This window comes from Serratia sp. CY56464, from assembly GCF_052168435.1.
GTDB classification, from domain to species: domain Bacteria; phylum Pseudomonadota; class Gammaproteobacteria; order Enterobacterales; family Enterobacteriaceae; genus Serratia; species Serratia marcescens.
The window spans coordinates 2193744-2248269 of record NZ_JBJNMV010000001.1; the positions used below are offsets into that span (position 1 = coordinate 2193744).

Consider the following 54526-nt stretch of genomic DNA (forward strand, 5'->3'; position numbering starts at 1 on the left):
ACGCCGCACAGCGGCGTATTGACCGGCAAACGCACGAACCCCGCCTGCAACTCTCCCTGCAGCAACAGCTGATACTGGCGTTCCGACGGCAAGTCCTCCAGGCCGATCGCCACCTCGGGGAACCGTTGGCGAAAGGCCGCCACCAGCTGCGGCGCCAGATGAAAGCTGGAAAGGCCAAATCCCAGCGACAGCCGCCCCGCTTCCCCGAGGGCCACCCGCCGCGCGCGCCGCTGAAACTGCTGGTACTGCGCCACCAGCGCCTGCGCCTCCGGGTAGAGCCGCTGCCCGCCGGCGGTAAGCACCGCCCCCTGTCGGCCACGCTCGAACAATCGAACGCCGAGCTGGGTTTCCAGCGCCTGAATTTGCTTGCTCAGCGCCGGTTGGCTGATGCATAGCCGGCTCGCCGCCTGACGATAGTTGCCCTGTTCGGCCAGCGCCACCAGGGCGCGCAGTTGTTTTATATCCATTCCATTAAGTTATCGAATAAGGAATTTAATTGATTATACAGTAATCAATCCACCTGCTGTAATCAACGCAGACCCTAACCGGAGAGACCCCATGACCATCTCATTGCGCGCCGCCACGGTGCAATTCCAGCATCGCGCCAACGATAAAAATTACAACCTGTCGACCATCGAGCGCTTTATCGCTCAGGCGGCCGAGCAGCAGGTACAGCTGCTGGCCTTCCCGGAAATGTGCATCACCGGCTATTGGCACGTACGCCATCTGTCCGACGCCGAAGTGCGGGCGCTGGCGGAACCGATCGCGGCCAGCCCTTCGCTGGCGCGCATTCGCCCGCTGGCGGAGCGTTACAACATGGCGATCGGCGTCGGGCTGATCGAGCTGGGCGATGACGGCCGTTGCTACAACGCCTACGCCGTATGCCTGCCGGACGGCGCGCTGCATGTGCACCGTAAACTGCACGCCTTCGAACATCCGGCTCTCGCCAGCGGCGATCGCTATACGGTGTTCGACACCCCCTGGGGCGTGCGCGTGGGCGTATTGATCTGTTGGGACAACAATCTGGTGGAGAATGCGCGCGCGACGGCGCTGCTGGGCGCGGAGGTGTTGATGGCCCCGCACCAGACCGGCGGCACCCATTCGCGCAGCCCGCACGGTATGAAGCCGATCCCACAGGCGCTGTGGCAGCGGCGAGCGGAAGATCCGCAGGCGATAGAAGCCGCCTTTCGCGGCGAACACGGCCGCGGCTGGCTGATGCGCTGGCTGCCCTCGCGCGCTCATGACAACGGGCTGTTTTTGCTGTTCAGCAACGGCGTGGGCCGCGATGACGATGAGGTACGCACCGGCAATGCGATGATCCTCGATCCCTACGGCCGCATCGTGGCGGAGACCTGGGCGGCGGAGGACCGGCTGGTCAGCGCCGATCTCGATCTGACGCTGATCCCGCTCAGCACCGGCCGCCGCTGGATTTACGGACGCCGCCCCGAGCTGTACGGTTTACTGACCGAACCGCAAGGCTATGAGCGCGATGCCCGCAGCGCGCGCTTTTCGACGCAGCCGACGGGGCGCGGCAGCTAATGACAGATAAAAAAAATCCGCCCGAAGGCGGATTTTTTATCCGCGCGGCAACCTGTGCCGCGCATTCACGCCCGCAGGCATGAAGAAATCTTAGAAGCGGTAGCCTACGCCAACGTTCCAGCTGCCAACGTCCACGCTGCGGATGCGGCTCTGCTCGTAGCCAACGTCCAGGGCAACGTTTTCGATTGGGTTGAACTGCAGACCGGCACCGTAGGTGAAGCCGTAGTCGCTGTTGCCACCTTTGTTACCGCCAGCCTGGGCGTTGTCGATGTTTTTGCCGTAGCCAACACCGATCACACCGTAGATGCTCGCCCAGTCGTTGAAGCGGTAAGCTGGACCTGCGGTGATGGAATCGTACTGAGATTTCTTGTAGAAACCGCTTTCAGAACGATTTTTTTCCAGGTGGGTGAAGGAGCCGATCACACCCAGTGGGTTGTTATCGAACTCGTAACGGTATTTCAGGTTGAAACCGTTGGCCTTGTTAGCAACGCCTTGGAGATCACCCTGCGCATAGCCAGCGGATACGGTGCTCTGACCAGCGAATGCGGTACCTGCGCTAACTGCTAATACGCAAGCTGCTACTGCGGAAAGACATGCAATTTTTTTCATAACCACCTCAAACGCGTTTTATTATTAAGTACATCCATTTGTTCATGCTTTGAAAATATAACAAAAATTAGCGTGAAACTCTGCCTTGAAATGAGTGTCTAATGCTTTATATCGTGTAACAGAAGATTTCAAGAACAGTGTATCTGCTTCTTTTCGCTCTATTTTCGGCCGTATTCTACGGCTTTCTGTGACAAAAATCACCAATTTAATATCCAGATAATTCTTAAGAAAAAGCGCACTTTTTGACCAAATTCGCCACATCTCATCCGAGGATCGGCGGATTTCACCGCGATGTGCGCTTTTCTCAGACAGATTTTCGCCATTTCATTTACACTGCTCGCATCCCCGTTTCGACCGTTTTCTCAAGGCTGAGGAACGGCGCAAAAAAGGCCCGTTAAGGATGTCGTTATCTACTTCCGGCAGAGCGCCCTCCGCGCTGCTGCCCATCTGTCTGTTAATCATCGCCATGGTGTCTATCCAAAGCGGTGCCTCGTTGGCCAAAAGCCTGTTCCCGATCGTGGGCGCGGAAGGCATTACGACGCTGCGTCTTTTCATCGGCACCCTGATTCTGTTCATTATCTTCCGCCCGTGGCGTATGCGCATCGTCGCCGGCAGCCGCTTGCCGCTGCTGATTTACGGCCTGTCGCTCGGCGCGATGAACTACCTGTTCTACCTGTCGCTGCGCACCGTGCCGCTCGGCATCGCCGTGGCGTTGGAGTTTACCGGCCCGTTGGCGGTGGCCATGTTCTCGTCGCGGCGGCCGATCGACTTTCTCTGGGTGGCGCTGGCGATCGCCGGGTTGTGGTTCCTGTTGCCGCTCGGCCACGGCGTAGGTGGGATCGATCCGTTCGGCGCCGCCTGTGCGCTCGGCGCCGGCGCCTGCTGGGCGGTCTATATCATTTTCGGCCAAAAGGCCGGCGGCGATCACGGCCCCGGCACGGTGGCGCTCGGTTCGTTGATCGCCGCGCTGGTGTTCTGCCCGATCGGCGCCTGGCAAACCGGCAGCGTGCTGTTCAACCTCGATATTCTGCCGGTCGCGCTGGCGGTGGCGATCCTCTCCACCGCGCTGCCTTATTCGCTGGAGATCATCGCGCTGCCCAAAATTCCGGCGCGCACTTTCGGCACCTTAATGAGCCTGGAGCCGGCGATGGCGGCGCTGTCCGGCATGCTGTTCCTCGGCGAACACCTGAGCGGCGTACAATGGTTGGCGCTGGCGGCGATCATCGCCGCCTCCATGGGTTCCGCCCTGACCATTCGCCCCAAACCGCGCCTCGAAAGCCTTTCCTGATCGCCTGACTCGCCTGCCGACCGCAACGCCGGAATGCAGGCGGGTTAACTGTTTTCCTCGTGACAAATCGGCATACTTCCCCTTAGCCTGTATCGCAGGCTCTTTGGACTTTCGCTCACATGGAGAATAACAGTGATTCATAACAGCCTGTTCAACCCACGCTTCGGCCGCGGACTCGCGCCAGCGCTGGTTTCAACCCTGACCGAGTTGCGCCGATGCGACCTGCCCGAACTGGCGCTGGGCCATCACCCGATCGACGGCGATAACATCTTTATGGACGTGATGACGCTGACCACCGTGCCGGCGGCGGAAAAGCGCGCCGAAATGCATCAGGAGTACATCGCGCTGCATCTGCTGATCAGCGGCGAAGAACGCATCGAATACGGCCTGGCGGGCGACTGGCATCGCGAACATCCGCATGCAGAAAATAGCGACCTGCTGCTGCTGGACATCAAACGCCACCCGCAAACGCTGCACATGACGCACGGTATGTTCGCGATCTTTTTCCAGATGGAACCGCATAAGACCGGCTGCCTGTGGCAGCAGCCGCAGCACGTCAAGAAAGCGGTGGTGAGGATCCATCACCGCCTGCTGCTGTGAGCCTGCGGCAGCGTCCGTAGAAAATCGGCGGCCTGGCGGGGAGAGCGCAAGCGCACGAAACGGCGCCCTGCATCGGTACGGGCCATCTCCGCCAGGTATTTTCGCCGGTTCTTCGAGTAAGTGCGGATCGTCCACAGCACGATCGACTCGCGGCTAAAGAAAGAACGGCGGAAACTTTCCCGATTGCCGGTGCCCGGCCACAGCTCGCTTTTGCTGGCCGCGCGTCGGCACGCGCGCCGCACGGCTTGCCACAACGTGCGGCAGAAACCGTAGTCCAGCCACAGGATATAATCGACCTCGCGCCACTTGATCGGTTGCGTGCGGCTATAGTTGCCGTCCAGCACCCAGCCTCCTCCCGCTTCGGCCAGCGTCTGCTCAAGCCGCGCCAGGAACGCACCATCGGGCGTCCCCTGCCACTCGGGCCGCCAATAGAGTCTGTCCATCTCGATATAGGGAACGTCAAGACGTTCCGCCAGTTGACGCGCCAGAGTGCTTTTACCGCTGCCGCTGGTGCCGACGACGTTAATTTTCATTATTCGCCTATAAAGAGAGAGGATAATTACCCTACTGTAGCGGCATCAATTACCGCTATCAATATGAATGGATGAGAAATTAACACCACGATAACAAAGCGGATATTTAGCCGAAACCCGCAGGCGAAAAAATAAAATAACCAAGGTAAATTTTCACAGCCATAAACAATAAATCAGTGAATGATAAATAATTATATTTTTCATGCTGTTGCATTAAATAAAAATTCAACCAGACCAATTATTCGTAGGCTAACCCTATTTGTGCAATAGCCATTTTCGTCCGGCAAAAATAAACAGCCCTGCTATAATTGATCCCGTAACGAAATAGGACAACGACTAATCAAGAGGATATCTGATATGAGTACCGCTAAACTGGTGAAAACGAAATCTTCTGATCTGCTGTATACCCGTAACGATCTGGACGAAAAAATCAAACTGGCCGCCATCAAGGCGCTGAACCATCAGGTCGTGCAATTCATCGATCTCTCGTTGATCACCAAACAGGCGCACTGGAACATGCGTGGCGCGAACTTTATCGCGGTTCATGAAATGCTGGACGGCTTCCGCACCGCCATCATCGAGCACCAGGACACCTTCGCCGAGCGCGTGGTGCAGCTGGGCGGCGTGGCGCTGGGCACCGTACAGGTGGTGAACGATCGCACGCCGCTGAAAAGCTATCCAACCAATATCCACAGCGTGCAAGAACACCTGAAAGCGCTGGCCGATCGCTACGGCGCGGTGGCGAATGACATCCGCAAAGCCATTACCGAAGTGGAAGACGAAGACACCGCCGACATGTTCACCGCCGCCTCGCGCGATCTGGACAAGTTCCTGTGGTTCATCGAATCCAATATCGAATAACGCCGCAACGCGTTGCAGACCGCCCGTCGTGCCGGGCAGAACAGGCTGGGCTTCGCCCGGCCTGTTTTCTTTTGCGCGGTCGTTGAATTGTGCAAAAAACGGCCCATATTAAACGGTAGGTTTCCCTTATCAGGAGGTGATGATGGCCAGCGGCTGGGCGGCGGACGGCGCCGTACAAGATCAAATTGATTCTACCGTCGACGATGCGGTGCAGCGCGCGCGTGATGCGCTCGGGCATGGCGAGAGCGAACGCTATTGCCAGGAATGCGGAGAACCGATCCCCGAGGCGCGCCGCAAGGCGCTGAAGGGGGTGCGTTATTGCCTCGCCTGCCAGACCGAACAAGACAAAAAACACGCGGCCACCAGCCTATACAACCGGCGCGGCAGCAAAGACAGCCAGTTGCGTTAGCATTATCTGCTCCCCTTTTTCTCCTCTCGCGGCCCCCGCTTGCACCGTCGGTGCATCATGAAAGTTAGAGTTAGTTATCAATATTGAAGCAAAAACGTTAAAGAACGGTTGTTTCACAGCCAAAATTTGGTTAATGATAGCCCCGTGCACCAAGATAATTCTTACGCACCATTTCGGTGCTTCATTGTGGTGCGCAACCATAACAATTCGCCTTTCCGGCACAACATCACGAAGTAACTCTTTGTTTTTATAGTAGTTGAAAACATGGCACGATTTTTTCATGGCACCAACTGCAATATAAAAAATGGGTAATCCGCAACCTGTACAGGAATTCCTCTCATGAAGTCGATTTTTAAAGTCTCCCTGGCCGCACTCTCCCTGGCCTTTGCCGTAAGTTCCCACGCAGCAGACAAACTGGTGGTCGCCACCGACACCGCTTTCGTTCCTTTTGAGTTCAAGCAAGGCGACAAATACGTCGGCTTCGACATCGACCTGTGGGCCGCCGTCGCCAAAGAGCTGAAGCTGGACTACACCCTGAAACCGATGGACTTCGGCGGCATCATTCCGGCGCTGCAGACCAAAAACGTCGATCTGGCGCTGGCCGGCATCACCATCACCGATGAGCGCAAGAAAGCCATCGACTTCTCAGACGGTTACTACAAAAGCGGCCTGCTGGTGATGGTCAACGCTGACAACAACAGCGTGAAAAGCATCGACGATCTGAACGGCAAAGTGGTGGCGGTGAAGAGCGGCACCGGCTCGGTGGATTACGCCAAGCAGCACATCAAAACCAAGGATCTGCGTCAGTTCCCGAACATTGACAACGCCTATATGGAACTGGGCACCAAGCGCGCCGACGCGGTGCTGCACGACACGCCAAACATCCTATACTTCATTAAGACGGCCGGCGCCGGCAAGTTCAAAACCGTCGGCGATTCGCTGGAAGCGCAGCAGTATGGCATCGCCTTCCCTAAAGGCAGCGACGCGCTGCGCGAGAAGGTGAACGGCGCGCTGAAAACCCTGCGCGAGAACGGCACCTATAACGAAATCTACAAGAAGTGGTTCGGCACCGAACCTAAGTAAGCTGTGAATTTGGCAAGCTATTAACTTAAGCACAGGGGGCGCTTAACCCCCTGCGCTTCGTTGTATCTGATACCCACGTTTGGGATCACCGGGAGAAATATCATGCAGTTCGACTGGAGCGCCATCTGGCCCGCCATTCCTATCTTGTTAGAGGGCGCCAAAATGACCCTGTGGATTTCGGTCCTCGGTCTGATTGGCGGCCTGATCATCGGCCTCGTCGCCGGCTTTGCCCGCACCTACGGCGGTTGGATCGCCAACCACATCGCGTTGGTGTTTATCGAAGTGATCCGCGGTACGCCGATCGTGGTGCAGGTGATGTTCATCTACTTCGCCCTGCCGATGGCGTTCACCGATTTGCGCATCGATCCGTTCACCGCGGCGGTGGTGACCATCATGATCAACTCCGGCGCCTACATCGCGGAAATCACCCGCGGCGCGGTGCTGTCTATCCATAACGGTTTCCGCGAGGCCGGCCTGGCGCTCGGCCTGTCGCGCCGCGAAACCATCCGCTACGTCATTATGCCGCTGGCGCTGCGCCGCATGCTGCCGCCGCTGGGCAACCAGTGGATCATCAGCATCAAAGACACCTCGCTGTTCATCGTGATCGGCGTGGCGGAGCTGACCCGTCAGGGTCAGGAAATTATTGCCGGTAACTTCCGCGCGCTGGAAATCTGGAGCGCCGTGGCGGTTATCTATCTGATTATTACCCTGGTGCTGAGCTTCGTGCTGCGTCGTCTGGAAAGAAGGATGAAAATCCTGTGATTGAATTTAAAAACGTCTCCAAGCATTTTGGCCAAACCCAGGTGCTGCACAACATCGATTTGAAGATCGACAAAGGCGAAGTGGTGGTGATCATCGGGCCGTCCGGCTCCGGCAAATCCACCCTGCTGCGCTGCATCAACAAGCTGGAAGAAGTCACCAGCGGCGATCTGATCGTCGACGGCCTGAAAGCCAACGATCCGAAAGTGGACGATCGGTTGATCCGCCAGGAAGCCGGCATGGTGTTCCAGCAGTTCTATCTGTTCCCGCACCTGACGGCGCTGGAAAATGTCGCCTTCGGCCCGATCCGCGTACGCGGCGCGAAGAAGTCCGATGCGGAAAAGCTGGCGCGCGAGCTGCTGGCCAAGGTCGGTCTGGCGGAGCGCGCCCACCATTACCCGTCTGAACTGTCGGGCGGCCAGCAGCAGCGCGTGGCGATTGCCCGCGCGCTGGCGGTGAAGCCGAAAATGATGCTGTTCGACGAGCCGACCTCCGCGCTCGATCCGGAACTGCGCCACGAAGTGCTGAAGGTCATGCAGGATCTGGCCGAAGAAGGGATGACGATGGTCATCGTCACTCATGAAGTCGGCTTTGCCGAAAAAGTGGCGTCGCGCCTGATCTTTATCGACAAGGGCCGGATTGCCGAAGACGGCAATCCGCACGATCTGATCAATCATCCGCCAAGCCCGCGTCTGCAGGAGTTCCTGCAGCACGTGTCCTGATCCAAGCGGTTTAACGGCGGGCGCGCCACGCGCCCGCCGCTTTCATTCCGCACGCTCTCCCACGCCCCGTCGCGCCACCTTTCCTACTATATTGATTGTTTTTCATCGTATTGCTTTTATATCCGCCGATCACAGAACGCCAAAGAGAGGAACCATGCCGCCAAACGCATACTCCCGACGAGGTTCTCATCTGCGAGAACACCTGCTTTTCCTGCTGCTGTTGCTGGCCCTGAACGTCTTCGCACCACCGGCGCTGGCGCAAAATGCGCCGCCCGCGCCCGCCGACAAGAGTGAGCAGCAGAAAGCCGCCTACGCCGCGCTGGCCGATCTGCTGCAAGACGACAAAGCGCGCGCGGAACTCATCAACCACCTGAAACAGACCGCCGGCGACGCCCCCGCCGCCGCGCCGGCAACGCCGGAAGAATCGACGCCCGCTACGCTGAGCGACAGCCTGAACTCGCTGGCGCAGGAAGGCATCGGCACCTTTAACCAAAAGCTCGGCGCGCTGCAAAAGCTGATCGACTCCGGCCCGAAGCGCGTTTTCAATCCCGCCGGCTTTTTCCGCGCGCTGGGCTACTTTCTGCTGACGGTGGCGGTTACCTTTGCGCTGTTCCACCTGATCCGGCGGCTGATCGCGCCGCTGTACAAACGCATGGGCAGTTGGGGACACAATGCGCGGCTACAGCGCGGCCCGTGGTATAAACGCCCCGCCGCTATTCTCGGCGCTTTCGCCATCGATCTGCTGGTGCTGCTGCTGGCGCTGGCGGCAGGCAACCTGTTCGCCCGCCATGTCCACGCCGACAGCGCCACCATTCTGCGGCTGCAGACCCTGTTTCTCAGCGCCTTCGCGGTGATTGAATTTTTCAAGGCGGTGCTGCGGCTGATTTTCGCCCCCAACTTCGACTATCTGCGCCCCTTCCCCTTCAGCGACCGAAGCGCGCACTACTGGAACACGCGCCTCGCCTGGCTCAGCGGCCTGATCGGCTACGGCCTGATGGTGGTGGTGCCGGTGGTGGCGGTACAAATAAGCTACCCGGCCGCCGCCACCGTCAACCTGGTGGTGATGCTGGCGCTGACGCTGTACGCCATTTGGCTGATCCTGCACAACCGCAAGCCGATACAGCAACAGATCAACCTGCTGGCCGAACGGTCGATGGCGTTTTTCAGCGTGATCCTGCGCGGCCTGGGGCATATCTGGCATCTGCTGGCGATCGCCTATTTTCTGGTGTTGTTCGTGCTGTCCCAGTTCGACATCGGCAACAGCCTGCGCTTTATGATGAGCGCCACGGTGAAAAGCCTGTTGGTGGTCGGCGTCGGCGCGCTGCTGTCCGGCATGCTGACCCGCTGGATTTTCCGCCGCATTTCACTGCCGACCGACGTCAATCTGCGCTACCCGATGCTCGAGCGGCGCATCAACTCCTACATCCCGAACGGGCTGAAGATACTGCGGGTGATGGTGGTGCTGGCGGTGACGCTGTTCCTGCTCGATGCCTGGCACCTGATCAACCTGTATCAATGGGCGGGCAGCGAAAATGGCCAGCGGACGCTCGGCGGGCTGGTGCATATTCTGCTGATCCTGTTGATCGCCGTGTTCAGCTGGACGCTGATGGCCAGCATCATCGAGCACCGCCTGGCGCTGGAGCTGAGCAACGGCGTGCGGCCGAGCGCGCGCGAACGCACGCTGCTGACGCTGTTTCGCAACGTGTTGGCTATCGTGATCAGCACCATCACCGTGATGATCGTGCTGTCCCAGGTGGGATTGAACATCGCGCCGCTGCTGGCGGGCGCCGGCGCGCTGGGGCTGGCCATCAGCTTCGGCGCCCAGACGCTGGTGAAAGACGTGATCACCGGCGTGTTCATCCAGTTTGAAAACGGCATGAACACCGGCGAATACGTCACCGTCAGCGGCATCACCGGCACGGTGGAGCGCATGACCATCCGCTCGATCGGCCTGCGCGACGACTACGGCGTCTATCACATCGTGCCGTACTCTTCGATCACCACGCTGGCCAACTATGCGCGTGAGTTCGGGGTGTACCGCGCCAACTATACCGTCAGCCGCGACGAGGACATCGATCGGGTCAATGCGGTGCTGCATCAAGCCATCGAGGCGCTGAAGCAGGATGAACAGGTGAAGCATTTCCTGATTGGCGAGCCGGTCTTCAACGGCGTGGTGGCGCTGGGCGATCGCTCGTTCACCACCCGCGTGACGGTGCGCACGCAGGCGCTGAAACAGTGGGTGGTGCAATACGCCCTCGACCGGCTGGTGAAAATCCATTTCGATCGGGCCGGCATCGGCATGCCGCAGCAGGCGATGCAGATTTCCCGCGCGCCGCAGCCGCATGACGAGCAGGCGCCGCCCGCGGCGATCTGAGGTTAGCGCCCGCGCCCGCAGGGCTGAGCGGCCAGGAAGGCCGCCACGTCCTGCCGGTAGGCGTCGTATTGCACCGAACGCGGGGCAAACAGGCCCACCACGTTGGTCAGCCACGGATGGCGCGCGAACAGCGGCTTGACCATCACGTGATCGGCTTCGTCGATGCGCGTCACCGTCAGCAGCGAGGCCGGGAGCGTTTGCCGGTAAACGCGCTCGGTTTCGTCCGCGTCCACGTTGACGTCGCGCCCGCCCAGGATCAGGTGCACCGGCGTGGTGAAATGCCGCAATCCCGCCGTCGCGTCGCTGGCCATGTTAGCGCGGATAAAGCGCCAGCGGTCGGCGCTCAATGCGGCGGCGGCGCCATACTCGCGGCGGTACTCCGCGTAGCCGTACGATTGTTCGAGCAGCGTTTGGATATGGCGCCAATGCGCCTCGCGCGCCTGGATCTGCGCTTCATCATCCCCCGCCGCCGCCATCGCCGCCCGGGTGTTATAGCGCCCCTGTCGCAGCCAGTTGATCGCCGGCGCCACCGCCAGCGTAAACGCGATGTCGGGGCGCAAACGCGCCACCTCCGGCATCACCCACCCCGCCTGGCTGGTGCCCCACAGCCCCACGCAGCGCGCATCGAAGCGCCCGTCCCGCCGGACCCAGTCGATGATATCGACGGTTTCCCGCGCGCGATCCGCCATGGTCTGATGCAGCCAGTTGCCGCCGGAGCCGCCAACGCCCGGCTTATCGAAGGCTAAAACCGCATAGCCCTGCTGCGCCATCGCCTCCCAAATGCCGTAATAGCCTTCGTCGCGGCTGGCGTTGGCCGGCCCATCGCCGTGCACGAACACCACGACGCCGGGCTTGACCGGCGCATGCTCCGGCAGCACCAGCGTGCCGGTCAACCGATTGCCGCCGGCGGTCACCGCGACCGGTTCGGTGACAAAGCGAAAGTCGTTGACGTAAATCACCCAGCCAAGCGCCGCCAAAACCAGCGCCACGAGGCACAGCCCTATTTTGCGCACGTCGCCTCCCCGTTGCGTTTCTCCATCAATATCCAATCGGCCTGGCCGAACAGCAGCCCCAGCAAGGCGTAATGCTCTTCGCGCCGCACCTGAAAGCCGCAGCGCCGGTACAGACGCTGCGCATTCACGTTGCGCCGGCTGACATGCAGGCTCAGGCGCCGGCCTGCGCCTTGTTCGGCGGCGTAGTCGTTCATCCACTGCAGCAGTCGCCTGCCCACCCCTTTGCCGCGCTGATTCTCCGCCACCGCCAGGTAAGAGAGATACAGCTCATCGGCCGCCGGGGCATGCTGCAACACCGCCATTTGCAGATACATGCGCCAAACGTTCAGCCAGCCATAGCGGCGACACAGCCGCCAAATCGGCAATCCGCGCGGGCGCAACCCGCCGTCGCCCTCTGCCTCGGCCGCATTGAGGGCAAAGGCCGCCACCACCTGTTCATTCTGTTTCACCACGAAACTGCGCTCCCGGCTGCCGCTTTGCCGCCAACACCACAGCCGATAGAACAGACGCCACTGAAGGCGGGCGCTCAGACGGCGCGCGCGCTGGAATTTGTCGCAGAACGCGGCGTAGATCAACGCCGCCGTTTGCAGCCGGTCAGCGTCGCGATAAGGCTCAATGTGCAACATATCAACCTCGACTAGGGATGCCGGTAGAGCAGGTGTTCCAACAGCCGCACCGGCGTGGTCCCTTCCGGCGCAGGCGACGCAAAGATCGCCTGCCGCCAGGCCTGGCTTTCGATCACGTCCAGCACCAGCTGCGCGAGCGGCAAGGGCGCTATCGCCGGCGCGATCTCGCCGATTTGCTGAGCCTCGGCGATCGTCGTCGCCAGCGCCTCAATCAACTGCCGCTGGTTGGCGCTGAACGGTTCGGCCAATGCCGGGTTACGCGCCACTTCAGCCACAATCTCCGCCGTCAGTTGCACATTGTCCGGTTCGGCGACAAAAGCGTGATAGGCGGTGAAAAAGGCCGACAGCGCCTCTTTCGGCCGCTTTTTCTCGGCCCGCAATGCGGCGGCGAACTCGGCGAATACGCCGTTTTCCAGCAGCGCGATCTCGCCGATCAGCGCCTCCTTGCCGGAAAAATGGTTATAGAGGTTGCCCACGCTGACGCCCGCCGCCTGGGCGATATCCCGCATGCTGGTCTGGTGAAATCCCTTATGGGTAAAGCTGTGCAGCGCAGCGTCGACAATCTTTTCTCGGTTTCCCATCGGCAACTCCCGAAACGGTGAAGGGGGCGCCTGGCGCCATAAATTGACATTAATGAACGAACGTTCGTTCATATCAAGTCTAGCATAGACCGGTAAAATTGAACCGCAGCTCAACGGCGCAGAGATCGGTGGGAAGAGACAAACGCCGCCCCGCTTTCAGGGGCGGCGTCCGGCAGACTCAGTGCAACGCGTCGCCCTGCTTCACCGACGTAAACGCCTGCATCAGCTTCACGACGTCATGCATGCCGATATTGACCTGGTTGATCACTTCTCCGGCGTCATGGGTCAATGCCACACCGCCCCCGGCCTGTTCCACGCAGGTCGCCATGCCGGCGATCGCCGCCGCCACGCCTTGCTGGATAGACTTGGTCATGCGTTCGATCTCGGTCGCCGCCTTGCGCGACTGCTCCGCCAGCGTGCGCACTTCATTGGCCACCACCGCAAAACCGCGCCCGTGCTCACCGGCGTGGGCGGCTTCGATGGAAGCGTTAATCGCCAACAGATTGGTTTGGGCGGCGATTTTACGAATGGCTTCGACGATGGTGCCGATCTGCTGAGAGCACTTGCCGAGCTCGGTGACCACGCCCGACGTTTCGCGCGCCGCCGCTTCGACCTGCTGCATGCCTTTCACCGCCTGCTGCACGATGACCGCGCCCTGCGCCGCCTGCCGGTCGGTATCCAGCGACAGATGATGCGCGTTGCGCACCATCTCTTCTTCATGCTGCTGCTGTTGCATCAATCGGGTGATGTCCTGGGCAATTTTCACTACTTTCACCACCTGGCCTTCATTGTCGAGGATCGGGTTGTAACTGGCCTCCAGCCATACCCGTTCGCCGCGCCGGTTGACGCGCTCAAAACGCCCGGTGATGAACTCGCCGCGCGCCAGGCGCTGCCAATGCCGCCGATAATCGTCGGAAGCGGCGAACGCCGGCGGGCACAGCACCGCATGCGACTGCCCGCACGCCTCTTCAAGCCGATAGCCCATCAGCGCCAGCATATTGTCGTTGGCGCTGACAATGGTGCCCTGCGGCGTGAAAGCGATCATCGCCATCGATCGATTCAGCGCCGCCAGCAGGCTGCGGTGTTCCTGCGCCTGGGTCACTCGCTCGGTCACTTCGCTGGCGATCTTGACGATTTCCACCACCTTACCCTGTTTATTCAGCACCGGCGCGTAGGTGCCCTGCAGCCACACCGCCTCGCCGTTTTTCGCGATGCGCTTTATCGTGTCCGTGATGGGCTGCCCCTTATTCAGCGTCTCCCAATGCTTGCGATATAACGGGCTGGCGACATAGTTCGGATCGCAGAAAATACGGTGATGCCGGCCAATCACGTCTTCGCGTTGAAATCCCAGCGTGTTGAGGAAGAGATCGTTGACGCGCAAGACCGTGCCGTCGGGCGAGAATACGATCATGGGAACGGCGTGTTCTATCGCGCCCAGTTCGGCGCCTTTGTGGGTAGTTAACTGACTGAATCGTAACAGCATAAGGTGTAGTCCTTGTGGCAGATGATGGCGCTTTTCTTATTTTGTCTGGCCACATGCCGCGCCCACACGCAGACGTGCCATCGCGGAAGGAACGGGCAGCGCCGAACCTTCTGGTTATTGCTATTAACCGGATTAAATTTATTTATTCAGTAAAGTAATTATTCGAATTTAAATAAACCAACAACCTAAGATTTTTATTATTAAATGCGTAATGAGAATAACGTAAGTAATGAAAATTGAAAGGTAAAATGCGGATTTTTATCGGCGCCGGCAGGATAACCGGCGCCGTTGAGCTAACACATCGCCTCTTACGCGACCAGCGGCTCCGGCTCAGTCACCGTGCCGTTGAGCATGATTTCCGGCACATAGCGCAGTTCATTGAGCAAACTTTGATGGTCCTGCCCCAAGAGCAGGATGACGCTGTCCGCCGCATCCAGACGGTGGTTATCATTGTTATCGACAATGAGGTAACTGCTGTTTTGCTCGCCGAGAACGCTGCTGACCCCGACCTTGGCGCTCAACGCGCCAGGCTGACCGAGATCGAGCAACGCGGCCAACAGCTGGCTGGCGCTGCCGCCCTGCTCGGCCGTCAGGGCGCTGATTCTCGCCTCCATGCCTTGCGCATCGCTGACCCCATAATCCGCCAGCTTAGCGCCGGCGCCATGGGCAATCCGCAGGCCCGAAAGCACATCGTCGATGCTGCCCTGCGTCAGCGAAAAGTCTTTTAACGTCACGCCTGACGCCGCCGTGCTGCTCTGCAGCGTCACGTGGCTTTTCCCTGCGCCGGCCACGATCGTCGTGTCTCCCTGCACGTTAAATTGATCGCTGCCTCCTCCGCCTTTGACCAACAGCTGTTCGCCCTGTAGCCCAAGATCTTCCAGCAGCGGCGCCAATTTGGCCTGCGCGCCACCACTTAACGGCAGCAAGTCCAACATTTGAATGATCGTGCCGTCACCGCTGCCACCATGAGAGGACGTCAGGGTGAACCCATTACCGGCGAAGGCCGAAGCGTCAACCTGGCGGACCTGAGTGTACCCCTCCGTTAGCGTCAGGTTGAAATTCGCGCCGCCGGACAACGTAATGTCTTGCACCTGATCATTTTGCCCCGTCAGCGTCAAGGCGCCATTTCCCCAGCCGCCGGTGTTAATGGCAACCAATGTCAATGGATTTTCATCGCCATGCGAGTCAAGCGCCAACGAGCCGGCATTACCGCGCCCGGAGAACAACAGATCGAAACGATCGGTGGCATTCTCAAGGAAGGCTATCTCCAGCCGGCTGTCCGCATGATCGCCGATACCGCTGATTTCAAGGCGCGCCGCATCGGCATTGGCGTTGATCACCTTGACGTTATCCGCCCGGCCGGACAACAACAATCCCTCACGGCCAAGCGCCTGCGCCGCCCGGCTCTGCACGACCGTCCCACCGTCCGTTCCCTCTACGGTGGCGTTGCCGCTCAGCACCCCGTAGTCAAACACATGAGCACTCGTCGCCAGCGCTTTCGTGCTGTAACCGTTCCAACCGATTTGCGTCAGCGTAGCTTCCGCCTGGCCGATGTAACCCGCCATATCTATCTGTTCGAAATGACTGAAGTTGGCGGCATTGCTGCTCACCGTACTGATGCGCACGCCAAAGAGATCGAGCGTCGAGGTCATTTTGACGATCAGGTTGGCGGACAAAATATCGTGCCCGTCACCGCCATCGGCGCTGAATATCCATCCCACATGATTGGCGCCGCCATCGGCATTGCCTCCCCATAGCAGGCTGTCATTGCCGTTGTTCAGATAAAAGTGCCCTTGGGCGGCGGCGAGATCGGCCTGCGAAGTGAGCTGCACCCGATCGTCGCCATAGGTGCCATGCACTGTCACATTGGCATTGTTTACCGTTATGTCCACCCCATACCGAGCCGCAGGGTTATTGTGCAGCCAGATATCCGCCGCAGCGTCGCCATTGACGATCAGGTAAGAAAGCTGCGAGGCATAGCTCAGGTCAACCGTGACGTCCGCGTCAGCATCCAGGAACACCCTGAACAGCACGGCGGTTTCTGCATTGCTCAGCGTATGGTGAGCATGCGTATTCACCGTACCCGACGCGTTGCCGCCGCCCTCGCTGGTGGCGAGAGACGCGGTCGTTTTATACGCCAGGCTGGCGCCGACATCGCGCGCGAACATCCACTGTTCATACTGAACATCACCTGTCGGCGGCGCATTGATCAGATCGGCGATCACCGCCTGCGTGACCAGGGCCTTGTCGCCGCCCAACGCCCGGTAGTGGTCCAACTGCTGTTCATTCGCCGCCCGGCCATGCACCGCCTGATAGACGTGCTGAATAAAGTCGTCCCCCTGTAAACCACCGATCTGCGCCTGAAATTCCGGCGTCGCCAGAAGGGCCGTGACCAATTCGACATAGCTCAAGGTGCCGGAGGCCAGCGTCTTGCTCCAATTGTCCAGCGAGACGCTGTCCACCGCCCGCTCGGGCAATGCACGGAACAGCGCCGCTATCTGCTCCAGATACTCGGTCGCCGGCAGTTCGCCCGGCGAATATTCCTGGCCCGCCGCATTGAAATGCTGTTGAGCCGCCGCATCTTCCGGCGCCACCACCCCGCGCAACTGCGCGATCATATCCACCAGCAGATCGCCGCGCGTCGCGCCTTCCGCCAGCCGTTGCTGGTAAGCGGCCAGTTCAGTTGCCGTCGGTGGCCGTTCGAATCCCTGAGCGAACAGATGCAAAATGAAGTCATGATCGGAAAGATCGTTAAGCGGCAGGGTGGCAATCTTGCTCTGCGCCAACGCAGCCAGATCGCCCCCCTGATTGAGCAGCTTGCCGTCATGCGCAATTTCATCGGTCTGCCAGGGCGCTCGCAGCAGATAAAACATCGCCTGTGCGTCGCCGCTTCCGCCGGCGGCATCGGCGGCCGTGCCGGGATACAAACCTTCTGCAATGCGCTGATCGAGCGCATCACGCTGCGCCAGCATCACCGGATCGTCCCCCAGATAGTTAAAGAGGTCGATGACGACGCTGGCGACAGCGCTGTTGAAATGCCCCTGTTGCAGTAAGGCATTGATGTAATCCGGATCGGGAGCGCTATTGTAAACGGAGAAATAAACCTGGCTGAGAATGTCGTATTCGCTTTGGCCGCTCATCCAACCAGCATCGGGTTGGCTCATTAGAATACTGGCCATATAGGCGGGCGGCTGGCTGCCGATATCAAATGCGCTGTCGTAGTAATCGATTTCCGCCGCCGTCGGCAAACGCCCGAAAATGCCGATGATTAAGGCGCCGATCTCTTGTTGCGTAGCTAAAGGAATCATAATAAATCCCGTCAGTGTAATGGACTAAGTTCGCGGCATGGCTGTGCCGCGGCCTGTCTCCTACCTCGCGAAGAGAGACATTGCACACTGCCTGGAGGGGTTTTTATAGGTATGACTACAGTTAAGAAATGCTGATGCGATAAGTCAATAAAACGGGGAAAACCGATCCTCGGTATGGGACTTTGCTCCCATACCGAGGCACCTGAAGGCTTAGCGCCAGCGTTCGGCTGCCCAGGCGGCCTGTTGCTCGGCGTCGTGGAAGGTCCAGGCGACGAAGCGGCTGATCTTCTGCCCTTGCGCCATCTCGATGGTGCGCACCTCGGCCGCGCCCGCCACCTTCAGCGCATGATAAATGGCCGGCAACGTGGTATTTTTCGAGATGAGCGAGGTGAACCACAGGCAGTTGTTGGCCTTGCCGACGCTCTCCTCCACCATCTTGCGCACAAAGGCTTCTTCGCCGCCTTCGCACCACAGCTCATTGTTCTTGCCGCCGAAGTTTTGCACCGGCTTGGCGGCCACTTCCCCTTTGCCCAGTTTATGCAGCTTGCGGCGGGTGCTGGCGCGCGCTTCCTGCTCGGACGCATGGAACGGCGGGTTGCACAGGGTGGCGTCGAATTTCTCGGCCGCGCCGATAATGCCGTTAAAAATCAGCTCAGGCTGTTTTTGCAGCCGCAGGCGCACGCTGTTGCGCAGCGTCGGGTTCATCTCGACGATCATCTTGGCCGAGTTGAGCGACACCGGATCGATTTCGGAGCCGGTGAAACGCCAACCGTATTCGCGCAGGCCGACGATCGGGTAAATGCAGTTGGCGCCGACGCCGACGTCGAGGATCGCCACGCCCTTGCCGCGCGGGATCTCGCCGCCGTTGCTGGTCGCCAGCAGATCCGCCAGGTGATGCAGATAGTCGGCGCGGCCGGGGATCGGCGGGCACAGATAATCAGCCGGAATATCCCAGTGTTCGATGCCGTAAAAGTGTTGCAGCAACGCACGGTTGAGCATTTTCACCGCCGCCGGATCGGCGAAGTCCACCGAGACATCGCCCCAGGCGTTCGGTTTTACGAACGGCGCCAGCGCCGGGCAGCTGGCGATCAGCGCCGGGAAGTCGTAGCGCGAACGATGACGGTTGCGCGGATGCAAGCCGCTTTTCTGCTGCGGGAAGGTTTTCTTTTTTTCCACCGTGACGGGCTCTCTTGAAGGGATTTCCGGCGCGTAAGATAACACATCCGGCCCGCAATGGCGCAGCGGCGGGAAACCCGGCACAATGAAAGCTTCATCGATTGCCGCAGGACGCCCCATGAACCGTGAATCTCGTTATTATTATGAACCCGCCGCCGGCCACGGCCTGCCGCACGATCCGCTGAACGCCATCGTCGGCCCGCGCCCCATCGGCTGGATCTCTTCCCGCAGCGCCGCCGGCTTGCGTAATCTGGCGCCCTACAGCTTTTTCAACTGCTTCAACTATCGCCCGCCCATCATCGGTTTCGCCAGCACCGGCTGGAAAGACAGCGTGGCGAATATCGTGGAAACCGGTGAGTTCGTTTGGAACCTGGCGACACGCCCGCTGGCGGAAGCGATGAACAACAGTTCCATCAACCTGCCGCGCGGCGAGGATGAATTCGCCTTCGCCGGCGTCACGCCGCTGCCCGGGCGCCGGGTTAAAGCCGAGCGCGTGGCCGAAAGCCCGGTGAACTTCGAATGCCGGCTGACCCAGTGCATTCAGCTGCAAACCGCCGCCGGGGAACAGGTGGAGACCTGGCTGATATTGGGCGAAGTGGTGGCGGTGCACCTCGATCCGGCGCTGCTGGACGAACACGGCGTCTACCAGACCGCCGCTGCCGAACCTATCCTGCGCGCCGGCGGCCCAACCGCCTACTACGGCATTTCCGAACAGCACCGTTTCGATCTGGCGCGCCCGACGCGCTGATCGTCTCCCCCTGTTTATGCAGAAGATGAACGGGGGGAATTAATAATCAAAAAATCTGAACAAAATTGTCAACACTCTCCGATTTCATCCCGACTGTCACTGCGCAATAATCTTCCCATCGAAAGGCAAACCCCTTTCTCCCTAATTCACTTTGACAGGAATGACGAACATGAAAACCATCAAAACTTTTGCTGCCGCTATCGCCCTGGCCACCGCTTCTTTCAGCACTTTTGCCGCTGAACACGTCAGCGCCCAGGATGCCGCCCAATTCGAAAAAGCCGGCGTGATCGTCGCCAGCGGCGCAACCGACCTGAGCAGCCTGAAGTCTCAGCTGGCCGCCAAAGCCGATGCTGCAGGCGCCAAGGCTTTCACCATCACCTCTACCAGCGGCAATAACCTGATGCACGCGACCGCGGTTATCTACAAATAATCGCCGCCCCAGACGTCAAAAAGCCCGCCGGATATCACCCCGGCGGGCTTTTTTTATGTTCGCGTACGTCAGCGCTGAAAGGGTACGACAGCGAGTTTTTTGCCGTCCGCTTTATCGCCACCCCGCGCGCCAACGAGCCGGAAAACTCTGTCGCAAACAGGCAGAAACCCTGTATTCAATGGGGTTTGCGGGGGGCTTGCACACACATTTTTTTACCTGCCTATGGCTGGACTAACGGAAGAGGATGATTATCATGTTACGCAGACTACAGATGCAGAGAGCGTTGTATGCAACATATCATTGAAGGTTTCCTCAGTTTCCAGAAAGAGATTTTCCCACAGCGTAAGGAACTGTTTCGCAGCCTTGCCTCCAGCCAAAATCCTAAAGCGCTTTTCATCTCCTGTTCTGACAGCCGTCTGGTTCCCGAGCTGGTGACGCAGCAAGAACCTGGGCAACTGTTCGTTATCCGCAACGCCGGCAACATCGTTCCTTCCTTTGGCCCGGAGCCGGGTGGGGTTTCTGCGACCATCGAGTACGCAGTGGTGGCATTGGGTGTTACTGATATCGTGATTTGTGGCCACTCGAACTGTGGCGCCATGAAGGCTATCGCGTCCTGCCAGTGCCTCGACCCCATGCCTGCGGTAGCTCACTGGCTGCACTATGCGGATGCGGCAAAAGCGGTGGTCGAGAAGAAAACCTGGAATAGCGAAACAGACAAAGTTAACGCTATGGTGGAAGAGAACGTTATTGCTCAGCTAAATAATATCAAAACCCATCCTTCTGTGGCGGTGGGTCTGCGCAACAGCGGGCTGCGCCTGCACGGCTGGGTGTACGACATCGAAAGCGGCGAAATTCGCACGCTGGATAGAAACACCAAGAGCTTCGTGTCTCTGGCCGATAATCCCGACGTCTATTTCGAATAAAATAACGCCCGGTTTTTATCATTAAATAAAATCCACGCCGCGGCGTGGATTTTATTGTCAGCCTTAAGGCAAGCGCGCCTCTATCGCCGCGGCGAAGTCGCGGCACATCCGCTCGTCACCCTCGGCGTTGTCCGCCAATACCCTATCGCCATCCACTACCCGGATGTGCGCCTGCAAATCGAAATCTGCCGGCGGCTGCGGGCGCTTGGCCGCGGCGGCCATCGTCTGCTGCGCCTCATGCCACGCCTGCGCCACCGTCTGGTTGCAGGCCTGCGCCAGATAGTCCGGATTAAACCCTTCGCCGGTCAGGCTGCGCAGCGTGTCGTCATGGCTGACGCTGTTGCCCGGCAACCAGTAGTGTTGCGCCAGATCCGGGCCAATGGCCGGGTTGTCCGTCAGATAACCGTCGCGCTGCAGGAAGAAGTGGCGGGTTTGTTCCACCGCCATCATCGCCAGCAGGTAGCCCTGATAAGAACAGGCGGACTCCAGCGACAGCAGATGCGGGATCGCCAGCGTCGGGCGCGGGCTGCCGCTGATGCCGAGGATCTTCTGCTCAACCTCGCGCGCCAGCGCGGTGATGGCTTCCGGCGTGCGCTGCCCGTCATCCCACTGATACAGCGCCCACTCGAAGTACGGCACCAGCAGGATATGGCGTTCGTTGAACGCGCGCATCGGCTGGCGCGCCGCGATGCCGGCTTCGATCAGCGCATCGGGCACCGCCTCACCGGCGGCGTTTTTCGCATAGCGTTTCAGCCAATCGGCGTCGTCCAGCAGGCTGTCGCAGAACATCGACTGGGTTTCGGCATAGGCCATCGAAGTCGGCGGGAACTCCTGCGAGAAGCACGGCGCATTCTGGCGAATGTTGGCGAAATGCGCCGCATGGCCGCCTTCGTGGAACAGCGTGTTAAGCCCGTAAGCCCCGCTGCCCACCTGCCCCGGCTGCGCCAGACTGGTGAAGTTGATGCGCGCCGGCACCCATTCCCCCTGGCGTACAAACGGCGGCACCGGGCCGTGCATGAAGCCGTTCTCATACTTGCCTTTGCGCACCAGCAGATCGAGGTTCATCTCCGCGCCGCCAAAACCGATGTGCAGGCGTTTGAAGCTGTCGACCCAGCGTTCCAGCGAACGGGAAAACGGGAAATAAGGATCCAGTTGGCGGGTGACGTCGCCGGCGCTGGCGAAGCGGACGTTCCATGGCTCCAGCGCCTGGCTGCCCTTCTCGGCCGCCAGCTGTTGCAGACTGCGCGCGTTGGCCTCGCGGGTTTCCCGCTCGAAGCGATCAAGAATGGCGAACAGCTGCTCCGGCGTCATGCGCTCGGTCTTGTTCACCTTGTAGTCGAAATAGTTGCGATAGCCCATCTGGCGCGCAAAGCGGTTGCGCAGGCCGATCAGCTCTGGCAGGCCGTTATGCAGCAGCCATTGCTCCAGATCGCGCAGCGCCTGCTGCGAGCTGCGGCGGTAATCTTCGTTCGGGTTGGTCGCCTGGTTGGTCAACAGCTCGCCGAGCGAAGCCGCCACGCGCCGGCCATCGGCGTTCAGATGGGTGACCTGATAGCCCTTGCGGCGCGAGTAGAGATCGGATTCGGCGTGGATGATCTGATCCAACAGCGCCTGCGCCTGCGGATCTTCAATGGCGTTGCAGTCGAAAAAGCGCAGCCAACCTTGCAGGCCGTGGATCAGCGCATCGCGCTGCGCCTCCTGCGGCAACGCTTCCAATCCGGCCAGCAGATTGCGGATCTCGGCCAGCCGGCGCGGTTCGGCGATAAAGCGCTTATAGGCGCTTTCCGCGGCGGAAAAGCGCGCCGAGACGTCTTCGCCGCCGGTGCCCATGTAGTTTTGCCAGAACAGCTCTTCTTTGGCGCGGTGTACGTCGAGGTAATCCTGGTTCAATTGATTGAAGTAATCGAGAGCCTGTTGCATAACCGTCCTTCTCAACCGATGAGGAAATATCCCAGTATAGTCGCGCTCAGGCCTGATGCAGGCGTTTCAGCCCCTGCTCCAGCGTCTCGCTCTCGCCGGCGGCCACCAGGCAACAGGCGACCTGCCGCTGGATGGCCTGCGGGATCGCCACCTCGCCCGCCAGGCAGCGCTCGGTCCAGCGCGCGGTGGTTGCCGCGTCTTTCGCCGCCGGCAACGCCGGCGTTTCATCCTGCAAGGTGCGCTCCAGCAATATGCGCTGTTCGCCGCCGACGATATGGTGAATCTGCGGGCAGCGCAGCGGATTGGCGTAGGCTTCGCCTTCGGTGCCGTGCATCAACAACCCGCGGGCGCCGATCTGACGGAAAAACGACGCCACTCGGCCGACATACTCCGGGTGTGAGACGCTGGCGAGACGCAGCGCATCCTGTTCGCCGAACGGCGTCGCCAGCTTGGCCAACGTATGGGCGCTGTTGCGCACCCCCATGCGCCAACGCAGCCCGAGCTGCCGCGCCAGCGGCGCCGACAGCGCTGAAACCGGCATGAATACCGCCTCGCCGTTATCGAGACGCTGTTGGGCGTGAGCGGCCTGTTCCGACCACGGCAGCCCAAGCGCGCGGAAAATCTCGGCGCTGGTCACGCGGGTGCTGTCGTCCAGCACGCCGTGCACCACCACCGGCAGGCCCACTTTCGCGAGCAGCAGCGCCAGCAGCGGCGTCAGATTGGCCTGCTTGCGCGCGCCGTTATAGCTCGGCAGCACCACCGGCAATGGCCGCCCCTGCGGCGCCTGCAGCGGCAAGACCTGCTGCTGCATCGCCTGATAGAACCCCAGCATCTCCTCTTCGGCTTCGCCCTTGATGCGCAGCGCGATCAGAATGCCGCCCAACTCCAGCTCGGGGACCTCCCCGGCCAGCATCGCCTGATACAGCTCAAAGGCGGTCTGTCGATCCAGATCGCGCGCATGGTTTTTGCCGCGGCCTATTTCTTTGATAATTTTGGTGTAATCCATCCGAAGGTTCCCTCAGCTCACTCTTCGGTTAGCATACCCTATCCGCGCCGCCGCTCAACCTCCGCCGCCAGCCGCCGCTGCGCTTCATCGCCATCGCGCAGCCCGGCGATCACCCCGCCGGCATCGTCGGCGCTGCGGTTTTGGCTCATTTTCCATTTGCCTTCGCGCCGGGTGACGGCGATCTCGATACCGACGATGCCTTTAAGCTGTGCGGCGATGTAGTTGGCCGGCGCATCCTCGATCCGCCAGGGTTCAGGACGCCGCCCTTCCTGCTGCGCGGTGAAATCGATCAGTTGGCGGCGCAGCCAGGCCGGGTCGTCCGTCACCGTCGGCACGCCATGCAGCTGCACCACGCTGTAGTTCCAGGTCGGCACCACCTTGCCGGTCTGGCGCTTGCTCGGGTACCAGCCGGGCGACACATAGCCCTCCTGGCCCTGAAAAATTACCAGACATTCCGCCGCCTGTTGCAACCGTCGCCAGTGCTCGTTGGCGCGCGACAGGTGCGCCCGCAGCCGGATCTGCCCCTGTTCGACATCGGCCAGAAACGGCAGCGGATCGGCCGTCAATCCCTGCTCGCCGTGGCTGACCAACAGCCCCAGTGGGTGGGCGCGCACCAACGCCAGTTGGGCATCCAGATCGTCTTCGCGAAATGCGGCGGGTTGAAACATCAGTGTGGCTCCTTATCGTTCTCTCATGATGTCGACAGTAAAGCACCCGCCGGCGGCCTACTTAAGATCCGCTTTCTGAGTATTTCGAGTGATCCGGTTTAACAAGATCAGGGCGACGCCCATCGCCACCAAATTACAGAGCATCGCGCCGGCAAAGGCCTGCGCATAGCGTTCCGCCGCGCCGCCGCTCGCCAACAGCGGCACAAAACCGACGCCGCTGACCACGATGCCCAGCGCGCCCCCCACCTGCTGCACGGTGGCCACCAGACCCGCCGCCATGCCCGCCTGCCGCTCCGGCGCCAAACCGAGCACCAGATTCAGCAGCGGCGTCATGCTCAGCGCCTGGCCGAATCCCAGCACGACCAACCCCGGCAGCAGCCGCAGCGGATGCGCCAGCGCCCCGCCCCACAGCGCCTGCGCCATCAATAGCGCCAACCCGGCGGCGTAAATCGCCACACCCGCGCTCAGCACGCCGTTGCCCCAACGCAACGTCAGCCGGGGCGCCAGCATCGAGGCCAGCATAAAGGCCGCGCTGGCCGGGGCGAACAGGCTGCCCGCCTGAAAAGGCGTCAGCCCCGCCCCCGCCTGCAGCAGCAGCGCGAAGCACAAGAAAAACGAGGAGGCGGTGGCATAAATCGCCAGCACCACCGCCATGCCCGGCGCGAAGCCCGCCTGGCGGAACAGCGCCGGATCGAGCACCGCATCATCACCGCGCTGCGCCAGGCGGCGCTCCCAACGCAGGAAGCCCCACAGCGTCAGCAACGCCAATGCCAACATCGGCGCGATCCACCACGGCCAACCGCGCGCCGGGCCTTCCAGCAATGGCAGCAGCAACAGCGACAGGCCGGCCGCCGCCAGCCACAGGCCAACGCCGTCCAGCCGCTGCGCCTGCGCCACTCGCGATTCGGGAATGCGCCGCGCCGCCCACAGCGCCAGCGCGCCGATCGGCAAATTGATCAAAAAGATCATGCGCCAGCCGCTGCCGAACAGGTTGGCCTCGATGATAAATCCGCCGAGGATCTGGCCAAAGATTGCCGCCAACCCCAGCGTCATGCCCAGCCAGGCGAAGGCGCGCCGCCGCTGTTGCGGCGCGTACAGCACCCGCATCAAGGCGTAAATTTGCGGGAACAACAGCGCCGCCGCCGCCCCCTGCAGGATACGCGCGGCGATCAGCAGGCTGAGCGATCCCGCCAGCCCGCACAACAGGGAGCTCAGCGTGAAACCCAGCATGCCGAGGCTGAACAGACGCCGACGCCCGAAGCGATCGCCCAGACGCCCACCGGCGATCAACAGCACCCCAAACGCCAGTTCATAACCGGCGACGATCAAACCGATACCGGCGAAATCGGCGGCGAACTGTTGCTGGATCACCGGCGCCGCCACGTTGACCACAAACAGATCGAACACCGTGACGAAGCCGCCTAACAACAGCACCGGCAGACCGGGCAATCCCCGCCGTTCAACAGATAATGAATGTTCCATACCACCTCCAGAGATTATGATGGCCGCAGTATGGAATAGAGTTTAAACTGTTACTATATAGCCATTTATACTATTACTTACAGCAACAGGACGGCCGACATGCCCCCACGCACCCTCGAACGCACCCGCCACGAACTGGGGGATTTTCTGCGGCAAAAGCGAGAACAACTGTCGCCAGAGTCAGTCGGCTTGCCGAGCGGCAGCCGCCGCCGCACGCCGGGCTTGCGGCGCGAGGAGGTAGCGGCGCTGGCCGGCGTCGGCCTCACCTGGTACACCTGGCTGGAGCAAGGCAGGGAAATCAATGCGTCGGTGACGTTTTTGGAAAATCTGGCTCGGGTGCTGCAGCTCGATGCCGCCGGCCGCTACCACCTGTTTTTATTGGCGCATCAGCGCCCGCCGGTGCCGGTCGGCCATCAGTGGTGCCAGGTTTCGCCGTTGGTGCGGCGCCTGCTGGACGACCTGACGCTGCGGCCGGCCTACGTCATGAACCTCAGTTGGGACATCATCGCCTGGAATCCGGCGGCGCAGCGGCTGTTCGCCATCGGCGAGCGCCCGGCGCAAGAGCGCAACATGTTGTGGATGCTGTTTGCCGATCCGCAGCTCAATGCGCGCCTGCTGGAGTGGCGGGCGCAGGCGCCGCAAATCCTGGCCAGCTTCCGCCGCGACTACGCCCGCGCGCCGGAGGATGAGGTGATGCGCCAACGGGTACAGGCGCTGGAGCAGGTATCGCCGCAGTTCCGCCAGCTCTGGCGGCAGCATGATATTCACGGACGTTGCCAGGGGCGGCGCAGCTTCACCCTCCCGGAGATCGGCCCGGTCACCTTTGACCACGCCTCTTTCATCGTCGACGAAGAGAACCACCTGCGGCTGGTGATGTACAGCGCGCTGCCGGACGAACCGGCCAGCGCGGCGTTTGAAGCGCTGCTGCGCGAAGATTAACGACGGCTGTCGAAAATGAGTTTGCAGGCCAGCCCGGCGAACACGCCGCTCAGCAGGTAGTTCGGCCAACGGGCGCTGAAGCGACGGCCGACGAAACGGCTTTTCATGCCGCTGACCGCCAGGATCACCCCGCCGTTAATCAGCAAGCCGACCAGATTCAGCACCGTCGCCAGCGCCAGCATCTGCACCACCACCGAGCCGGCGCGCGGATCGATAAACTGCGGGAACAGCGCCAACACGAACAGCGCCATCTTCGGGTTGAGGATGTTGGTCAGCAATCCCTGACGGAAAATGCGCGCCGTCGGCACCGCTTGCAACCCGGCGGAAGCCTGCAGACTGCTGCCGGATCGCAGCGTTTTCCACGCCAGATAGAGCAGATAGGCCGCGCCCAACATTCTCACCGCGTCGTAAGCCAGCGGCACCGCGACGAACAATTGCGACAGCCCCAGCGCCGCCGCCAGCGCGTGGCAGTAAGTGCCGAGCTGAATGCCCGCCAGCGAAGCGAAACCGGCGCGCCGCCCCTGGCTGACGCTGCGCGAAGCGATCAGCAGCATATCCGGGCCGGGGGTCAGCGCCAGCGCCACGCAGGCGCCGGAAAACAACAACAGCGTTGCGGCATCAATCATGAATCACCTGATAAGAAGACGGACGGGGATGGAGCGTCCATCATAGCGACGCCGACGTGGCTTGTCAGCGCCGCTCGCGTCAGATCACCCACAAATCGAGATACTCGTTGACCGGCATCTGCGCCAGCCGCTGCCGGTCCAGCGACACCTCGAGAATGCGCTGCTGCTGCAGGGCCGGGAACTGGCGCGCCAGGTTGGTTTTGAACTTCTCGATCAGCAGCGGGATGCCCGCTTCACGCCGCCGCGCATGGCCGATAGGGTACTCCACCACCACCTCATCCAGACGGCTGCCGTCGGCGAACTCCACCGTCAGCGCATTGGCGATCGAGCGTTTTTCCGGATCGTGATAATCGCGCGTGAAGGCGGGATCTTCATGGCAGAGGATCTTGCCGCGCAATGCGTCGATGCGCGGATCCTCGGCCACCCGATCCTCGTAATCGGCCGCCGTCAGCCGCCCGAACAGCAGCGGGATCGCCACCATATACTGAATGCAGTGATCGCGATCCGCCGGGTTATCCAGCGGTCCCTGCTTGTCGATAATGCGCAGGCAGGCCTCATGGGTGCGGATGCTCACCCTGGCGATATCGGCGGCGGTTTTGCCGGCGGCCTGCATCTGGCGGTGCAGCGTCATGGCCGCCTCCACGGCGGTCTGGGCATGGAACTCCGCCGGGAACGAAATTTTAAACAGCACGTTCTCCATCACGTACGCGCCGTACGGCCGCTGGAAGCGGAAAGGTTTGCCGTCGAACGAGACGTCGTAGAATCCCCAGGTCGGCGCCGTCAGCGCCGAGGGATAGCCCATCTCGCCGGTGGCGGCCATCAGCGCCAGCCGCACCGCGCGGGCGGTCGCATCCCCCGCCGCCCAGGATTTGCGGGTGCCGGCGTTCGGCGCATGGCGATAAGTACGCAGCGATTGCCCGTCCACCCACGCCAGCGACACCGCGTTCAGGATCGCCTCACGGCTCAGGCCGAGCAACTGCGCCACCACTGCGGTGGACGCCACCTTCACCAGCAGCACGTGATCCAGCCCCACCCGGTTGAAGGCGTTTTCCAGCGCCAGGCAGCCTTGGATCTCATGCGCCTTGATCATGGCGATCAGCACCTGCCGCATGGTCAGCGGCGCTTTGCCCGCCGCCACCGCCTGGCGCGAGAGCCAGTCGGCCACCGCCAGGATCCCGCCCAGGTTGTCCGACGGGTGGCCCCACTCCGCCGCCAGCCAGGTGTCGTTGAAGTCGAGCCAGCGGATCATGGCGCCGATATTGAACGCCGCCTGCACCGGATCCAGCTGGAAACGGGTGCCCGGCACCCGGCTGCCGTTCAGCACCTCGGCGCCCGGCACCACCGGCCCCATCAGTTTCTTGCAGGCGGGGTAGCTCAGCGCCTCCAGCCCGCAGCCGAGGGTATCGAGCAGGCAATAGTGAGCGGTGCGGTACGCCGCCGGGGTATCGACGGCCTCTTTCATTACATAATCGACGATATCGACCATTTCGCGATCGAACGGCGGACGGCCGGTGTTGGCAGACTCAAGCATCATGATTCCCAAAGGCTCCATAGTGAAAACGACACGATAACGATCGGCGCTCAGCGCTGATCCAGCGGCACGAACGCCCGCGCTTCCGGCCCGGTATAGTTGGCGGACGGGCGAATGATTTTGTTGTCCTGCCGTTGCTCGATGATGTGCGCCGACCAGCCGCTCACCCGCGCCATGACGAACAGCGGCGTGAACATTTCGGTGGGCACCCCCAGCTGGTGGTAAGACACCGCCGAGAACCAGTCGAGGTTGGGGAACATGTTTTTGGTGTCGCGCATCACGCTTTCCAGCCGGTCGGCGATGTCATACAGCTTCATCGCGCCCGCGTCCTGCGACAGGCGCAGCGCGATCTCTTTGATCACCTGATGGCGCGGATCGGAGACGGTGTACACCGGGTGCCCGAAGCCGATCACCACCTCTTTGTTATCGATGCGGCGGCGAATGTCGGCTTCCGCTTCGTCCGGCGTTTCATAGCGTTGCTGGATCTCCAGCGACACCTCGTTGGCGCCGCCGTGCTTTGGCCCGCGCAGCGCGCCAATGGCGCCGACGATCGCCGAATAGACGTCGGATCCGGTGCCGGCGATCACCCGGCCGGCGAAGGTCGAGGCGTTGAACTCATGCTCGGCGTACAGGATCAGCGACGCATGCATGGCCTGTTCCCAGCTGGCAGAAGGCGCTGCACCGTGCAGCAGGTGCAGGAAGTGGCCGCCGATGGAATCGTCGTCGGTCTCAGGCTGAATGCGCTCGCCGTTGTGGCTGTAGTGATACCAATAGAGCAGCATCGATCCCAACGACGCCAGCAGCCGATCGGCGATGTCGCGCGCGCCGGCCGCGCCGTGCTGCTCTTTTTCCGGCAGCGTGCAGCCGAGGGCCGAAACGCCGGTGCGCATCACGTCCATCGGGTGAGACGCCGCCGGCAGCGCCTCCAGCACCGTGCGCACGCTGGCGGGCAGGCCGCGCAGCGCTTTGAGACGGTGTTTATAGGCCTGCAGCTCGTCGCGGTTGGGCAACTTGCCGTGGATCAGCAGATGGGCGACCTCTTCAAACTCGCAGTGGCGCGCGAGATCGAGAATGTCGTAACCGCGGTAGTGCAGATCGTTGCCGCTGCGCCCTACGGAACACAGCGCGGTATTCCCGGCGGGCACGCCGGATAACGCCACGGATTTTTTCGGCTTAACGCCAGTCGGGCTTTGCGGGGGGATCGCTTGGCTCATACTGTCCTCATTTGGCTTCTGCGTGAATGGCGCTTATTCGTCGCGCTGGCGAGCGAACAAAGCGTCGAGTTTCTCTTCGAACAAATAGTAGTTGATGCTTTCGTACAGCTCGTTGCGGGTCTGCATGGTGTCGATGACGCTTTTCTGCGTGCCCTCCTCGCGCAGGGCGCGGTACACCCGCTCCGCCGCCCGGTTCATCGCCCGAAAGGCCGACAGCGGATATAGCGCCATATCCACCCGAGCGCTGCGCAGCTCGTCGGTGGTGAACAGCGGCGTCGCGCCGAATTCAGTGATGTTGGCGAGGATCGGCACCTGCGTCGCTTCGGCGAAACGGCGGTACATGCCCAGTTCGGTGATCGCTTCCGGGAACAGCATGTCGGCTCCGGCCGCCACGTAAGCCTGAGCGCGCTCGATGGCCGCCTCCAGCCCCTCCACCGCCAGCGCGTCAGTGCGCGCCATGATCACGAAGTCCGGATCGCTGCGCGCATCCACCGCCGCCTTGATGCGATCCACCATCTCTTCGGTGGAAACGATGGCCTTATTGGGCCGATGGCCGCAGCGCTTGGCGCCAACCTGATCTTCGATATGCAGCGCCGCCGCCCCGGCCTTGCTCACCGAGCGCACCGTGCGGGCGACGTTGAACGCCGATGCGCCGAAACCGCTGTCGACATCCACCAGCAGCGGCAGCGGGCAGACGTCGGTGATGCGGCGAATATCGGTCAACACATCGTCCAGCGTTGAAATGCCCAGGTCCGGCAGCCCCAGCGAACCGGCCGCCACGCCGCCGCCGGAAAGATAGATGGCCTGGAACCCCGCCCGCTGGGCCAGCAGGGCATGGTTGGCGTTGATCGCGCCGGCGATTTGCAGGGGTTTCTCTTTACTCAGGGCCTGACGAAAGGCGAGCCCGGGTGAGCGCAGCGTCATGACGTTCTCTCCGATTAGCTAGATGGAACAGACAGAGCAAGGGGCGGGCCAGGTTGCACTTTGGCGAGGAAAAAAATTAAAAGCGATAAAAATAAGTGAGTTATAAAATTCGCGTCGCCATTGGGCAGACCAAGCGATAAAAAACGTTTCAGTTAACGTTTCAATCGCGGTTTCAATCGGCATATTTGAAACATGACTGAAACAAGGCTACACCTAATGCAGCCACTTTCATTCGGTAACCCACCATGAGCGATCACATCACGCCGTCCCGCACGCCAGACAAACCGGTGATCTGGACCGTCTCCATCACCCGCCTGTTCGATCTGTTCCGGGATATCAGCCTCGAGTTCGACCATCTGGCGATCATCACCCCGATCCGCCTCGGCTTTGAGGAGGCGGTGCAGCATATCCGCGCTCGCCTGGCGACCGAGCCTTGCGACGCCATCATCGCCGCCGGCTCCAACGGCGCCTACCTGAAAAGTCGCCTGTCGGTGCCGGTCATTTTGGTCAAACCCGGCGGCTTCGATCTGCTGCAGGCGCTGAGCAAGGCGCGCAGAACCGCCGATCGGATCGGCGTCATCACCTACAAAACGCCCCTGCCCGCGCTGCTGGAGTTCCAGCAAACCTTCGATCTGCCGCTGGAGCAGCGCAGCTACGTCACCGAAGAGGACGCGCGCGGCCAGATCGCCGAGCTGAAAGCCGCCGGCATTCAGGCGGTGGTCGGCGCCGGCCTCATCAGCGATCTGGCGGAAGAGGCCGGGCTCACCGCCATTTTTCTCTATTCCGCCGCCACCCTGCGCGCCGCCTTCAGCGACGCGCTGGACGTGACGCGCCTGATGCTGGGCGGCGCCAAACGCGGCGGCGACTACGCCGCACGCAATACCCTGCAGCCGCGCTATGGGCTGAGCGATTTACAGGGCGATTCCCCGCAGATGGAACAGACGCGACGCACCATCATGCTGTACGCCCGATCGCCGGCGGCGGTGTTGATCGAAGGCGAAACCGGCACCGGCAAAGAGCTGGCGGCGCAGGCGATCCACCGCGAATACTTTTCCCGGCGCGGCGCGACGCCGCCGTTCGTCGCCATCAACTGCGGCGCCATCGCCGAATCGCTGCTGGAGGCGGAACTGTTCGGCTATGAGGAAGGCGCCTTTACCGGCTCACGGCGCGGCGGCCGACGCGGGCTGTTGGAAACCGCCAACGGCGGCACGCTGTTTCTGGATGAGATCGGCGAAATGCCGCTGCACCTGCAAACCCGGCTGCTGCGGGCGCTGGAAGAAAAAACCATCACCCGGGTGGGCGGGCAACAGCCGGTAAAGGTCGATTTTCGCGTTATCAGCGCCACCCACACCCGCCTGGAGCAGGCGATTCAACAGGGCGATTTTCGCGCCGATCTGTTCTACCGCCTGAGCGCCCTACGGCTGCAGCTGCCGCCGTTGCGGGCGCGCGGCGACGATATTGCGATGCTGGCGGAACACTTTCTGAAACAGTCGCTGGCGGCGCTCGACGTGCCGCTGACGGAGCCGCTGCGCACCGCCCTGGCCGGGTGTTACACCGCGCTCAGTCATTACGCCTGGCCCGGCAACTTGCGCGAACTGCGCAACATGATGGAACGGGTGGCGCTGATGCTGAGCACCGGCGCTGCGCCGAGCGGCGAAACGCTGCAGTGGCTGCTGCCGGAGCTGGCGGCGGTCTCGCCGCCCGAGACGCCGGCGGCGCCCGTCTCCGCCCACGAAGCCCTGGCGCGGTGCGGGGGCGAGCACGCCGCCGCCGCCCGGTTGCTCGGGATCAGCCGCACCACTTTATGGCGTCGGCTGAAAAAACCGAACTGAGCATCAGCCGGCGCGCCGGCCGTCCGAGGCCGGCAGCAGCCGCGCTCGCCGATCGCCCAGCAGGTTCATGCCCGCCGCCGCCAGCAGGATGATCGCCGCGCCCAGCAGCTGCCACGCAGACAGCCGGTGGCCAAACGCCAGGCGATCCACCAGCATGGCGGCGATCGGATAGATGAATGACAGCGAGCCGATCAGGTGGGTCGGCAGCCTCTGCAACGCGCCGTACATCAGCACGTACATCAGGCCAGTATGCAACACGCCGAGCGTCGCCAGCATCCCCCACTGGCCAACGCTGGCCGACGCATGAAAATCCACCAGCGGCAGCAGCATCACCGCCCCCACCGTCACCTGGATCAGCGCAATAAGATGCGGCGGCGTGCCCTTCAGCCGCTTGGCCGCCAGCGCCATCAGGGCGTAGAAAAACGCCGCGCCGAGCGCCAGCGCGATGCCGGCCAGATAATGGCTCTGCTCCCCCGCCAGCCGCGGCTGCGCCAGCACCACCAGCATCATGCCGCCGAACGCCAGCCCCAGCCACAGCAGCTTGCGGGCGGTCAGCCGTTCCCCCAGAAACAGCGCCCCCAGCCCCACCAGCATAAACGGCTGGGTGTTGTACACCGCGGTGGCGATGGAGATGGACGCATAGGAATAGGCGGCGAACAGCAGCAGCCAGTTGATCACCAGCGCGACGCCGCCGGCGATCGCCAGCAGCAGCGTGGCGCGCGTCAGCGCATCGCGTCGCAGCAGCCCCAATACGCCGCACACCGCCAGCAGCACCAGCGCGCCTACCGCGCAGCGCCAAAACACCACGTTGATAACCGGCTGGCCGGACATCAACACAAACCAGCCGATAGAGCCGGAAATCAACATCGCCGCCGCCATCTCCAGCGATCCGCGTTTTATCTCTGCATTCATTCTGCGTTCCTCGAAGCTTGCCCAGAGACATAGCTTGCGGCTTCGCAGGGCGGCTTTCCATAGCATAAAAAAGGCAAATATGCTTAACTGCCTTTTTATCGCAGCTATAATAAATAAAACACCTAACGGAGGCGTTATGGATGATATCGATCGCCAAATCCTGACCATTCTGGCGGAAGATGCGCGCGCGTCGTTGAAGACGCTGAGCGCGCAGGTGGGGCTGTCGTCGCCAAGCACGTCGGAAAGACTGCGGCGGCTGGAAGAAAGCGGCGTGATCCAGGGCTATACCCTGAACGTCAATCTGCAGGCGGTGGGCTACACCTTCGAGTCGCTGGTGCGCATCAAGCCGCTGCCGGGCATGCTGAAGAAGGTCGAGCAGCTGATTCAGGCGATCCCGGAAGTGGTCGAATGCGATAAGGTGACCGGCGAAGACTGCTTTATCGTGCGGCTGGTGGCGCACTCGATGGCGCAGCTCGACCACACTCTCGATCGGCTGGCCGAGCATGCGCAGAGCAACACCTCGATCGTGAAAACCACGCCGGTCAAGCGCCGCCTGCCGCCGCTGCTCTGATTAACGCCGCCGCTTGCGGGCGAACGGGTTGCCGCGCTTCTTCTCTTTTTTGGCCGCATCGGCGGCGGATTTCAGCGCCGCCAGATGCGCCTTGTCGGCCTCCGGCACCGCGCGCTGCTCGATCGGAAACACCGGCAGCGACGCCAACAGCCGCGAACCGTAATTTTTGGTCAGCAACCGGCGATCGTAGATCACGATCTCGCCGTAGCATTGGTTGCTGCGGATCAGACGGCCGACCTGCTGGATCAGGTTGAACGAGGCGCTCGGCAGGCTCTGCACTTCGAACGGATAGCGCTTCAGCGATTTCAGCCACTCGCCTTCGGTGATGATCACCGGGCTGTCGATCGGCGGAAACGCGATTTTGTGAATATGCACCTGGGTCAGCAGTTCGCCTTTCAGATCCAGCCCTTCGGCGAACGATTGCAGCCCCACCAGCACGCTGGCGACGCCCTTCTCCACCCGCTTGCGGTGCTCTTCCACCAGCCGGTAGCGCGGCTGGTCGCCCTGCACCAGCAGCATCAGCCGCAGATCGGTCACGTAGCTGAGGAAAGTCTGCATCGCCCGGTGGCTGCTGAACAGGATCAGCATGCCTTTGTGCTTGCCGCTCGCCTGCTCGGCGCGGAAAAACCGCGCCATTTCCTCGAGGTGCTCCGCCTCGTTGGCGAGCGCCGGTTCATAGCGCATCTGCGGAATGACAATCTTGCCCTGTTCGACGTGATTGAACGGCGAAGAGAGCGTTTCGAAGCGGTCGCCGGCCTTCTCGCTCAGCCCGCTCATCTCCTGCAAACGCGCGAAGCTGTTCAGTGAACGCAGCGTGGCCGAGGTGACCACCACGTGCGGCACCTTGCGCCACAGCAGCTTTTCCAGCTGATCGCTGACGCGAATGCCGACGCAGTGCAAATACAGATGGGTGACGTTATCGCGCAGTTCGCGCGTGACCCATTTGGAGATCGGCGCGTTGGACGACTTGTCGAGCGCCGCCAGCCGCCACAGCTTGCTCATCGCCTCCAGATAGCCCAGCGTGCGGCTCATCTGAATGATCGAGCGGTGCAGACGCATGATGTCGTGCTTGCCGGTCTGCTCGGTAAGATCGTTAAGCACGAACTCCGCCAGCCCGCGCAGCGCATCGGTCAGTTTAAACAGCCGCGCGCAGCTCTCCACCATCTCCGCGGGCAGCTCGCCCATTTCAAAACGGTGCTCGGCCGCCACGCTGTCGCCGGGCAGATAGGCGCTGACCTGATGCTCGAAGATCTGCACCAGCTCACGCAGCTCCTCGCAATGGTTCTTCAGCCGTTCGCTGTTGGCCAGCCCCGGCGGATTCTTCGGCCGGTACTGCGTCATGCACTGCTCGACCTGGCGGACGATCATGTCCAGCTGCAGGTTGGTCGACAGCGCGGTGATTTCCCCGTCGATCTCCAGCGCATCGCGCGCCACCTCCGGCAAATGGTGGCCTTCGTCCAGCACCAGCAGCAATTCTTTCGGGTTCGGCAGCACCGATTCCGTCTCCAGCGCCGCCATCACCAGCGCGTGGTTGGCCACCACAACGTCGGCGCTCTCGATCTCTTTGCGGGCGATATAAAACGGGCATTCACGGATGTAATGGCAGTTGCGCCCCAGGCAGTTGGCCTTGTCGGTGCTCAGCTTGGCCCACAGCGGATCGTCGATGCTCTGCTGATAGTGGTCGCGCAGTCCGTCCCACTCGAAGCGGGCCAACGCCTTGGTCAGTTTCTGGCACAGCGCCTGCTCTTCGCCGCTGGACGGCGCCAGTTCGTCGTCGAGGAACAGCGTCAGATCGCCCTGTTGGCTAACGTCGGTGCTCATCGCCGCCAGGTTGCGCGGGCAGACGTAACGCCCGCGGCCAAAGGCGCCGGTAAATTTCAGATCGGGGATAATCTTCTTCAGCAGCGGCAAATCTTTGCTGTAGATCTGGTCCTGCAGCGCCACGTTGGCGGTGCTCACCACCAGCGGCTTGCTCTCCGCCCGCCCGACGGCGATGCCCGGGATCAGGTAAGACAGCGTTTTGCCGACGCCGGTCGGCGCCTCGATCGCCAGATGGCGCGGGTAGTCGCCGGCCAGCGTCTTCGCCACTTCGGCGATCATCTGGCGCTGGGGCGCGCGGGAAATAAAATCCGGTATTTGCTGCTGCAGGGCTTTGTACCACTGGCCAATCTGATCTTTAACTGCGGAGGAGAGCGCCATTCAACTCTTATCTAAACGAAATGATGGCGCTATTGTCCCACAGACCGCCGGCGACGTCAGCCCGAGTTACGCCTGCGGATCGATCATTGAGGCGCGCCCGCCGCCGAACGACCACTCGTCCAACTGGGTGGTGGCGATCACCACCATCACATCCTCGGGGTTCAGCCGCAGCTTTTCCGCCAGCAGCGCCGCCAGCCGTCGGTAGAAACGCCGCTTGGTGTCGCTGTCGCGCGGCCGCCCGGCGGTGATGTAAAACAGCACGAAATCCGCGCTGCGCGGCCCGCCGAGATAGTCGCGATCGTAGATAAGCTCGCCGGGGCGGTATTGATCGATCACCTGAAACCTGTCCGTCGGCGGCACCTCGAAGGCCTCCACCAGCGCCTGATGCAGGCTGTCGGACAAGGTTTGCAGATAGTCGGCGGACTTGCCCTGATGCAGGGCGATGCGGCTAAACGGCATGGGGCGCCTCCGGTTCCAGCTCGCGCAGGCGCGCCACGGCCGACGCCGCCGCGGGCCAGCCGGCGTAGAACGCCAGGTGGGTGATGAGCTCAGCCAGCTGCTGATGCGCCACGCCGTTGCGCTGAGCCAGTTGCAGGTGAAACGGCAGTTGTTCCACGCGGTTAAGCGCCACCAGCGCGGCGACGGTGATCAGGCTGCGTTCGCGCGGGTTCAGCGCCGGCCGCTGCCAGACATCGTCAAACAAGACGCTGTCGCTGAGCTGCGCCAGCTTGGGGGCGATATCGCCGAACGCCTGTTGCCCGGCCTGGGATTTTGATGGCATCACACTCTCCTGTCAGTTGCGGATAGCCTTACGCTACCCGCCAGCGAGGCGAGTGAAAATCGGGATTTTCGGCAGTCTCAGTTCAGAAAAACGGGAGGGTTCCCCGCCGGGCGGCGGGGCGATGTCACGGTTCCAGCGGGGCAACGCCGTCGAAATGGGCGCTCAGCAGCGCATTCAGCTCCGGCCGCTGTTCCACCCGTTCGGCAATGGCGTACAGTCGCGGGCAGTGTTGCCGGAACCACGCGCGGCCCGGCCGCCAGTTGCACATTACCGCCAGGTACAGATCCAGCGCGCTGAAGCTCTTGCCGAGAAACCACGGGCCAGACGCTCCTGCGGCGGCGTTCAACTGCCGCAATAAACGCTCGCGATAATCCATTACCGCGTTTTTCAGCTGTTCCGCCCCTGCCGCCTGCGGCTGCCAGCGCTGCGGATGGTCGGCATAGGTGAAGGTGGGGTAAATCTCCGCGTTGATGAACAGCAGCCAGCGCAGAAAACGCGGCAATAGCGGCGAACCGCCGGGCGGCGCCAGTTCGGCATGCGGTGCGCGATCGTGCAGCAGCAGGATAATCGCCGCGCTCTCCGTCATCACTTCGTCATTGGGCAGCACTAAGGTGGGCACCTGACCCAGCGGGTTCAGCGCCAGCAGGCGATCGCGCTCCGGGCCGTCCTGCGTGTAATCCACCTCCTCATAGCCCCAGGGGAAAGCGGTCAACGCCAACGCGGCGGCCACGATGGTCGAGCCGCAGCCCTGCGTACCGAACAAAGTATAAGTATCGTGCATGATTCCTCCCGCAGCGGAACAAGGTATCGGTAACTGTAGACCAGCCGCCGACCATCGGCTGAAGAAAAAATTCACCCTTTGCGCGACTTTTTTAATCGTTCGACATGAAAATGAATTTTTTGTCATAAATAGATCACATTACTACGGTAAAAATTCTCCGCCGCCAACAATCAGGCGGCACAGTAAAACAGCAATGCAACTGATGATAAGCGTCTTTCAATCGAATAAAGCAGGGTAACCCATGAAACGTAATCTTCTGGCCGTTATTATTCCGGCACTTTTACTTGCGCAAGCGGCACAGGCAGCAGAAATCTACAATAAAGACGGCAACAAACTCGATTTTTACGGTCGTGTGAAAGCCCTGCATTATTTCTCTGATGATGCCGGCAACGATGGTGATAAAACCTACGTCCGTATCGGCTTTAAAGGCGCGACTCAGATTAACGATATGCTGACCGGCTATGGCCAGTGGGAATATCAGATCGCCGCCAACCATTCTGAATCCGACGGCACCAAAGACACCAAAACGCGTCTGGGCTTCGCCGGTCTGAAATATAAGGATCTCGGCTCCTTCGACTACGGTCGCAACTACGGCATCATTTACGACGTTGGCGCCTGGACGGATATGATCCCTGAATTCGGCGATGATGCTTATATCAAGACCGACAACTTTATGAACGGCCGTACCAATGGCGTCGCCACCTACCGTAATAACAACTTCTTCGGTCTGGTTGACGGCCTGAAATTTGCCGTGCAGTACCAGGGCAAAAACGAAAACGACGGCCGCTCCGCCAGCAAGGCGAACGGCGACGGCTGGGGTCTCTCCTCCAGCTATGAAATCATCGACGGCCTGAGCGTGGGCGCCGCCTATGCCTCTTCCAACCGCACCGCCACGCAAAAGGCGGGCACCTTCGGTAAAGGCGACAAGGCCGATATCTGGGCAGGCGGTCTGAAATACGACAACAACAATGTCTACCTGGCCGCGACTTATTCGCAGAGCCGCAATATCGCGCCTATTTCCGGCACCGCCACCATCAATAATAACTCGACCTCCGTTAGTGGCTTCGCCAATAAAGCGGAAGGGATTGAATTGGTCGCGCAATATCAGTTCGACTTCGGTCTGCGCCCATCGCTGGGTTACGTTCAGCAGAAAGGCAAAGATATTGAAGGCATCGGCGACGTCGATCTGGTGAAATATTTCGACGTAGCGGCGACCTATTACTTCAACAAAAACATGTCCACTTATGTCGAATATAAAATCAACCAGCTTGATGACGACAACAAACTGGGTCTGAAAAACGACGACGTCGTTGTTGTCGCCCTGACCTACCAGTTCTGATGTGATGAATGAATAACCACCACTGCAAACTTTAGCATCACTTGATACCCAGAGTTTTATTTCGCCGGGCGGCTGCGTCCGGCTTTTTTGTTTTTATTTTCCCCGCCAGCGAATCCCCCCGCTTGCCTTGCAAAACAAACGGGTCTACATGTATAGCTTTCCCCCGAGCGGAATCAGCCATGCATAACGACGGACGCTTCGACTACCACAACGCCTTGCGCTACAGCAGCGACGAACTGGCCAACATCCTCAACCACTGTTTTGAAAACTACATCGTGCGTTTCGTGCTCGACGGATCGACCTTCGCCGCCCGCTTCGGCGCCGAAGATCTCAGCCTGAACGACAGCCTGATCGTCACCCACCGCCATGAACCGGTGGCGGTGGCGCTGATCGCCCGCCGTGGCCGTCACAGCCGGGTTGCGGCTTTTTCCGTGCGCCCGGAGATGCGCGGCCAGGGGCTGGGCAAGGCGCTGATGCAGCGGCTGGTGGCGGATGCCCGCCAACGCGGCGACCATCGGCTGTCGCTGGAAGTGATCGAAGGCAACGACGCCGCGCTGGCGCTATACCATCGCGCCGGGCTGCGCATCGTGCGCACCCTGACCGGCCATCAGGCGCCGGCGGAAGTGCCGCCAGGCACGGCGGCGCTGCAGGCGGTCGATCCGCTGACCGTCAGCCACCGCCTGACGGCGGAAGGCGCCACCGACCTGCCCTGGCTGATTGCCCCCGAATCGCTGTTCAAGCTGCCGGGCACACCGCGAGCCTATACGCTCAATCGTCAGGCCTACGCCGTGGTGATGCCCGGCGCCGAGCACTGCTGGCTACGCCTGATCTACGTGCCGCCGCAGCACCGCGGCCAAGGGCATGCCCGCGCCTTGCTGGCCGCCCTGCAAGCGCAGTTCGCCCCTTTGCCGCTGACCGCCAACGTTTTTGTGCCCGAGGTGGCCGCCCCCTTCTTTACGCATCTTGGCTGGCGGCAGGATCCCCTGCGCCAGTTCGAGATGGATATGCTGCTGGACAGCCCACAAAAATAAAACCGAGAGAGATAACGATGGCAGGAAAACAGGCAAGGAAACTCACCCTCGGCGCGGCGGTTGGCGTCGCGCTGCTGACGTTGGCCGGTTGCGCGCAGCCGCCGCACACCGACGCCCAGGCCCAGCAGCGGCTGGCGGATCAGTCGGTGCTGGCGGTGAACTGGTTCCAACAGTCCGGCGAATACCAGGCGCTGGCGCATCAGGCGTTCAACAGCGCGCAACGCGCCTTCGATCAGGCCAAGACCGCGCCGGGCCGCAAAAAGGCGGTGGTGGTCGATCTGGATGAAACCATGCTGGATAACAGCGCCTACTCCGGCTGGCAGGCGCAGCACGGTCAGCCGTACGACGGCGCCACCTGGGCCCAATGGACGCAGGCCGAACAGGCCGGCGCGGTGCCGGGCGCAGTGTCGTTTGCCCGCTACGTTAACGCCCACCAGGGGACGATGTTCTACGTCTCGAACCGCAAGCAGAGCGAATACGCCGCCACGGTGGCCAACATGCAGAAGCTCGGATTCACCGGCATGTCGGAAAAAACCGTGCTGCTCAGCACCGATACCTCCAATAAGCAGGCGCGCTTCGACGCCATCAAACAAGCCGGCTATGACATCGTGGTGTACGCAGGCGACAACCTGAACGACTTCGGCGCCGCGACTTACCACCAGGACAATGCGCAGCGCCGGGCGTTCGTCAGCGAGAATCAGGGCAAGTTCGGCACCGAATTCATCGTGCTGCCCAACCCGCTGTACGGCGATTGGGAAAGCGGCCTGGCTCGCGACTACAACAAGCTGACGCCGCAACAGAAGCTGCAGGTGCGCCAACAGGCGATCAAGGCCTGGCGCGGGCGCTGATCCAGGAAGAGGGAGAAATGCCCCATATAAGTCAAAAAAGGGATTAACGGAGCATGCCGCCGAACCAATGCGGACGTTAGTTCGGCGGCAAGAAGATGAAGAAATACGGATGCTCAAATGTTGAGTTGTGGGTATCAGAAATGTGGGAAATCGGTATCGGCACCGCCCTGTGAGTTAATCCAACAACGCTTCTCGGTGAAACGAGCACTTTCACATCCTTTCAGCAATATCAGAGTAGCTAATCCGTTAATTCTCTCGATTTTAATCGCCCGAACCGCGTAGCAGCATCCGCTCTTTGATTTAATCTGAACGTAACCTAAGCAGGCAAGGCACGGATCTTCAATTTCAAATGGCTATGGGGACTTGCAACACCATTACAGATTTTTTTCAAAACAGACCGCCTGCGGGTTACCTCGATAACGGCCATAGTTCTCGCGTATCCGATATCCCTGAACCAGATAAAATTTGATGGCACGTAGGTTGACTCTTCGAGTTTCCAGCCACAGTTGTCGATACCCCAACCACCGAGCCTGCTGTTCCAAAGCATGCAATAATTTACGACCAATGCCGTTGCCAGGCTCCCGCACATACATTCGTTTCAACTCTGCAACGCCAGAAGTTAATCGACGCAGCGCCCCACAAGCTACGGCTTCATCGGCAGCATTGCGTACCAACATAAAACAACCTCCATCCGCTTCTATAGAAGCAGGATCAAACGAGGACGTACCGCTATCGCCGGTGATCTCAGCCAACTGCACCGACAACTCCGCCATCAGTGTCAGTGCGTCCAAGCTATCGACTTCACTTAATAGTATCCGAAGAGTCACAGCAGTTTGTACATATAGCAGGTGGCCTCCAACGCCCCGCCGTCGCTGGCGCGGGCGTATTGCGGGATGTCGCCCGCCGCCTCGAACCCCAATTGACGGTACAGCCCCTGCGCCGCGCTGCCGCTCAGGGTATCCAGCACCAACAGGCTGCGGCGATGACGCGCCGCCAGCGCCTGCACTTCCTGCATCAACAGCCGGGCGACGCCCTGCCGCCGCGCCTGCGGGTGCACCATCAGCTTGACCACTTCCGCGCGGTGGCGGCCGTTGTCCGGCATCGCCAGTAACAGCTGCACGGTGCCGACCGGCCGGCCGTTCGCGAGCGCCACCAGCATCGCACGCTCTCCCCGCGCGATGGCCGGCAGCAACCCCTGCCAAAACGCCTGCGCCTGCGTCAGCGTAAAGGGCATGACAAAACCGATGCTGGCGCCGTGCGCCACGCTGGCGTGCAGCATCTCGGCCAAGTCGACAATGGCGCTTTGCGCCGCGCCGGCGTCCCACTGTTGCAATTCAATCATGGCTATGGCCTGCAGATAACGAGGGTGTAATGGGCCGGCTCATCGCCGGGGACATGGAAACGGGAGGCGCCGAACAGGCGGTAGCGCAGGCAGTCGCCGGCCGACAGCCGGAAAACGCGCCCTTCCAGGGTCAATTCCAACTGCCCGGACAGCAACCAAAGGTGATGTTCCAGCGCCGGAATCGACGGCAGGTCGTAATCGATCTGCGCGCCGGCATCAAGCCGGGCTTCGATAAACTCGGCCTTATACAGCGCGGCAGGCGGGGAAACGGAGCGACGGTGAAAACCGCTGGCGCGATCGACCCACACCGGCTGTTGCGGCGGCCGCAGCAGCTCCGGCGGTTCGTCTTCGATTTCGCTCAACAGGCGCGACATGGTTAACCCGTAGGCGGCGCACAGCCGGTTCAGCAACGATGCCGTCGGGCTGGTCTCGGCGCGCTCCACCCGCGAGAGCGTCGCCCGGCTAAGGCCGGTGCGCTGCGCCAACTCCTCCAGCGACCACGCCCGTTGCTGGCGCAAATCCGCCAGCCGCTGCGCCAACCTCAGGTCGGCCGTCTCCAAACCGTTATCCATCGTTCATACTCCGCTTAAAAATCCCATATAAGAGAAATAATCTCAAATTAGAGATATAGCAAGCGAATTTTAAAATGTCGCGCAGGAATAACGCCTGGATCACCGCGAACATCACCAGGTGAGGAGAAGCGTTCTAGCTCTCGCGCGAGGGCGGGATTTGTACAAAATTGCCCGTTTCGGCCCCCGGCGGCGCGATCGCCGCGCAGCGCCAGGCGCTGAATACCGCCAGCAGCGGCGCCAGCGCGAACGCCAGGAACAGCCAACGCGCCGCCGATGCCGCGCCCGTCGCGCCGCCCGGATCGTTCAGCCCCGCCAGATTGGCGATCATCCCGGCCAGCGCCGCGCCGAATGCGGTGGCGAACAGCTGCACCGTGGTAATTGAAGCGCCGGCGATATCTTTGTCCGCTTCAGACGCCACCTGCAAAATGCGCGTCAGCAGGTGCGGCCAACCGAAGCCAATGCCGAATCCCACCAGCAATAGCGCAATGACGATCGGCGCCAGCGCCTGCCAGTGGCCGCCGGACGGCGTCGGCATCAGGATCGCCAGCGCCAGCAGGCCTACCAGCACAAACAGCGGCCCGCTGACGATCGCCCGGCGAATGCCCGCCCCACGCCAGCCGGAGCTGAGGATCTCGGACAGCGTCCAGCCGGCGGCCATGGCGGCGGCGATATAGCCGGAGATCAGCGGCGACTGGCCGTGCAGCAGCTGCAGGAAATAGGGCACGAAGATTTCGCTGGTCATGCCGATCACCAGCAACGCGGTCGTGATGTACAACGCCGCCAGCGATGAGCCGCGCCGCAATGCGCCATGCGGCAACAGGCGGGCGCGCGCGTGCGCTTCACGCTTCATCAGCCAGGCCATCAGCACCAGCGAAAGCGCGATGCCCGCCAGGTTGATCCAGGCGCTGTGCGCCAGGCTGCCGGCGGACACCACCAGCACCGCCACGGTCAGCAACAGCAGTTGCGCAGTCGGCAACGGCGCGGCCGCCTGCTGCGCCTTGCCCTTGGGCAGGATCAGGAAGGTAAACGCAGCGTACAGCGCCATGATCGGCAGCAGAATGCCGAAGGCCCAACGCCAGGCGTGCAGCTCGGCGAAAATGCCGCCCACCGCCGGCCCCACCAGGGTGGCGATGCCCCACATCGCCGAGATAAGCGCCATGGCGCGCGGCCACAATCGCTGCTCGAACACCAGGTTGATCATCGCGTAGGAGAGCGCAAAGATCAGCCCGCCGCCGAAGCCCTGCACCGTGCGGCCGATCAGCATCACCGGCATGCTCGGCGCCAGCGCGCACAGCGCCGCCCCGGCGATAAAGAACAGCGAAGCCACCAGATAGGCGCTGCGTGCGCCATAGCCGCTGAGCAACCGGGCCGACAGCGCGGAGCCGAGGATCGACGCCACCACGAACAGCGTGGTGTTCCAGGCATAGAGATCCAGCCCGCCGATATCCTGCACCACCGAGGGCAGAATGGTGGTGGCGACCAGAATATTGATGGCATGCAGCGCCACGCCAAGCGAGAGCGCGATCGCACTGGCCGCATTTTTGCCGGAGAAAAGGTCACTCCAGCGGCTATCGTCATGGGTTATCACGGTTGTCGTCCTGTTTTCAGAGGAATGGCATTGAGTTGGTCATAAGATTGCGTTAAATTTAACAAGAGTTATCTTGGAATAAGTTAGGGCGAGGCGGAGAAATATGTCAAGAATAAACTTGGAAAATAGCGGCGGCACCGCACAATCGGTCAGTGACCGCTTGCTGACGTTATTGAAAACCCGCGGCCCGCAGCTAGCTTCTGACGCAGGAAAGGTGCTCGGCACCACCGGTGAGGCGGCCCGCCAGCAGTTCGTCAAGCTGGCGAAAGAGGGGTTGGTCGAAGCGGTGGCAGAAACGCGCGGCGTGGGCCGCCCGGTGCAGCTGTGGCATTTGACCTCGGCCGGCAACGCGCGCTTTCCCGATACCCATGCGGATCTGACGGTGCAGCTGCTGCGCACCGTGCGCGACAAGCTGGGCGAACAGGCGATCGACGTGCTGATCGAGAGCCGCGAGCAGGAAAACCGCATCAACTACAAGCAGGCGATGATCGGCGCCACCGAACTGCGCGAACGCGTGGCGCGCCTGACCGAGATCCGCTGCCGCGAAGGGTATATGGCCGAATGGCGCCAGGAGGAGGACGGTTCCTATCTGCTGGTGGAAAACCACTGCCCGATCTGCGCCGCCGCCACCGTCTGCCAGGGCTTCTGCCGGGCGGAATTAAGCATCTTCACCGAAGTGCTGCAGGCGCAGGTGGAGCGCGCCGAACACATTTTGGCCGGCTCGCGCCGCTGCGCCTACCGGATTTCACGCCTGTAACACCGGTTTTTGCCCACGTTTTCAACCGGTACAGATTATTCTGCTTGTGCACCCCGCACCTTCCCTTCTAAGGTTGAACTAACGAACATTCAGGCAAACAGCGGGCCTCGCGCCCGCTCTGGCAAATCCGTCGGCGCTTAGCGCAGCGGCAGAGTAACCCCACGGGAGTTGAACGATGAAGAAGCCGCATGCCGGATTCTGGCTGGCGACGCTGGGACTGGGCGTTTGCTGGCTGCTGGCGCTGCTGACTCGCGATCGGCTCAACGGCATACTGCTGGCCGGCGCGGCGCTGGCGCTGATCTTTACCCCTGCCGCCCGCCGCAAAGGCGCGGCCCTGGCCGCCCTGGGCGGTATCGGCATGGATGGGCTGTGGAGCTACAGCGGCGTGCTGCACTACAGCGGGCAACACGGCCTGCCGCTCTGGACCATCGCGCTGTGGATCGGCTTCGGCTGCTGGTGGTATTGGTTGCTGGACGTCGTCAGAGCGGCCCCCTGGCCGCTGGCGGTGTTGGGCGCCGCCGTCGGCCCCTTCGCCTACGCCGTGTCCTGGAAGCTGGACGCCTTGTTGCCCGGCGTGCCGCCCGAGTTCATGCTGCTGCTGCTGGCCGTCGGCTGGTCGATTTACCTGCCGGCCGTCAGCTGGCTGCAGTGGAAACAGCAAGGCCATTGAACGGCTTTCAGCCGCCGGAAAAATAATGCCGAAGGCCATTGCTTATCGGTTGCCCGATCGGGTTTACTGAGCGTTCTAATAATAATCACTCCCGCAAAATACAATCCTATGCTTAGCCAACAAAGCCGTAGCGTCCTGCCGTTGATCGGGGCGTTGTTCACGTTATATATCGTTTGGGGTTCCACCTATTTCGTCATTCGCCTCGGCGTCGCGCAGTGGCCGCCGCTGATGATGGCCGGCATTCGTTTTCTGATCGCCGGTATCGTGCTGTTCAGTTTCCTGGCCTGGCGCGGCCACGCGCTGCCGACGCTGAAGCAGTGGCTGGCCGCCGGCGCCATCGGCATTCTACTGCTGGCGGTGGGCAACGGCCTGGTGACGGTGGCGGAACACCAACATGTGCCGTCCGGCATCGCCGCGGTGATGGTGGCGACAGTGCCGCTGTTCACCCTCTGCTTCAGCCTGCTGTGGGGCATGCGCAACACCAAACTGGAATGGGCCGGCATCGCGCTCGGATTGGTGGGCATCGTGCTGCTCAACACCGGCAACAACCTGGTGGGCAACCCGACCGGCGCGCTGCTGATTTTGTTGGCGTCGGCCAGCTGGGCCTTTGGGTCGGTCTTGGGATCGCGCATCTCGCTGCCGGCCGGGCCGATGGCCGGCGCGGCGGAGATGCTGGTCGCCGGCGTGGTGTTATTGGCAGCCAGCCAGCTGAGCGGCGAGCGCCTCACTCAGATGCCGAGCACCGGCGGCTTTCTGGCGCTGGGCTATCTGATCGTCTTTGGTTCGATGCTGGCGATCAGCGCCTATATGTTCTTGTTGAAGAACGTGCGCCCGGCGGTCGCCACCAGCTACGCCTACGTCAACCCGGTGGTGGCGGTGCTGCTCGGCATCGGTTTTGCCGGCGAATCGCTGGCGCCGCGCGAGTGGCTGGCGCTGGTGATCATCGTGGCGGCGGTGGTGCTGGTGACGCTGGGAAAATACCTGTTCGCCCGTCCGGCCAACGTGCAGGCCATCGACTGCGAACGGCGATGATCACAAAGGGCGGTCTGCGGGCCGCCGTTAAAAACGATTCTTGTTTCACCCGGCGAAGGGGCTATAATTCCCGCTGTTCCAAGCAACCTGCGAAATTATTCCTATGCTGAAAAAAGCGTTCGTCATCGTCATCGCCCTGTGCGCCTTCGGTTCTCTGGGCGGCGTATTCCTCGCCGGGCTGAACATCTACACCCGTTCCACCACCCCGCACGAAGAAAGCGCGCCTGCCGGGGATGCCGCCGCTACGCCGGCGCAAACCGAAACCCTTCAGGCCAAGTGATCGTCCATCCAGCGCTGGCAGCGCTGCTGTAAAAAGCGCTGCAGCTGCCTGACGCGCTCCGACACCTGCGAACGATGCGGGCAGACCAGATTGATCGGCACCGCGTCGCTGCGCCATTCCGGCAACAGCTGCACCAACCGCCCGGCGCGAATATCCGCCGCCACGTCGATCGCCGACTTGCGCACCACGCCGTGCCCGGCCAGCGCCCAGCGCCGCGCTACCTCGCCGTCATCGGTAAAATAGCTGCCGTTCAGCGGCAGCTCGACCAGCTCCTCACCGCGCCACAGTCGCCATTCCACCTGCCGTTTGCCGCTGGGCTGATACACCAGAATGCTGTGCCGAAGCAGATCGGCCGGCGTTTGCGGCGCGCCGTGCCGCCGCAGATAATCCGGGCTGGCGCAGATCAACCGCCGATGCTGCGGCAAGATCGGCAGCGCCACCAGCGAAGAGTCGGCCAGCGGCCCGAAGCGCAACGCCACGTCCACCGGTTCGCGGAACAGGTCGGCCTGCCGATCGTTGATCAGAAGCTGCAGCTGAATATGCGGATGCTGCAAGCGGAACTCATCCAGCCAGCCGAGCAGCAAATTACGGCCAAAATCCGACGGCGCGGAAATCTGCAGCACCCCGGACAGCCCCTGATGCTTCTCGCGGATCGCCTGCTCTCCTTCGGCTAACGCGCCCAGCGCCAGGCGCGCACTGTCGAGATAGCGAGCCCCCTCCTCCGTTAACCTCAGGCTGCGGGTGGAACGCACCAACAGCCGCGCGCCCAGCTGCTGCTCCAGCCTTTTCACCGCAATGCTGGCCGCCGCCGGCGTGATATCCAGCGCGCGCGCCGCGGCGGAAAAACTGCCGCCGTCCACCGTGCGGACAAACACCTCGAGATCGACAAATGAGGTCATCTGCTCCCTCTCTTTTTAGCCCAATCAATTATTAATATTAATTTACAAGTGTTTGCTATTAGGCGGGCTTTTTTCCTCATTTTCAATCAGGAAAGATAGATCCCGTTGAAACTTACCTAAAAAGAGGCCTTAACATGACGATTCCCGACTCCCCCCTGAAACAACAAAAGCTGGTGATCCTGGGCGGCACCAGCGGCATTGGCGCCGCGGTGGCCTACGCGGCGGCGGCGCGCGGCGCTGAAGTGGTGCTGGCTTCGCGTCGTCTCCCTCACGCCGGGGAGAAGAACGACGCGCTGCGCCTGATGCAGGCCGATCTGACCGATGACGCGTCGCTGCATGCGCTGTTCGCCGCCGTCGGCGCTTTCGATCATTTGGTGATCACCGCCGGGCCGTTGGTGGACGCGAAGCCGCTGGCGGAGACTGCCCTTGAACAGGCGCAGGCCGACTTCAACGTCAAATTCTGGGGCAGTTTGCGCGCGGTGCAGGCGGCGCTGCCGACGCTGGCGCCGCAGGGCTCGATCACCCTGACCTCCGGCCAGCTGTCGCGTAAATACCTCAACGGTCAGTTGGTCAAAACCGCCATCAATGCCGCGCTGGAAGCGGTCGGCAAACAGCTGGCGAAGGAGCTGGCGCCGCGGCGGGTGAACGTGGTCAGCCCCGGCATCACCGCCACCGAAGCCTACGACGGCATGAGCGCCGCACAGCGTCAGGCGCTGTTCGAGCGCGTAAGCGTCAGCCTGCCGGTCGGCAGGGTCGGCCAGGCGGCCGACGTCGCGGCGGGTTATCTGCTGGCGATGGAGAACGGCTTCGTCACCGGCAGCGTGATCGACATCGACGGCGGCGGCCTGCTGTAACGACGGCTAGAGCGCCGTCACGCCCTGCGCGGCGGCCTGCTGTTCCAGCACGGTGATAATCTGGTAGGCCGAACGCGGCACCAGGCTGAAATCGCCGATCAGCAGGCGGTCGCTGACCGCCTCATCCAGCATCGCGCGAGCGCCGGCGCGCAGGATTTCCACCTGTTCCGGCGGCGTGCCGGCTGCGGTGATCAACGGCAGGCCCGGCACCGCCGCCGTGCGGCCGATGATTTTCAGCCCCTCCAGCGCCTGCGGCTGCGCGCGGCGCAGCAGTTCCATGCTGATCGAATCGATGGCGGCGATATCCGCCTGCCCGCTGCGGATCAGCTTCAGCGACTGATAATGCGCGCCGGAGGCGATAGCCGCCCCGAAGAATTTCCCGTCCAGCGCCAGCGGCGCGATCAGCGCGCGCAGGCCGTTGTAGCCGGACTGGGAATCGGTGCTGTTATACGCCGCCGTTCGGCCGCGAAAATCCGCCAGCCGCTCGCCGGGATCGTCCGCGCGCACCACCAGCCAGCTGCGGTAATTCGGCCCGTCGCACCCTTCCACCCGGTAGTGGTAGGTGCCGATTAGCTGTACCTGCGGCAAGGTGCTGACCAACGGATAACCGCAGGTTTGGCTGAGCAGAAGATCCTCGCGCCGCCAGTGCTGCGCCAGATCGTCCGGCCAGCTGAGCCGTTCCGGCGCCGCCGGCAACCCCAGCCGCAGCAGCTTGTCGCGCAACACCTGCCAGAAGGATTCGGCCTGCTCCCGGCCAACGCCGTACATCGGTAGAGACACCTGCATCATTTCCCCCTTACCCCGCCGAAGTGGCCGCCAGCGTCTGCTGACGCCAGGCGGTGAGATAACGCACCCAACGTTCGAACAGCATATCGGTGATAATAGCCAACAGCGCCACGACCGCCGCGCCCTGGATCACATAGGCGGTGTTAAACCCGCTCAGGCCGATGATGATCGGCGAGCCGAGCGTCTTGGTGCCGACGGTGGAAGCGATGGCCGCCGTGCCGATGTTGATGATTACCGAGGTGCGGATCCCGGCGACAATCACCGGCGCCGCCAGCGGCAGTTCAACCCGCCACAGTATTTGCCAGGCGCTCATCCCCACGCCGCGGGCGATCTCGCGTGTGGCGGGCGGCACCGATTCGATGCCCGCCAGCGTGCCCTGCAGGATCGGCAGCAGGCCGTACAGCACCAGCGCGATGATCGCCGGCTGTTCGCTGAAGCCCATCACCGGCACCGCCACCGCCAACACCGCCACCGGCGGGAAGGTCTGCCCCACCGCCACCACCGTTTCCACCAGCGAACGAAATTCCCGGCCGCTGCGTCGGGTCACAGCCACGCCCGCCGCCACGCCGATCGCCACCGCGATCAGGCTGGAGATCGCCACCAGCGACAGGTGCGCCCCCACCAGCGCGATAAAGCTGTCCTGCTGATAAATGGGCCGCTCCAGATCGGGGAACCAGGCGGCGAACAAGCCGCGCAGATGATCCATGCCGAACACCAGCGCCAACAGCAGCGCCAGCGTCCAGGGCAACGGATCGCGCAGCAGGCGCCCGATGCGCCCGCTCATGACAGCGCCTGCCCGGCGATCAGATCGTTGAAATGCAACACCCCCAACGCTTCGCCCCGTTCATCCACCACCGGCAGGCAGTCGCTACCGCGCGCCACAAACACCGACAGCGCCTCGCGCAGACTCATGGCGGCGGCGATCGGCTCGCCCCCGGCGACGCCGGGCCGCACCCGCTCCGCCACCGTACCCAGCGACAGCAGCTTGATGCCGCGATCGCTGCGCCCGAAGAAATCGCGCACGAAGTCGTTGGCCGGTGCAGTCAACAGCGTCAGCGGCGTGCCCTGTTGCACCACCCGCCCCTGATCGAGCAACACCAGGCGATCCGCCAAGCCCAACGCCTCGTCGATGTCGTGCGTCACCAGCACAATGGTGCGGCCGGAGAGCTGATGGATGCGCGCGATCTCCGCCTGCAGCGCCGCTCGGGTGACCGGATCCAGCGCGCCGAACGGTTCGTCCATCAGCAACACCTCGGGATCGGCAGCCAGCGCGCGCGCCACCCCCACCCGCTGCTGCTGCCCGCCGGACAGCTGGTGCGGATAGCGGCGGCGAAACAGATCCGGCTCCAGATGCAGCAGCTCCAACAGTTCGGTAACCCGATCGCGAATGCGCGCGCGCGGCCATTTCAGCAACTGCGGCACGGTGGCGATGTTCTCCTCCACCGTCCAGTGCGGGAACAGACCGATCGATTGGATCGCATAGCCCATGCGCCGCCGCAGATCCTGCGGTTTGAACGACTGGATCTCTTCGCCGGCAAAGAGGATCTTGCCCCGATCGTGTTCGATCAGGCGATTGATCATTTTTAACGTCGTGGACTTGCCGGAACCCGAGGTGCCGATCAACACGGTGAATTCACCCTCGGCGATGTGCAGCGTGAGATCGTCGACCGCCGGCTTGCCCTGAAAAATTTTACTGACTTGCTCAAAGTGAATCATCGGCGCGATACGTCCAGGATTGAAACCCAAAATTTAAACAGCGAATCGACGATGACCGCCATCATGACCACCGGGATCACCCCCAGCAGAACCAGATCCAGCGCGCTGCTGAGCAACCCCTGAAAAACGATGGCGCCAAAACCGCCGGCGCCGATCAGCGCCGCCACCACCGCCATGCCGACGGTCTGCACCGCCAGAATGCGCACGCCGGTCAGGAATAGCGGCAGCGCCAACGGCAGCTGCACGCGCAGGAAGATCTGCCCGCGCGTCAACCCCATGCCGGTGGCGGACTCAATCACGCCGGCCGGCACGCTTTGCAGCCCCGCCACCACACTGCGCACCAGCGGCAACAGCGCGTACAGCACCAGCGCCACGATCGCCGGCGCCATGCCGATACCGCTGACGCCGTGCTCCGCCAGCCAGGGCACCGCCGTCGCCAGCCCCGCCAACGGCGCGATCAGCAGGCCGAACAGCGCGATGGACGGCACAGTCTGGATAATGTTCAGCGCGGAGAAAATCGGCCGCTGCCAGCGTTCGGAACGAAAGCACAGCACCCCGAGCGGCACGCCGATCGCCAGCGCCGGGGCCATCGTCGCCAGCAGAATGGTCAGATGCTGGAACAACGCGGCGTCAAACACCTCCTGCCGATTATGGTACTCCTTCAGCAGCGACAGCTGATCGAGCTGATGGCCGAACAGCAGCAGCGCCGGCGGCACCAGCACCAGCGCGTTGCCCAGCATCCGCCGCAGATGCGACGCGGTGAGGCGCGTCATGGCGTCGGCGGCGATCAGCAGGCTCAGCGCCATCGTCAGCCAGCAGCCGCTGCCCCAGGAGGTGCGCGCCAGGCGCGATCCCTCCTGCGCCAGACGCCCGGCGGCCTGCCCGCTGATCCAGAACGCCAGCGTCAGCACCCCGCAGGCGGCCAGCGCCGTCAGCAGCGCCCGTCCCCGCGTCGGCGGCAACAGGCTGAGGATCGCTAACGCCGCCAGCGGCAACAGCAGCCACAGCGCCGGGCCGTGCAACAGGGAGAATAAGGACAGGCTTTTACCCGACAGCAGACGATTGGGGGCATAACTGAGGAACGGCAGGCCGAAGGCGGCCAGCAGCAACAGCATGAACAGCGTCAACAAGACGCGATGTTTTACGGCGATAGTCAAAGAAACGCTCCGGCTCCCTCGGTTTACCCCCTCTCCCGACGGCAAAGGGGGCACCTCGGCATTATCCCTTAACAAACCCTTTCTCTTTCAGGTAAGCGGCCGCCACCTGTTTGGCGTCCTGGCCTTCCACAGCGATCTGCGCGTTGAGTTTTTGCAGCGTCGGCCCGTCCAGCGAGGCGAATACCGGCTTCAGCAGCTCAGGCAGATTGGCGTGCGCCTTCAGCGCCGCTTCGCGCACGATCGGCGCCGGCGCGTAGATCGGCTGTACGCCTTTCGGGTCCGCCAGCGTCTGCAGCCCCAGCGCCGCCACCGGGCCATCGGTGCCGTAGGCCATCGCCGCATTGACGCCGGAGGTCTGCTCCGCCGCCGCCTTGATGGTCACCGCCGTGTCGCCGCCGGCCAGGGACAGCAGCTGATCCTGATTCAGTTTGAAGCCGTAGGCGTTCTGGAACGCCGGCAGCGCATCCGGCCGTTCGATAAATTCCGCCGAGGCCGCCAGCTTGAACTTGCCGCCGCCGTTGATCCACTTGCCGAGATCCGCCAGCGTTTTGAGATGGTTGGCGTCCGCCACGTCCTGACGAATGGCGATGGTCCAGGTATTGTTGGCCGGCGCGGCGTCCAGCCAGACGATTTTGTTTTTGTCGTAGTCGAGCTGCTTCACCTTCTCGAAGCCGGCCTGGGCGTTCTTCCACGCCGGATCTTTCTCATCGGAGAAGAAAAATGCGCCGTTGCCGGTGTATTCCGGGTAGATGTCGATCTCGCCGGAGGTGATGGCGCCGCGCAGCACCTTGGTGGTGCCGAGCTGCAGCTTGTTGATGGTTTTAATGCCGTTGGCTTCCAGTACCTGCACGATGATGTTGCCGAGCAGAGAACCTTCGGTATCGATCTTGGAGCCGACGCGCACCGAGTCGGCCGCCTGCGCCAGACCGCTGGCGGCCAGCAGAGCCAGCGCGGCGGCAAAGGAACGTCCGCGTGATAAGGTGATTGCCATACTTTTCCTCTGGTTATATGTTTTCCGGCTCATGGGCCAGTTCGGTTGGAAAATCCTGAGAAACGCGCTTCCAGCGCGCAATAAATTTTTTCTTCGGCCGGGCACCGCGTTCCTCCCGCCGTTCGCCGGCGCTCAGCGGATGCACGCCGACGTCGATCGGCGTCAGCGCGTAATCGCGCAGCCACTCGCCATAACCCTGCGCGACGAATCCCT

The 54526-nt window shown here is 61.9% G+C and carries 56 protein-coding genes (2 of these 56 only partly in view); 23 read left to right on the forward strand and 33 right to left on the reverse strand.

The features are described 5' to 3' along the window. A protein-coding gene (locus ACJ8KE_RS10630; protein ID WP_079450970.1) for a LysR family transcriptional regulator crosses the window boundary here: on the reverse strand, positions 1-467 show its 5' portion. 406 nt of this gene lie to the left of the window's left edge; 467 of the gene's 873 nt are visible here — the first part of the coding sequence; the start codon lies at positions 465-467; its stop codon lies off the left edge, out of view. 91 nt (positions 468-558) lie between these two features. Between ACJ8KE_RS10630 and ACJ8KE_RS10635 the strand changes: the two genes are divergently transcribed. Then, positions 559-1539 carry a nitrilase family protein gene (locus ACJ8KE_RS10635; protein WP_016928510.1) on the forward strand — a complete coding sequence of 327 codons (981 nt, stop codon included), beginning with the start codon at positions 559-561 and terminating at the stop codon, positions 1537-1539. A gap of 90 nt (positions 1540-1629) precedes the next feature. On the opposite strand, the gene ompX is transcribed toward ACJ8KE_RS10635, so the two are convergent. Further along, on the reverse strand, positions 1630-2148 hold the full coding sequence (gene ompX / locus ACJ8KE_RS10640; protein WP_004939201.1) for an outer membrane protein OmpX: 519 nt from the start codon (positions 2146-2148) through the stop codon (positions 1630-1632). A gap of 400 nt (positions 2149-2548) precedes the next feature. Between ompX and rhtA the strand changes: the two genes are divergently transcribed. Together rhtA and nanQ are read left to right on the forward strand one after the other, a co-directional pair. Beyond that, a complete protein-coding gene (gene rhtA, locus ACJ8KE_RS10645; protein ID WP_004939202.1) occupies positions 2549-3436 on the forward strand; it encodes a threonine/homoserine exporter RhtA in 888 nt (295 codons plus the stop codon). 132 nt (positions 3437-3568) lie between these two features. Beyond that, a complete protein-coding gene (gene nanQ, locus ACJ8KE_RS10650) occupies positions 3569-4036 on the forward strand; it encodes an N-acetylneuraminate anomerase (RefSeq protein WP_016928512.1) in 468 nt (155 codons plus the stop codon). On the opposite strand, the gene ACJ8KE_RS10655 is transcribed toward nanQ, so the two are convergent. Beyond that, positions 4018-4569, reverse strand: coding sequence for a shikimate kinase (locus tag ACJ8KE_RS10655; protein WP_016928513.1), 552 nt, complete (start codon positions 4567-4569; stop codon positions 4018-4020). The two genes, nanQ and ACJ8KE_RS10655, sit on opposite strands and share 19 nt — an antisense overlap. Positions 4570-4926: 357 nt before the next feature. Between ACJ8KE_RS10655 and dps the strand changes: the two genes are divergently transcribed. From dps to ybiO, 6 genes are all read left to right on the forward strand, one after another. After that, positions 4927-5430 (forward strand): DNA starvation/stationary phase protection protein Dps, encoded by a 504-nt coding sequence (gene dps, locus ACJ8KE_RS10660; RefSeq protein ID WP_016928514.1) that lies wholly within the window; start codon positions 4927-4929, stop codon positions 5428-5430. Between the two features lie 142 nt (positions 5431-5572). Continuing rightward, positions 5573-5839 carry a DksA/TraR family C4-type zinc finger protein gene (locus ACJ8KE_RS10665; protein WP_016928515.1) on the forward strand — a complete coding sequence of 89 codons (267 nt, stop codon included), beginning with the start codon at positions 5573-5575 and terminating at the stop codon, positions 5837-5839. Between the two features lie 339 nt (positions 5840-6178). Beyond that, on the forward strand, positions 6179-6922 hold the full coding sequence (glnH, locus tag ACJ8KE_RS10670; RefSeq protein ID WP_019454486.1) for a glutamine ABC transporter substrate-binding protein GlnH: 744 nt from the start codon (positions 6179-6181) through the stop codon (positions 6920-6922). 102 nt (positions 6923-7024) lie between these two features. Next, positions 7025-7684, forward strand: coding sequence for a glutamine ABC transporter permease GlnP (gene glnP, locus ACJ8KE_RS10675; RefSeq protein WP_004939229.1), 660 nt, complete (start codon positions 7025-7027; stop codon positions 7682-7684). Further along, complete coding sequence (gene glnQ / locus ACJ8KE_RS10680; protein ID WP_004939230.1) at positions 7681-8403, forward strand: glutamine ABC transporter ATP-binding protein GlnQ; 723 nt, start codon at positions 7681-7683, stop codon at positions 8401-8403. The genes glnP and glnQ overlap by 4 nt, the downstream gene beginning before the upstream one ends. A 154-nt stretch (positions 8404-8557) precedes the next feature. Continuing rightward, positions 8558-10777, forward strand: coding sequence for a mechanosensitive channel protein (gene ybiO / locus ACJ8KE_RS10685; protein WP_097102505.1), 2220 nt, complete (start codon positions 8558-8560; stop codon positions 10775-10777). Positions 10778-10779: 2 nt separating this feature from the next. Here ybiO and ACJ8KE_RS10690 read toward each other — a convergent pair whose 3' ends face one another. The 6 genes from ACJ8KE_RS10690 to rlmF all read right to left on the reverse strand — a co-directional run bounded on the left by ACJ8KE_RS10690 (position 10780) and on the right by rlmF (position 18964). After that, positions 10780-11790 (reverse strand): alpha/beta hydrolase family protein, encoded by a 1011-nt coding sequence (locus ACJ8KE_RS10690; protein WP_442517237.1) that lies wholly within the window; start codon positions 11788-11790, stop codon positions 10780-10782. Continuing rightward, on the reverse strand, positions 11778-12416 hold the full coding sequence (locus ACJ8KE_RS10695; RefSeq protein ID WP_206195286.1) for a GNAT family N-acetyltransferase: 639 nt from the start codon (positions 12414-12416) through the stop codon (positions 11778-11780). Before ACJ8KE_RS10695 ends, ACJ8KE_RS10690 begins: the two co-directional genes overlap by 13 nt. An 11-nt stretch (positions 12417-12427) precedes the next feature. Continuing rightward, on the reverse strand, positions 12428-12997 hold the full coding sequence (locus tag ACJ8KE_RS10700) for a TetR/AcrR family transcriptional regulator (RefSeq protein ID WP_442517238.1): 570 nt from the start codon (positions 12995-12997) through the stop codon (positions 12428-12430). A gap of 178 nt (positions 12998-13175) precedes the next feature. Then, positions 13176-14480: a methyl-accepting chemotaxis protein gene (locus tag ACJ8KE_RS10705; RefSeq protein WP_442517239.1), complete on the reverse strand. Its 1305-nt coding sequence runs from the start codon at positions 14478-14480 to the stop codon at positions 13176-13178. Between the two features lie 308 nt (positions 14481-14788). Further along, the gene (locus ACJ8KE_RS10710) at positions 14789-17788 is read right to left on the reverse strand and encodes a DUF4214 domain-containing protein (RefSeq protein ID WP_442517240.1); all 3000 of its coding nucleotides are present in this window, start codon (positions 17786-17788) and stop codon (positions 14789-14791) included. A gap of 210 nt (positions 17789-17998) precedes the next feature. Beyond that, positions 17999-18964, reverse strand: coding sequence for a 23S rRNA (adenine(1618)-N(6))-methyltransferase RlmF (gene rlmF, locus ACJ8KE_RS10715; protein ID WP_170913119.1), 966 nt, complete (start codon positions 18962-18964; stop codon positions 17999-18001). A gap of 118 nt (positions 18965-19082) precedes the next feature. On the opposite strand from rlmF, the gene ACJ8KE_RS10720 reads away from it, so the two are divergent. The 3 genes from ACJ8KE_RS10720 (at position 19083) to ACJ8KE_RS10730 (ending at position 21065) form a co-directional block, all read left to right on the forward strand. Continuing rightward, on the forward strand, positions 19083-19712 hold the full coding sequence (locus tag ACJ8KE_RS10720; RefSeq protein WP_016928524.1) for a flavin reductase family protein: 630 nt from the start codon (positions 19083-19085) through the stop codon (positions 19710-19712). A gap of 169 nt (positions 19713-19881) precedes the next feature. Further along, the gene (gene bhsA / locus ACJ8KE_RS10725) at positions 19882-20142 is read left to right on the forward strand and encodes a multiple stress resistance protein BhsA (RefSeq protein WP_016928525.1); all 261 of its coding nucleotides are present in this window, start codon (positions 19882-19884) and stop codon (positions 20140-20142) included. A 287-nt stretch (positions 20143-20429) separates the two neighbouring features. Next, positions 20430-21065 (forward strand): carbonic anhydrase, encoded by a 636-nt coding sequence (locus ACJ8KE_RS10730; RefSeq protein ID WP_004939270.1) that lies wholly within the window; start codon positions 20430-20432, stop codon positions 21063-21065. 63 nt (positions 21066-21128) lie between these two features. On the opposite strand, the gene ACJ8KE_RS10735 is transcribed toward ACJ8KE_RS10730, so the two are convergent. From ACJ8KE_RS10735 to ACJ8KE_RS10750, 4 genes are read right to left on the reverse strand one after another with little or no spacing between them, the layout of a single operon-like run. Then, positions 21129-22985 (reverse strand): M3 family metallopeptidase, encoded by a 1857-nt coding sequence (locus ACJ8KE_RS10735; RefSeq protein WP_274985297.1) that lies wholly within the window; start codon positions 22983-22985, stop codon positions 21129-21131. Between the two features lie 46 nt (positions 22986-23031). Continuing rightward, a complete protein-coding gene (gene ybiB, locus ACJ8KE_RS10740; RefSeq protein ID WP_016928528.1) occupies positions 23032-23991 on the reverse strand; it encodes a DNA-binding protein YbiB in 960 nt (319 codons plus the stop codon). A 38-nt stretch (positions 23992-24029) separates the two neighbouring features. Next, the gene (locus ACJ8KE_RS10745; RefSeq protein WP_016928529.1) at positions 24030-24659 is read right to left on the reverse strand and encodes an FMN-binding negative transcriptional regulator; all 630 of its coding nucleotides are present in this window, start codon (positions 24657-24659) and stop codon (positions 24030-24032) included. Positions 24660-24716: 57 nt separating this feature from the next. After that, positions 24717-26141: an MFS transporter gene (locus tag ACJ8KE_RS10750; protein WP_033640935.1), complete on the reverse strand. Its 1425-nt coding sequence runs from the start codon at positions 26139-26141 to the stop codon at positions 24717-24719. Between the two features lie 99 nt (positions 26142-26240). Between ACJ8KE_RS10750 and ACJ8KE_RS10755 the strand changes: the two genes are divergently transcribed. Next, positions 26241-27080 (forward strand): helix-turn-helix transcriptional regulator, encoded by an 840-nt coding sequence (locus ACJ8KE_RS10755; RefSeq protein ID WP_049299516.1) that lies wholly within the window; start codon positions 26241-26243, stop codon positions 27078-27080. Here the strand turns inward: ACJ8KE_RS10755 and ACJ8KE_RS10760 are convergent. The 4 genes from ACJ8KE_RS10760 to prpB form a co-directional block, all read right to left on the reverse strand. Further along, complete coding sequence (locus ACJ8KE_RS10760; protein ID WP_060444218.1) at positions 27077-27706, reverse strand: LysE family translocator; 630 nt, start codon at positions 27704-27706, stop codon at positions 27077-27079. The genes ACJ8KE_RS10755 and ACJ8KE_RS10760 overlap by 4 nt on opposite strands. A 79-nt stretch (positions 27707-27785) precedes the next feature. After that, the gene (locus tag ACJ8KE_RS10765; RefSeq protein ID WP_115436699.1) at positions 27786-29237 is read right to left on the reverse strand and encodes a bifunctional 2-methylcitrate dehydratase/aconitate hydratase; all 1452 of its coding nucleotides are present in this window, start codon (positions 29235-29237) and stop codon (positions 27786-27788) included. A 50-nt stretch (positions 29238-29287) separates the two neighbouring features. Then, on the reverse strand, positions 29288-30451 hold the full coding sequence (gene prpC / locus ACJ8KE_RS10770) for a bifunctional 2-methylcitrate synthase/citrate synthase (RefSeq protein ID WP_016928534.1): 1164 nt from the start codon (positions 30449-30451) through the stop codon (positions 29288-29290). A 33-nt stretch (positions 30452-30484) separates the two neighbouring features. Continuing rightward, positions 30485-31375, reverse strand: a complete 891-nt coding sequence (prpB, locus tag ACJ8KE_RS10775; protein ID WP_016928535.1) for a methylisocitrate lyase — start codon at positions 31373-31375, stop codon at positions 30485-30487. 245 nt (positions 31376-31620) lie between these two features. Between prpB and prpR the strand changes: the two genes are divergently transcribed. Then, positions 31621-33207, forward strand: a complete 1587-nt coding sequence (gene prpR, locus ACJ8KE_RS10780) for a propionate catabolism operon regulatory protein PrpR (RefSeq protein WP_079449505.1) — start codon at positions 31621-31623, stop codon at positions 33205-33207. A 3-nt stretch (positions 33208-33210) separates the two neighbouring features. On the opposite strand, the gene ACJ8KE_RS10785 is transcribed toward prpR, so the two are convergent. After that, positions 33211-34119 (reverse strand): DMT family transporter, encoded by a 909-nt coding sequence (locus ACJ8KE_RS10785; protein WP_116403696.1) that lies wholly within the window; start codon positions 34117-34119, stop codon positions 33211-33213. A gap of 136 nt (positions 34120-34255) precedes the next feature. Here ACJ8KE_RS10785 and ACJ8KE_RS10790 point away from each other — a divergent pair, with 136 nt between their 5' ends. Then, the gene (locus ACJ8KE_RS10790) at positions 34256-34690 is read left to right on the forward strand and encodes an Lrp/AsnC family transcriptional regulator (RefSeq protein ID WP_261419818.1); all 435 of its coding nucleotides are present in this window, start codon (positions 34256-34258) and stop codon (positions 34688-34690) included. Here the strand turns inward: ACJ8KE_RS10790 and dinG are convergent, their stop codons facing one another. From dinG to ACJ8KE_RS10810, 4 genes are all read right to left on the reverse strand, one after another. After that, entirely contained in the window at positions 34691-36889 is a 2199-nt protein-coding gene (gene dinG, locus ACJ8KE_RS10795) for an ATP-dependent DNA helicase DinG (RefSeq protein ID WP_033642371.1), read from the reverse strand. A 66-nt stretch (positions 36890-36955) separates the two neighbouring features. Further along, a complete protein-coding gene (locus ACJ8KE_RS10800; RefSeq protein WP_016928540.1) occupies positions 36956-37348 on the reverse strand; it encodes a tautomerase family protein in 393 nt (130 codons plus the stop codon). Continuing rightward, positions 37338-37670, reverse strand: coding sequence for a carboxymuconolactone decarboxylase family protein (locus ACJ8KE_RS10805; RefSeq protein ID WP_016928541.1), 333 nt, complete (start codon positions 37668-37670; stop codon positions 37338-37340). The genes ACJ8KE_RS10800 and ACJ8KE_RS10805 overlap by 11 nt, the downstream gene beginning before the upstream one ends. A gap of 124 nt (positions 37671-37794) precedes the next feature. Beyond that, on the reverse strand, positions 37795-38451 hold the full coding sequence (locus ACJ8KE_RS10810) for a glutathione S-transferase family protein (RefSeq protein ID WP_033640943.1): 657 nt from the start codon (positions 38449-38451) through the stop codon (positions 37795-37797). 241 nt (positions 38452-38692) lie between these two features. Between ACJ8KE_RS10810 and ompC the strand changes: the two genes are divergently transcribed. The 3 genes from ompC (at position 38693) to ACJ8KE_RS10825 (ending at position 41669) form a co-directional block, all read left to right on the forward strand. Then, a complete protein-coding gene (ompC, locus tag ACJ8KE_RS10815) occupies positions 38693-39790 on the forward strand; it encodes a porin OmpC (RefSeq protein ID WP_004939326.1) in 1098 nt (365 codons plus the stop codon). 179 nt (positions 39791-39969) lie between these two features. After that, on the forward strand, positions 39970-40821 hold the full coding sequence (locus ACJ8KE_RS10820; protein ID WP_033640944.1) for a GNAT family N-acetyltransferase: 852 nt from the start codon (positions 39970-39972) through the stop codon (positions 40819-40821). A gap of 17 nt (positions 40822-40838) precedes the next feature. Continuing rightward, positions 40839-41669, forward strand: coding sequence for a 5'-nucleotidase, lipoprotein e(P4) family (locus ACJ8KE_RS10825; RefSeq protein WP_079449506.1), 831 nt, complete (start codon positions 40839-40841; stop codon positions 41667-41669). A 374-nt stretch (positions 41670-42043) separates the two neighbouring features. Here the strand turns inward: ACJ8KE_RS10825 and ACJ8KE_RS10830 are convergent, their stop codons facing one another. The 4 genes from ACJ8KE_RS10830 to ACJ8KE_RS10845 form a co-directional block, all read right to left on the reverse strand. Then, entirely contained in the window at positions 42044-42460 is a 417-nt protein-coding gene (locus tag ACJ8KE_RS10830) for a GNAT family N-acetyltransferase (RefSeq protein ID WP_306376681.1), read from the reverse strand. A gap of 32 nt (positions 42461-42492) precedes the next feature. Continuing rightward, positions 42493-43011, reverse strand: a complete 519-nt coding sequence (locus tag ACJ8KE_RS10835) for a GNAT family N-acetyltransferase (RefSeq protein WP_016928545.1) — start codon at positions 43009-43011, stop codon at positions 42493-42495. 2 nt (positions 43012-43013) lie between these two features. After that, positions 43014-43583: a helix-turn-helix domain-containing protein gene (locus tag ACJ8KE_RS10840; RefSeq protein ID WP_016928546.1), complete on the reverse strand. Its 570-nt coding sequence runs from the start codon at positions 43581-43583 to the stop codon at positions 43014-43016. Between the two features lie 133 nt (positions 43584-43716). Beyond that, positions 43717-45171 (reverse strand): MFS transporter, encoded by a 1455-nt coding sequence (locus tag ACJ8KE_RS10845; protein WP_079450956.1) that lies wholly within the window; start codon positions 45169-45171, stop codon positions 43717-43719. Positions 45172-45274: 103 nt separating this feature from the next. On the opposite strand from ACJ8KE_RS10845, the gene ACJ8KE_RS10850 reads away from it, so the two are divergent. The 4 genes from ACJ8KE_RS10850 to ACJ8KE_RS10865 all read left to right on the forward strand — a co-directional run bounded on the left by ACJ8KE_RS10850 (position 45275) and on the right by ACJ8KE_RS10865 (position 47910). Next, positions 45275-45928 carry a helix-turn-helix transcriptional regulator gene (locus ACJ8KE_RS10850; protein WP_028127924.1) on the forward strand — a complete coding sequence of 218 codons (654 nt, stop codon included), beginning with the start codon at positions 45275-45277 and terminating at the stop codon, positions 45926-45928. Positions 45929-46103: 175 nt separating this feature from the next. Beyond that, positions 46104-46598 (forward strand): DUF2878 domain-containing protein, encoded by a 495-nt coding sequence (locus tag ACJ8KE_RS10855; RefSeq protein ID WP_015377128.1) that lies wholly within the window; start codon positions 46104-46106, stop codon positions 46596-46598. A 108-nt stretch (positions 46599-46706) separates the two neighbouring features. Continuing rightward, complete coding sequence (gene yedA / locus ACJ8KE_RS10860) at positions 46707-47630, forward strand: drug/metabolite exporter YedA (protein WP_028127923.1); 924 nt, start codon at positions 46707-46709, stop codon at positions 47628-47630. Positions 47631-47733: 103 nt separating this feature from the next. After that, complete coding sequence (locus ACJ8KE_RS10865; protein WP_016928550.1) at positions 47734-47910, forward strand: hypothetical protein; 177 nt, start codon at positions 47734-47736, stop codon at positions 47908-47910. Here the strand turns inward: ACJ8KE_RS10865 and ACJ8KE_RS10870 are convergent. Next, positions 47898-48809 (reverse strand): LysR family transcriptional regulator, encoded by a 912-nt coding sequence (locus ACJ8KE_RS10870; RefSeq protein ID WP_110146795.1) that lies wholly within the window; start codon positions 48807-48809, stop codon positions 47898-47900. The two genes, ACJ8KE_RS10865 and ACJ8KE_RS10870, sit on opposite strands and share 13 nt — an antisense overlap. Before the next feature lie 134 nt (positions 48810-48943). On the opposite strand from ACJ8KE_RS10870, the gene ACJ8KE_RS10875 reads away from it, so the two are divergent. Next, positions 48944-49663, forward strand: coding sequence for an SDR family oxidoreductase (locus ACJ8KE_RS10875; protein ID WP_016928553.1), 720 nt, complete (start codon positions 48944-48946; stop codon positions 49661-49663). A 6-nt stretch (positions 49664-49669) separates the two neighbouring features. On the opposite strand, the gene ACJ8KE_RS10880 is transcribed toward ACJ8KE_RS10875, so the two are convergent. The 6 genes from ACJ8KE_RS10880 to ACJ8KE_RS10905 form a co-directional block, all read right to left on the reverse strand. Beyond that, positions 49670-50431: a phosphate/phosphite/phosphonate ABC transporter substrate-binding protein gene (locus ACJ8KE_RS10880; RefSeq protein WP_079449511.1), complete on the reverse strand. Its 762-nt coding sequence runs from the start codon at positions 50429-50431 to the stop codon at positions 49670-49672. A gap of 28 nt (positions 50432-50459) precedes the next feature. Then, positions 50460-51233 (reverse strand): ABC transporter permease, encoded by a 774-nt coding sequence (locus ACJ8KE_RS10885; RefSeq protein ID WP_016928555.1) that lies wholly within the window; start codon positions 51231-51233, stop codon positions 50460-50462. Then, positions 51230-52165, reverse strand: coding sequence for an ABC transporter ATP-binding protein (locus tag ACJ8KE_RS10890; RefSeq protein WP_016928556.1), 936 nt, complete (start codon positions 52163-52165; stop codon positions 51230-51232). Before ACJ8KE_RS10890 ends, ACJ8KE_RS10885 begins: the two co-directional genes overlap by 4 nt. Next, the gene (locus ACJ8KE_RS10895; protein WP_049299506.1) at positions 52162-53322 is read right to left on the reverse strand and encodes an ABC transporter permease; all 1161 of its coding nucleotides are present in this window, start codon (positions 53320-53322) and stop codon (positions 52162-52164) included. The genes ACJ8KE_RS10890 and ACJ8KE_RS10895 overlap by 4 nt, the downstream gene beginning before the upstream one ends. A gap of 61 nt (positions 53323-53383) precedes the next feature. Then, positions 53384-54313: a glycine betaine ABC transporter substrate-binding protein OsmF gene (osmF, locus tag ACJ8KE_RS10900; RefSeq protein ID WP_274985295.1), complete on the reverse strand. Its 930-nt coding sequence runs from the start codon at positions 54311-54313 to the stop codon at positions 53384-53386. A gap of 13 nt (positions 54314-54326) precedes the next feature. Beyond that, on the reverse strand, positions 54327-54526 hold the end of the coding sequence (locus ACJ8KE_RS10905; protein ID WP_016928559.1) for a fatty acid desaturase. It continues 859 nt past the right edge of the window; the window shows 200 of its 1059 coding nt (coding positions 860-1059); its start codon lies beyond the right edge, outside the window; its stop codon occupies positions 54327-54329.

What these genes read in the sequence shown, in the direction of transcription:
- ACJ8KE_RS10635 (WP_016928510.1), top strand. Translation starts at nt 559, where the DNA reads ATGACCATCTCATTGCGCGCCGCCACGGTGCAATTCCAGCATCGCGCC.
- ompX (WP_004939201.1), bottom strand. Translation starts at nt 2,148, where the DNA reads ATGAAAAAAATTGCATGTCTTTCCGCAGTAGCAGCTTGCGTATTAGCA.
- rhtA (WP_004939202.1), top strand. Translation starts at nt 2,549, where the DNA reads ATGTCGTTATCTACTTCCGGCAGAGCGCCCTCCGCGCTGCTGCCCATC.
- ACJ8KE_RS10655 (WP_016928513.1), bottom strand. Translation starts at nt 4,569, where the DNA reads ATGAAAATTAACGTCGTCGGCACCAGCGGCAGCGGTAAAAGCACTCTG.
- dps (WP_016928514.1), top strand. Translation starts at nt 4,927, where the DNA reads ATGAGTACCGCTAAACTGGTGAAAACGAAATCTTCTGATCTGCTGTAT.
- ACJ8KE_RS10665 (WP_016928515.1), top strand. Translation starts at nt 5,573, where the DNA reads ATGGCCAGCGGCTGGGCGGCGGACGGCGCCGTACAAGATCAAATTGAT.
- glnH (WP_019454486.1), top strand. Translation starts at nt 6,179, where the DNA reads ATGAAGTCGATTTTTAAAGTCTCCCTGGCCGCACTCTCCCTGGCCTTT.
- glnP (WP_004939229.1), top strand. Translation starts at nt 7,025, where the DNA reads ATGCAGTTCGACTGGAGCGCCATCTGGCCCGCCATTCCTATCTTGTTA.
- ybiO (WP_097102505.1), top strand. Translation starts at nt 8,558, where the DNA reads ATGCCGCCAAACGCATACTCCCGACGAGGTTCTCATCTGCGAGAACAC.
- ACJ8KE_RS10695 (WP_206195286.1), bottom strand. Translation starts at nt 12,416, where the DNA reads ATGTTGCACATTGAGCCTTATCGCGACGCTGACCGGCTGCAAACGGCG.
- ACJ8KE_RS10700 (WP_442517238.1), bottom strand. Translation starts at nt 12,997, where the DNA reads ATGGGAAACCGAGAAAAGATTGTCGACGCTGCGCTGCACAGCTTTACC.
- ACJ8KE_RS10705 (WP_442517239.1), bottom strand. Translation starts at nt 14,480, where the DNA reads ATGCTGTTACGATTCAGTCAGTTAACTACCCACAAAGGCGCCGAACTG.
- ACJ8KE_RS10710 (WP_442517240.1), bottom strand. Translation starts at nt 17,788, where the DNA reads ATGATTCCTTTAGCTACGCAACAAGAGATCGGCGCCTTAATCATCGGC.
- ACJ8KE_RS10720 (WP_016928524.1), top strand. Translation starts at nt 19,083, where the DNA reads ATGAACCGTGAATCTCGTTATTATTATGAACCCGCCGCCGGCCACGGC.
- bhsA (WP_016928525.1), top strand. Translation starts at nt 19,882, where the DNA reads ATGAAAACCATCAAAACTTTTGCTGCCGCTATCGCCCTGGCCACCGCT.
- ACJ8KE_RS10730 (WP_004939270.1), top strand. Translation starts at nt 20,430, where the DNA reads ATGCAACATATCATTGAAGGTTTCCTCAGTTTCCAGAAAGAGATTTTC.
- ACJ8KE_RS10735 (WP_274985297.1), bottom strand. Translation starts at nt 22,985, where the DNA reads ATGCAACAGGCTCTCGATTACTTCAATCAATTGAACCAGGATTACCTC.
- ybiB (WP_016928528.1), bottom strand. Translation starts at nt 23,991, where the DNA reads ATGGATTACACCAAAATTATCAAAGAAATAGGCCGCGGCAAAAACCAT.
- ACJ8KE_RS10745 (WP_016928529.1), bottom strand. Translation starts at nt 24,659, where the DNA reads ATGTTTCAACCCGCCGCATTTCGCGAAGACGATCTGGATGCCCAACTG.
- ACJ8KE_RS10750 (WP_033640935.1), bottom strand. Translation starts at nt 26,141, where the DNA reads ATGGAACATTCATTATCTGTTGAACGGCGGGGATTGCCCGGTCTGCCG.
- ACJ8KE_RS10755 (WP_049299516.1), top strand. Translation starts at nt 26,241, where the DNA reads ATGCCCCCACGCACCCTCGAACGCACCCGCCACGAACTGGGGGATTTT.
- ACJ8KE_RS10760 (WP_060444218.1), bottom strand. Translation starts at nt 27,706, where the DNA reads ATGATTGATGCCGCAACGCTGTTGTTGTTTTCCGGCGCCTGCGTGGCG.
- ACJ8KE_RS10765 (WP_115436699.1), bottom strand. Translation starts at nt 29,237, where the DNA reads ATGCTTGAGTCTGCCAACACCGGCCGTCCGCCGTTCGATCGCGAAATG.
- prpC (WP_016928534.1), bottom strand. Translation starts at nt 30,451, where the DNA reads ATGAGCCAAGCGATCCCCCCGCAAAGCCCGACTGGCGTTAAGCCGAAA.
- prpB (WP_016928535.1), bottom strand. Translation starts at nt 31,375, where the DNA reads ATGACGCTGCGCTCACCCGGGCTCGCCTTTCGTCAGGCCCTGAGTAAA.
- prpR (WP_079449505.1), top strand. Translation starts at nt 31,621, where the DNA reads ATGAGCGATCACATCACGCCGTCCCGCACGCCAGACAAACCGGTGATC.
- ACJ8KE_RS10785 (WP_116403696.1), bottom strand. Translation starts at nt 34,119, where the DNA reads ATGAATGCAGAGATAAAACGCGGATCGCTGGAGATGGCGGCGGCGATG.
- ACJ8KE_RS10790 (WP_261419818.1), top strand. Translation starts at nt 34,256, where the DNA reads ATGGATGATATCGATCGCCAAATCCTGACCATTCTGGCGGAAGATGCG.
- dinG (WP_033642371.1), bottom strand. Translation starts at nt 36,889, where the DNA reads ATGGCGCTCTCCTCCGCAGTTAAAGATCAGATTGGCCAGTGGTACAAA.
- ACJ8KE_RS10800 (WP_016928540.1), bottom strand. Translation starts at nt 37,348, where the DNA reads ATGCCGTTTAGCCGCATCGCCCTGCATCAGGGCAAGTCCGCCGACTAT.
- ACJ8KE_RS10805 (WP_016928541.1), bottom strand. Translation starts at nt 37,670, where the DNA reads ATGCCATCAAAATCCCAGGCCGGGCAACAGGCGTTCGGCGATATCGCC.
- ACJ8KE_RS10810 (WP_033640943.1), bottom strand. Translation starts at nt 38,451, where the DNA reads ATGCACGATACTTATACTTTGTTCGGTACGCAGGGCTGCGGCTCGACC.
- ompC (WP_004939326.1), top strand. Translation starts at nt 38,693, where the DNA reads ATGAAACGTAATCTTCTGGCCGTTATTATTCCGGCACTTTTACTTGCG.
- ACJ8KE_RS10820 (WP_033640944.1), top strand. Translation starts at nt 39,970, where the DNA reads ATGCATAACGACGGACGCTTCGACTACCACAACGCCTTGCGCTACAGC.
- ACJ8KE_RS10825 (WP_079449506.1), top strand. Translation starts at nt 40,839, where the DNA reads ATGGCAGGAAAACAGGCAAGGAAACTCACCCTCGGCGCGGCGGTTGGC.
- ACJ8KE_RS10835 (WP_016928545.1), bottom strand. Translation starts at nt 43,011, where the DNA reads ATGATTGAATTGCAACAGTGGGACGCCGGCGCGGCGCAAAGCGCCATT.
- ACJ8KE_RS10840 (WP_016928546.1), bottom strand. Translation starts at nt 43,583, where the DNA reads ATGGATAACGGTTTGGAGACGGCCGACCTGAGGTTGGCGCAGCGGCTG.
- ACJ8KE_RS10850 (WP_028127924.1), top strand. Translation starts at nt 45,275, where the DNA reads ATGTCAAGAATAAACTTGGAAAATAGCGGCGGCACCGCACAATCGGTC.
- ACJ8KE_RS10855 (WP_015377128.1), top strand. Translation starts at nt 46,104, where the DNA reads ATGAAGAAGCCGCATGCCGGATTCTGGCTGGCGACGCTGGGACTGGGC.
- yedA (WP_028127923.1), top strand. Translation starts at nt 46,707, where the DNA reads ATGCTTAGCCAACAAAGCCGTAGCGTCCTGCCGTTGATCGGGGCGTTG.
- ACJ8KE_RS10865 (WP_016928550.1), top strand. Translation starts at nt 47,734, where the DNA reads ATGCTGAAAAAAGCGTTCGTCATCGTCATCGCCCTGTGCGCCTTCGGT.
- ACJ8KE_RS10870 (WP_110146795.1), bottom strand. Translation starts at nt 48,809, where the DNA reads ATGACCTCATTTGTCGATCTCGAGGTGTTTGTCCGCACGGTGGACGGC.
- ACJ8KE_RS10875 (WP_016928553.1), top strand. Translation starts at nt 48,944, where the DNA reads ATGACGATTCCCGACTCCCCCCTGAAACAACAAAAGCTGGTGATCCTG.
- ACJ8KE_RS10880 (WP_079449511.1), bottom strand. Translation starts at nt 50,431, where the DNA reads ATGTACGGCGTTGGCCGGGAGCAGGCCGAATCCTTCTGGCAGGTGTTG.
- ACJ8KE_RS10885 (WP_016928555.1), bottom strand. Translation starts at nt 51,233, where the DNA reads ATGAGCGGGCGCATCGGGCGCCTGCTGCGCGATCCGTTGCCCTGGACG.
- ACJ8KE_RS10890 (WP_016928556.1), bottom strand. Translation starts at nt 52,165, where the DNA reads ATGATTCACTTTGAGCAAGTCAGTAAAATTTTTCAGGGCAAGCCGGCG.
- osmF (WP_274985295.1), bottom strand. Translation starts at nt 54,313, where the DNA reads ATGGCAATCACCTTATCACGCGGACGTTCCTTTGCCGCCGCGCTGGCT.